This window comes from Massilia scottii, from assembly GCF_030846495.1.
GTDB classification, from domain to species: Bacteria; Pseudomonadota; Gammaproteobacteria; order Burkholderiales; family Burkholderiaceae_D; genus Telluria_A; species Telluria_A violaceinigra.
This window is the reverse complement of sequence record NZ_JAVCWM010000004.1, coordinates 345054-402209: the sequence shown is the minus strand read 5'-3', so window position 1 is coordinate 402209 and position 57156 is coordinate 345054. Positions and strand designations below refer to the sequence as shown.

The following is a 57156-nucleotide window of genomic DNA, read 5'->3' as shown; positions in this document are numbered from 1 at the left end:
AGTACCGGCGACAGTAAAGTAAGGGGACGGGTCATGATAAGCCTCTTTCATGAAAACCCAGGATGCGCGGCCGGCAGGTTGGCAGCCGCGCCCTGTGTCAGCAAATGATAAGAGAATCCCCGCGCTGGCAAGCCCGTCAGGACGGCGCGCCAGCTTGATTCAGCTTAAATCAAAAGGACCTTGCACGAGGCACACGCCAGTCATTGAATCGAAGCGGCAACTGCCTCAGACGGCAACGCCGCGAAGCAGTTTGTACAGCGTGTGCAGGGGTGGACTCAGTACGCTATCTACGGCGATGCAAAAGGCGGCGTGAGCATGCCGCTTTTTTTGAAAGTTGGACGAACGGTTTGCTAGCCTTCATTCCCCGGACGGCAGCAGCGGTGTCACCATGGCCGCCCAGCCGGCCTGCCAGCAGCACGCATGGCCGTAGCCCGGAACCACAGTGACGCGCGGCCTGGCACCCGCCGGGAAGCGCGCGGCGTACGATGCCAGCACGGCCGGCGGCACCACTTTGTCATCCGCACCCACCCAGTGATGCTGCGGCACGCGCGCCAGTTGCGCGGCGTAGTCGGCCGGATTGAGCGAGCCCGCCAGCGGCGACAGATGCTGCAGGCGCGCCCAGGCAACTGTGTCCAGGTTGGCGGCCACCGTCAGCAGCAGGACCACGTCGGCGCGCCGCGCGGCCAGCAGCGCGGCCACGGCGCCACCGCCGGAATATCCCACCAGGACCAGGCGCCGGGCGCCGTTTCGCGCCATCAGCCGGTCGAGCGCAGCGTTCATGCTGTCGATGACGTGCGGGCTGTAGCGCGCATCGGTCCACACCGCGCTGCGGCAGGCGGCGGGCAGGGCGCCTGCCTGGAACTGGCAAGGCCGCGCCAGATACGCGACGGCGCCGCCGGGATGGCGTAGCGCCAGTTGCAGCGCCACTGGCTGCACCGGCGTCGGATCGGGCGAGACGGTGCCTGCGCTCAGCCACGCATGGCCGTCTCCCTCCACATACACCGTCAGCGTTGCCGAGCGCTGCGCTGCTGCCGGACTCCAGACGGCCAGGTCGAAACCGCCTGACGGAAGCGTGTGCCGTGCCCAGCCAGCCGCGCCCGCCAGTGCGTCGGCTTGCTGAAGGCGCACGGATGGATCGACGACGGCGCAGCCGGCCAGCAGGGCGCCCAGCAGCATGCCTGTCCGGCTGCGCTCAATGATATGATCGAATGACATTGTGTCGCCATGTTTGAATACTGAACGGTCGATTATTGTCGGAACAGGACGTCATTGCCAAGTTCTAAATGTGCCGGTTCAGGGACCGATCGGGCCGGCCTGCCACCATGAATGAGCGAGTATGACGACACCAGAGAATCCCTACACGCCGCCGGCATCGATGCAGGCGCGCCGCGTTTCCGCGCGCCTGCGCCGGCTGGCGTACGCGCTGGCGCTGCCGGTTGCGGCCCACTTGCTGGCGGCGATCATGTACGGCAGCGACTACGTGGCGCTGGCCTCTACCGGTGCGGTATCGAGCATCAATCTGCTTGCGAGTATGGCGGCAAGCCTTTGCTTGTACATCGGTACCCTGAGGCTGCTGCGGGACGCCGAGCGTGGCCGGGCGTTTTTCATCGTTGCCGTCGTTGGGTTCATGATGTCGCTGCGCGGCTGGTGGCCGTTCGGGGGCGCCGCCATGCTCGTCATCAGCGGGATCGGACTGGCGGCCGCCGGCGCCTTGCTCGCGCACTTCTCGCAGCAACAGCTGCGCGACGCGGGACCGCGCTGACCAGCATCGGTCAGGACGGTCCTTGCATGAGCTTGCGCAGATCTTCCAGCGCGTCGTGGCGGCACTCGGCTGCAATGTGCGGCGGCAGGCGGTTCCACTCCTGCAGCTTTTCCACGGCCCGCTGGCGGCAAATGGAGCACGGGTTGGTGCGGTAGACCCATTCGGCAACGCCCGACAACGCGGGCGAGTTGGCACTGCTACAGACTTCTATGGCGCAGCTCCCGAGATTGTGCGCTTCCCAGCCATCAACCGTCTGCCGTTCCAGCGCAGCCAGGATCAGCGTTTCGTCACCGGCCTGATAGTTGTTCTTGAATAGATCGAGTTCTTCGGAATAGTCGCTCGAAAAGCCCGGGTCATTGAGACGTTCGAGTGCCAGTTTCCGAACGCGCGGGTCATTGGTATGCGACAGTGCCACGGCTGCCGCGTTGCGCACGTCGGCCGAGAAGGTCTGCCCCCACACTTGTGCGCGCAGGGCGGCGGCCGCCTCAAGGTCGCCATCTCGTCCCATCAGGCTGGCCAGCTCGCGTTGTTGATCGCCATCGTAGTCATCGATGCCTTGGGACATCGCCGTCAGGATCGCCTCGGCGAAGCGGCCGTATGCTGGCGTCCCTTTGTAGAAGCCGAACACCCAGGCGGCCCGGCTGCCTTCGCACTGGCGGTCGTAGCACTGGTTTTCGAGACAGGCCGCCAGCACCAGGTCTTCAACGCCGTCCAGGCCGTGCTCTTGCACATGCATGACCGTGGCGCCACGGCCATGGCGCAGGGCGACGGCGAACGCGTCGTGGCTGAGGTTTGTCGATTGAATAGGGCGCTCCGGGAAGTTGGCAGGCGTGCTGCATGCATCATCCATTGTAAGTGATGCGTCTCCGCGAGCGCCGATAAGGATGCGGCATGGCGCGCTGAGCGTCCGCTGCACGGTCGGGGAAGTGTGCCTCCCGTCGCCCACAGCGGACGCGTCGCTACCGCCAGGCTTATTTGGCCGGGCAGACGCCGAAGTTAGCCGACTGCTTCGACGGATGGGCGTCGACAGGGCCGACCTTGTTGGTCACATCAGCGAGCGTGATGTGAGACCAGCTTACGCTTTGCAGCACCAGATCCATTTTGCCCGGGCATGGATTTTTGCTCAGTTTTGGCACCTTGAGTGTGATGCAGGCGGACACGGAATTGGTGTACTTGTTCGGCGCGTACGTGGCCGAGGCGGAAACGGTTTCCTTCACGGTCGTTTGCTGGCCTTTAGGGCAGTTGCCACCGTTGTTGCGGCAGGCATACGATGCCACCACCGACGCCTTGGCGGTGTAGGTGACGGACTTATTATTCAGCCCGATTTCTTTGAAGCACACTTTTAAATCGCCAGTTTTCGGATCAATCGCCGAGGTGACCTTCCCGGAGAACTGAGGTTTATACTGGGGATTGGCCTGGGCCGTGCCGAACGCGAAAGAGAGCGCTCCGCATACGGCCAGCATGCGTCCGAAGTGTTTTACTGTGGAATTCATGGTGTTACCCCTTAAAAAGTCCAGCTGTGAGTACTGCTTTACGGCTACCGCGCGCACACGTTTCCGGCGATCAAACGATCAGCCAGACCGTTAGTGCGCGCTTTCAGAGTAGGCCGCTGGAGCAGCAGAACTTTGTCCGGTCTCACACCAGTGGTTGATGAAGGCGATGTCGGGCCATGGCGGCGTTGCCGCGTTCGTCCTGCCGCGCTTATCTGATGTAGACCCCGCCGCACACGACAACGTCCTCGTGCGGCTGGCAATACATTGCCTTGGGTTCGGTCTTTTTGCTCAGGGGATTGGTGAACTTGTACTCTTGCCAGAACGGCGCATTTTTCTTCGCAAGTTCGATGCGTTCGCGCACGAACTCCTTGCCATCGACGTCCTTGATATCCATGAGATTTCGATTGAGCATTTTGAGATTGGCGCCGTGCGCGCGCACCACGCCGTCGGTCCCGTACACGGTGATGTAAAGGTCGCGGTCGGTGAAAGGGCCATCCTTGCGGTTGATCTCGGTATAGGTCTTGTCCCTGCCGTTGGTCTTCATGTACGCAACGGTTTTCTTGACCATCGCCTCGGCCTCCGCCTTGGTGACGAACGGGTCGGCAGTAGCGGGCAGGGCAACTGCACCGTAGATCACTAGTGGCAACAAGGTGCGGACACGCAAGACTGGCAGGATGGACATGGAAATTCCTCTGGAAAAGCGCCCCGGTGGCGCACGGTTCACGCTAGCATCCACGTGGCCGCAACGGTACACTCAGCACTGCTAGTGGCGACATGGCGCGCCGCATCGCCTGGCGGACACCTCACCAGAAAGACCCGATGAAAAAGCACCTGCTCATGTTCCTGGCCTGCCTGGCCATCGCCCGCGCGCATGCGGCCGACGACGCCTTCTGGGACTTGCTGAAAGAGGGCGGGCAGATCGTGCTGATGCGTCACGCCCAGACCGACCCCGGCATCGGCGACCCGCCCGGTTTCCAGTTGGCCGATTGCGCCACCCAGCGCAACCTGTCGGCACCCGGGCGCGCCGACGCCGTTCGCATCGGCGCCCGCTTCCGGCATCACGCCATCCGGGTGGGCGAGGTCATGTCGAGCCACTGGTGCCGCTGCACGGACACGGCGCGCCTGGCGTTCGGCAAGGTCGCTCCATCCGCCATGCTCGATTCGGTCTTCGACGAGCGCGCGCCGGCCACGGTCGACAAGACCAGTGCGCTGATCGCCTGGCTGGCACGCCACCCGCGCGCCGCCGGACGGGGCAACGTGGTGCTGGTCACCCACGCCGTCAACATCCACGCGCTGACCGGCGTATCGCTCAATTCGGGCGAGATGCTCGTCGCCACGCTCGACGGCCGGCGCAGGCTCAAGGTACTGGCGCGCGGCACGCCGGGTCGCTAGGCTTCGCGTGAGAGCCGCCTTGCACAAGCGCGCGCGATGCGCAAGAATGGGACTTTCTTCACAAGGAAGCGGGGCAGGCATGCCCGGCCAGTCGACATGATCATGCCTGTGCATGCTGTATTCATCGCGCTGCTGGCCTTGGGCGCGACCACGCTGGCGGCGCACGCGGCGCCGGCCAGCCAGTGCTTCGGCAGCGTGAGCAAGGGGCGCCTCGACGGCGGGGTCAGACTGCCTGCCGCCGGCCCGAACTTTTCCGCCTACAGCGCCGCGGCCATCGCAGCCGGCCGCACGCATGTGCATGCGACGACGGCGCACGTCATTCTGGCTGCGTACGCGGGCGCGCATGCGTCGCAGCCTTCCGCCAGATATGTGTACGGCGAGACGGGCATGGAGAAGGGCGGTCCCTTCGCGCCGCATAAAACCCATCAGAACGGGCTGTCGGTCGACTTTTTCGTGCCGGTTCGGAATGCGCGCGGCGAGGCGGTATCGCTGCCCAGCAGCCCGCAAAACCGCTACGGCTACGATATCGAATTCGACGCCGCCGGCCGCTACCAGGATTACCGCATCGATTTCGCTGCCTTCGCCGAGCATCTGTACCAGCTCGATGTGGCCGCGAAGGCGCGCGGCGCCGGGCTGGCGTTGGTCATCGTCGACCGCAGCTTCATACCGGCGCTGCTGGCCACCTCACGCGGGCCGTGGCTGCGCAAGCACATGCCGTTCATGAGGGGCAGGCCGTGGGTGCGCCACGACGAGCATTACCATGTCGACTTCAAGCTTGCGTGCGCGCCGCTCGATACCGCTGCGACTCTTTAGTTTCTCGTTGCTGCAAAAACAACGAGCATTTCCCGGATATCTTCCTCGGCCGCCATCGTCATGTGTCCGTTCTGGATGCGGGCGGCGGCGCCGTGTTCGTCCTGGCAAGATCGCGGGCGCAGGGTGCGTTTACTCACGAGCTGTCTCTGAAAACTCACGGCACGGTGGCAACGCATCGCCTCCCGGAATGTTTACTTTCTTCCGTGACATGGAAATGGTACCCTACGCTATTATGCGAAAAACATCATTGCGGCTGCCGCCGGTCACCATCCACACACTATGAACAAGAAAAAGTTGGGAATCATCGCCGCCGGCGTCGCCCTGTGCGCTGCCGCCGTGGCCGGTTATGCCATGTTCGGCTGGAAGCGCCTGGCCCATGGGCAGGGCCTGAACCTGGACCTGTCGCAGCCCGATGCGCTGATCGTCACCCGCAGCCTGTCCTCGCTGCCGCGCGACCTGCTCACCATTCCGCTGGCGCGCGACGTGCTGCGCGAGGATTTCGTGTTTTACTACGAGCAGAACGGCGACAAACTCGGCCTGCAAGGCACCCTGCGCCGCATCGCCTACGAACATGAACTGGGCTGGGGCGACCAGATGATCCGCACGGTGCTCGACGAACCGGCCGACGTGGCTCTATGGCGTGAGGAAGATGGCTCGCTCAAATACTTCGCCATCGCCGTCTCGCGCAACAGCATGACGCGCATGCTCGAACAGGCCGGCAAGGTCGCGCTCAAGGACACGCAGATGAAGCTGGCCGGCGAGATCCGGGTCGACGGCGACAAGGTGCCGGTGTACTCGCTCAATTATGCCCACAAGCGCACCTTGCTGATCGCCGCGCGCGGCACGCGCATGGTGATCCTGTCCGATCCGGGCATGGTGTTCGGCGCCGACGGCAAGGCAAACGGCAAGGCCGAAACGACGGTGGCCGGCCTGCTCGCTGCCGACCCGAAGACGCAGCAAGCGTTCCGCCAGCAGTTCCACCTCGACGCCCAGATCACCGATGGCCACAGCGTGGCGGTCAAGGCCGACGTGCTGGCGTTCGGCTACCAGCCGTTCTTCGGCGCCCTGGACGCGCTGCGTTTCGATTTCAGCAAGGGCCAGTGGCAGACGCGCGCGCTGGTCGACGCCGGCAAGCTGGCCGCCGGCGGCTACGACAACCGCGCCCTGTGGCCGGTCCTGCCGCACAATCCGGCGGCGTGCTTCGCCTTGCCCGCCAACTGGACCGAAATGACATCGGTGCTCGGTGAGGTCGACGCCTCGGCCCTGACGGAGCAGCTGAGCGGCCCGGCCGCGGTCTGCTGGTACGGCAGCTCGCGCCTGTACACGCCGCTGGTGGTGGCCACCCGCAAGGCGGGCGGCAGCGATGAACTGTACGGCACCCTGTTCGCAGCCGCCATCGGCAACAAGAAAAGCGGCGCGGTGCAGAAAACGGCTGGCCCGAACGGCGCTGTTCTCTGGCAGCGAGAAGTGGCAACCGGCATCGGAGCGCAGCATCCGACGCTCGCGGTGAGCGGCCAGACCGTGCTGTTTTCGCCCGACCGCAAGCTGGTCGAGCAGGCGCTGGCCGTGAGCCGCAAGCAGGCCCCGGCGATTGCCGACCGCCTCGCCGATCCATCGCGCACGGTGGGCCTGATCGCGCCCGCGTCGCTGGCGGAGTTGATCCGCAAGGAAGCCTTCGATGCGCTGCCGTCCGCGCGCGAGCCGGTGCTGCGCGCCGCGGCAGACGCGCACCTGGTGCCGCGCCTGAACGCGCTCAAAAAATATCCGTCTTACCGGCTGGTGCTCAAGTCACTGCCCGCCAGCGGCGTGAGCTGGCAGCCGCTGGAATGGCAGGCGCTGGAGAAGTGATGACAGTCACCCGCCGCCAATTGCTTGGCCTTGCCGCCGGCTGCGCCGTACTGCCCTGGGCGCGTGCGCTCACCGGCGCGCCGCTGCCCGACATGCCTGCGTACCTGTCGAAGGCGCAGAGCCGTGCTTTCCAGGCCTGGATGCTGCGCATCGTGAATGCCCAGATGGAGCAGGGCCCGTCGCCGCGCTGGCAGCACCGCGACTGCGCGGGCCTGGTGCGCTTTGCCGTGAACGAGGCACTGACCGTGCACGACGCCAAATGGATGCGCGCCAACGGCATCGGCAGCAACGGCCAGCTGCCGCCCGAACTCGAACTCACGCCGGCCCAGCAAGTCCTGCGCAACCGCTGGGTGCAGACCGGCGGCACGGTCGGGCACTACGTCTCCGCCATCGGCCTGGTTCAAAACAACAGCCGCTTCATCGGGCGCGACCTGAATCAGGCGCAGCCGGGCGACCTGCTGTTTTTCGATCAGGGCGACGAACACCATCTGATGGTGTGGATGGGAGCGCGCATCGCCTACCACACCGGCACCGTCACACCGAACGACAACGGACTGCGTACCGTTGATGTACAACAACTCAAAACCTGGAAGGACACGCGGTGGCAACCAGCGGTCGACAATCCCAACTTTGCCGGCATGTTCCGGCTGGCGTTTTTAACATGAACAATCCAATCACACGCGCCCTGGCGCTGCTGGTGCTGCTGTGCGGCCTGTTGCCCGCGCTCGCGCCAGCCCAGGAAGCCGAAGCGGCCGAGGTTAAACCGGCCGAGGCCAGCACCGCCCCGGGCGGCACTAACTACACCAGTTTCAAGGGCGAGCCCTTTTTCCTGCTGTCCGACGCGGCCTATGGCAGTGGCGAGGTGGCCAAGGTGCGCCTGGAAGTGCCGGGACGCGATTTTGCGCGCTCGAACCTGGAGCAGTACGGCGGCGTCGACGTGCTGGTGTACCGCGTGCCGGAGCCGCTCGAATTCCTGAAGAAGCAGCGCAATCTGCACCGGGTGCAGGTGAACGGCAATTACAGGGGCGAGGGCTTGCTCAATACCCTGACCATGCTGTGGGACCGCTGGTGGAAGCAGTCGCGCATGGCCTGGCGCAAGCTGTTCTCGAACGAGGCGCGTACCGCTGTCACCAGCGCCCAGCCCAAGCTGGCCACCAGCGAAGCGATCACGCGTCCGGTGCCGTTCCGCCAGCAGCCGCAGTACGAGCCGCTCAAGGGTTTCGACCTGGTCGACCGCTTCCGCTATCCGGTCTGGCAGGCGCAGATCATCAAGCCGCCGGCCGGCCTGAAGATGGAAGGCTCGAGCAGCGAGTTCACCGCCAGCAGCGCCGGCAACGTCATGATCCCGGTCGGCCAGCGCAAGCCCGGCCTGTATCTGGTCGAGGCGATCATCGGCGAACACCGCGCCACCACGCTGGTGTTCGTGTCCGATACGATGGCCATCACCAAGGTGTCCGCCAACCAGATGCTGGTGTGGGCCGCGCGCCGCGACAACGGCGCGGCGGTGCCCGATGTCGACGTCACCTGGACCGACGGCAGCGGCGTGCTGCAATCGGGCCGCACGGGCGCCAACGGCGTTGTCTCGCTCGATCGCGGCAGCCCCGAACATACGTATGTGATGGGCGAGGACCGCAGCGGCGGCGTGTTCGTGTCCGAGAATTTTTACTACGACAGCGAAATCTACAACACCAAGGTGTACGCCGTCACCGACCGGCCGCTGTACCGGCCGGGCGACGAAGTGAGCGTCAAGTTCATCGGGCGTGAATTTACGGGTGCGCGCGCTTCGCAGGCAGCTGCGAGCGCGCCGCTGTCGCTCACGGTGTTCGATCCGAACGGCACGCCGCTGCTCACGCAGTCGCTGCAACTGAGCGGCGAGACCGGCAGCGATACGCATTTCCGCCTGCCGGACAACGCCGGCGCGGGCGGCTACGAGCTGCGCTTCACTTACCGCGACACCCAGTATGGGGCGGCCTTCCGCGTGGCCGATTACGTCAAGCCGCACTTCGAGATCAACCTGGTCCCGTCCAAGGCCGACTTCAAGACCGGCGAGGACGTCAAGGGCCGCATCGAACTGCGCTACCCGGACGGCACGCCGGTCGCCAAGGCCGGCCTGTCGCTCACCCTGCGCGCCCAGAAAAACGCCATGGTCGAAGGCGAATTGCGCTACAGCGGCGCGTTCCCGGTCGAACTCAAGACCCAGGAACTGGTCAGCGATGGCAAGGGCAATGTGGACTTCGTGCTGCCGCAGGCCAAAGACCCGTCGCGCTATATCCTCACCGTGCTGGCGTCTGACGGCGCGGCCTACCGCGTCCGCAGCACGACCGAACTGATGATCGAACGATCCGCCAGCCAGTACACGCTCAAGGCGCAGCGCCGCTTCTCGGCCCCTGGCGAGACGGTGCGCTTCGACCTGGCGGCGGAGGGTGCGGCCGGCGCCAAGCCGGTACGGTGGGAGATGATCCAGCTCGAAAAGCAGACCAGAACGGAAGGCGCTTTCGACTCATCCAAGTCCACCTGGGATGTCAGCTTTCCGGCATCCGGCTCGTACCAACTGAGCCTGCGCGACGCCCAGAACAACCTGGTGGGCGGTACCAGCCACTGGGTCAGCGGCCAGGGCCTGGCGGCCACGCCGGGCAGCATCGAGATCGTGCTTGACCATGAACGCTATCGCGCCGGCGACACCGCCGAAGCGCTGATCACCTTTGCCGACCCGGTCGACCAGGCCTTGCTGACGCTGGAACGCGACAAGGTCGAACAGGTCGGCCTCTTGAGCGCCGGCGCCGACTGGATCAAACCGGTGCGTGTGGCGCCGAATCAGTGGCGGGTGCGCATTCCCGTCAAGGACGACTACGGCCCGAACATCACGTTCTCCGTGGCGTACACGCGCAAGGGCGATTTCGTGTTCCAGAACGCCGGCATTCAAATCGTCGAGCCGCGCATCGCGCTGCAGTTCAAGACCGACAAGGAAGTCTATCAGCCGGGCGAGAAGGTCACCATCGACGTCACCGCGCAGATGGACGGCAAACCGGTATCGACGCAGGTCACGCTGGGCGTGGTCGACGAAATGATCTATGTGCTGCAGCCGGAAATCGCCCCCGACATCGGCGACTTCTTCTATCACCCGCGCCGCAACAACGTGCGCACCACGGCCAGCCTGTCGTTCATCAGCTACGACCTGGCCGCCGGCCGCAGCGCAGGCGCCCCCGCGCGCCACAACTACAATGAGCGCGGTGTGAAGGTGCTGGAGCGCCCGCGCCGCGACAATGTCGACACGGCCCTGTGGGCGCCCGCCCTCAAGACCGATGCCGATGGCCGTGCGCGCGTCACCTTCACCATGCCCGACGCGCTGACGCGCTGGCGCATCACCGGCCGCGCGATGGATGCGCAGGGCCGGGTCGGCCAGCGCAGCGCCTATCTGCGCTCCGACAAGGGCTTTTTCGCCAAATGGACCGCGCCGGACTGGATGCGCCAGGGCGACGCGCCGCAGGCGTCGGTAGCGGTGTTCAACCAGACCGCCAGCGAACAGGCCATCGAGGTCACGCTTACCGCCGGCACGGCCGTCAAGACCGAGAAGATCACCGCCCGGCGCGGCGTGAACTACGTGCAGTTCCCGCTGGCTGCGGTAACTGGTCCGATGCGGCTTGAAGTCAGGCAGGGCGGCAAGGTGGTCGATTCGCTCGATACCGACGTGCAGGCGCTGCCTGCCGCGTGGAGCAGCCCGCGCACCCTGAGCGTGCCGCTCACCGGCGCCACGGTGCCCGTCAGCCTGCCGGCGGACGCGCGCAATATCCGCGTTTCGTTCGCCAGCGGCGCGGCCAGCCACTTCGCGCGCATCGCCGATGATCTGATCGAGTATCCATACGGCTGCGTCGAGCAAACGTCGAGCCGCCTGATTCCGCTGGCACTGGGTTTGCAGAACCTCGGCCCCGAAGCGGGTCCGGTCCAGCTGCGCCTTCTGAACACCCTGCAGGCGCAGCGCCTGCGGCTGGTGTCGATGGCCGGTCCCGAGGCGCAATTCGGCTGGTGGGGCAACGCCACGGCCGGCAATTCGCTGATGACGGCCTACGCCTATTACGCCGACTGGTACGCGGCGCGCGCGCTGCGCATCGAGATGCCGCCCGAGCACTGGCAAGGCTTGCTGGCCATGTACGGCAAGGAGGGCCTGAAGGAACCGGTGCTGCACCGCGCGCTGACCTTGTGGCTGGCCCAGGAAATGGGTTTGCCCGTCAAGACGCTGGCATCGGGCCTGGCCGACGAACTGGCAAAAACGAAGCTCGACGCCAAGCCGGCCGCGCTGGCGCCGACCAGCAGCATGCTGCTCACTGCGGAAAGCGGCAACTCGCAGGCGCTGACGCTGGCGCTGCTGTCGGTGATCGCCGCCAACGATGGCGTGGCCATGGCGCCCGAACTGCAGGAGCAGATCGGCGCCGCCTGGACCACGCTGCGCGCCAATCCGGCGCCGCTGGCGCAAGCCTTGCTGATGCTGGGCGGGCAGCTGCCGGCCAGCCAGGCCGATGCCGTCCTGGGCTCGGTACGCGCCGACATGGCGACTTTGGACCGCGCACTGACCCTGGTGTGGGTGCAGAAGAAGCTGGGCGGCCCGCCGGCGGCGAAAGACGCCGGCATCACCCTGGCGGGAACCTGGCAGAAGGGCGCCAGCCCGCTGGGGCAGGCCCTGTTCCGCTGGCAGCCGGCCAAGGGCGTGCCGACCCAGTTGCAACTGGCCGAAGCGCCGCCGGCCAATACCGTCGCCATCATCCAGTACGAAAGCCGCGCCGCCGAAGTGCATTCGCTGCCGGTGCGGATCGAACGGCGCCTGATGCGCATGGAGCAGAAGGATAAGGACTTCACGCCGGTGCCGGTCAAGAACGGCGAGGTCCTGCGCACCGACGCGTTGTACATGGATGAAATCACGCTCACGCCCGCCGCCGGCGCCAAATATCGCTACGGTTTGCTGGAAGTGGCGCTGCCGCCCGGCGCCTCGGTTGAAGCCACCACCTGGGGCATGACGCTCGCCGGTGCGAAGAAGGAACCGCTGGAAGGCGCGCGCCATGAGTCGCGGCGCGAAGGCTACGTGGTGCCGGTCGAACCGCTGGCCGAACCGCTCAAGATTCGCCACCTGCTGCGGTTCGCGCAAAAAGGCAGTTACGTGCTGCCGCCCGCGCGCTACTACCGCATGTACCAGCCTGAAAACAAGGCGCTGGAAGGCGAGGGCAAGACCATGCGCGCGCTGCAGGTCGAGTAATGGCGCCACGACTGTCAAGCTGCTGGGCGTTGGCGCTGGCGATGTGTGCGCCGCTGGCGCAGGCCGCCACGCTCGACGTGGCATGGTGGCGCGACGGCCAGTTGACGGCGCTGCAGCTCGACGAGAACGGCGCCAGCCGCCGCGCCGCCTTCGACGGCGCGCGCCAGGTTCCGCTGGGCAGCCTGTGGAAGCTGTTCGTGTATGTGTACGCGATCGACAAAAAAGTCGCTACACCGGACTACACCTGCGGCGGTCAAAAGAACGAGGAAGTGTATTGCTGCACCGCCGGCAAAAGCATCGGGCGCGATCTGGCGCTGGCGCAGTCGTGCGGCCTGTTCTTCTCGCCCGCGCGCCTGATGCTCACGCGCCGGCCGTGGCAGCAGTACTGGACCGAGCGGCTGGGACGCGCTCCCGCAGGCGAATACGGCTGGCTTGCCGATCCCTCGCACCTGACGCCCGAACGCCTGGTCAGCCTGCGCAGCCTGATGGTGGCGCTGGCCGGCATTCCGGCCGCCAGCCGGGCGCAGGCCGAATCGGCGCTGCTGCATGTGGTGCTGGGGGCACGCGGGGTTAATACCGCCAGCTGGTTCGGCAGCCGCCTGCGCGTGAAGACCTATTCGTGGCACCATCCGCAGCGCACCACCGAGCGCCTGGGTGGCGCGGCCGGCTGGCTGGCCGACGGCACGCCGCTCTGGTTCGGCGGCGCCGACACCAGCAGCCGCATTCTGGAAAAGTGGGCGCCGCGACTGGCCAGCACCTTGCCGGCGGCGGCGCCGCGCGCTGACGCGGGCTGCGTGGTGGTCGACTATTTCGCGCGCTATCCGATCAGGAGCGTGGCTGCCGGGCGGGTCGCCGCCGTGCCGGGATTGTTGAACGGTCCTTACCAGGTGCGTTTCGAGAACGGCCGCAGCCTGGCGTTCTTCAGCCAGGGGGACATGGTGCTGGCGCGTGATCCTGAGGGCCGCACGCGGCTGACGGGGCGTTTCGGTGTCAACGACTACGTGGCGCGCGTGATCGACCGCGAAGGCGGCACGGCGGCGCCGGAGGCGGCCAAGGCGCTGGCGGTGGCGGCGCGCACCTATCTGCAGCAGAACGCGCAGTGGGCCGAGGGCTGCCAGCGTATTGCCGACAGCAGCGCGACGCAGCGCGTCAGTCCGCAGCCGGCCAGCGTGGACGCGCGCGCCATCGCCAACTGGACCGACCAGCTGGTGCTGTCCGGCGTGAATGTGCGCTATCACGCCGATACGGCCTCGAAAGATACGATGGCGTGGAGCCAGGCCGTGGCCCAGGCGGGGCAGGGGATGCGCTTCGACGCGATCCTGGCGTCGGCCTATCCGCGCGCCGACCTGACCACGCTCTCCGGCGGCGACTCGCAGCAGTGCGTGCGCCTGCCAGGCGCCGAAGCGTGGCTGGCGCGCGAACTGCCGCGGTGGGAACGCGTACTGCGCAAGGAAGCGGGCTATGAAACGCCGCTTGAGCTGCCGGCGGTATGCCATCTGGCGCGCGGCACGCCGTATTCGGAGCAGTCGCGCAACCGCATTTATGTGCGCGGTCTGGCCAGCCGTGAAGACCGCATCACCCTGGCGCACGAGTTCCTGCATCTGGGTCTGCGCAATCACCCGCGCGGGCAGGATGAAGCCCTCGTTGAGCGGCTGGCACGGCGCCTTGTCGATACTCGCCTCGAAGCGAGTCAATGAATAATACGAAGCTGATCATGAAAATATTGTTGATACCCGCACTGCTGCTGTCCACTGCCGCCCTGGCACAGGTGAAGATCGATTCGCCCAACAGCGGCTGGCGCAATTCGAAGGGTGCCAAGGAAGCGTACACGCAGGACGTGAATTATCCGGCGGCGTCGGTCAGCGTGCAGGACGGGCAGAGCCCGACGGCCGAAATCCGCGGACGCATCGCCGCCAAGGGCAAGGACAAGCCGGCCACGCTGGTGGTGAACGGCGTGGCGATGCCGATGGCGGTCCAGGAAGACGGCAGCTTCGCGCGGCCTTACGCCTTCGGGCGCGGCTCGAACAGCGTGGAAGTGCGCTCGCCCGACGGCAAGGCGCGCAGCCGCAGCCAGTTCCTCGATTCGTACGCCGGCAAGACCCAGTCGCGCGTGCGCGTAGTGCTGTCGTGGGACAGTCCCGGCACGGATGTCGACCTGCACGTGGTCGCCCCCGACGGCGGCCACTCGTGGTACGGCAACCGCGTCATGCCCAACGGCGGCGCGCTTGATGTCGACGTCACCACCGGGTACGGGCCGGAGATCTTTTCCAGCGCCGCGCCGCCGAAAGGGAACTACCACGTCTACGTGAACTACTACGGGGCCGGCCAGGAAGTCGGCATCCTGACGGTGGCGCAGGTAGCCATCATCACCAATGAAAATTCACCGAACGAGCGCCAGGAAGTGGTTCGCGTGCCGCTGCGCGCGCCGGGTGAGCTGACACTGGTCAAATCGTTTGTTTATCCCTGATTTGAGCGTTCGATTGGACCTGATGGAAGACCCCGAGTATGAAGCGCTGGGAGACGTCATCGTCGGCCCGCGCGACCCGGTCCAATCGATCCACTCGTATTGGAAGGCGGCCGCGCAATACGGTCTGGCCGACCTGTTCCTCGATGGCGGCGATGATAGCGCGCCTGGCATGCCGGAGGCGATCGACTGGTTGACGTTGTCCGCCGCGCAAGGTAACGCGGCCGCCATCGAACGCCTCGCCACGCTCCGAAAACAACGCTCGTCATCGGCGCTTTGACAGTTCTTGAACGGCATGTAAAACTGTCGACAGGAAATACGATCCTGGCTGCGCACGACCGCGACAGCCGTTCTGACGAAATGGGAGTGCAAGTGAGTACTGCAGCATGGATCTACGATGCCAGCATCGTTATCAGGAACGCTAGGCAACCGGAGGCGTTTAACGCGATTCGCACATCGTTCGAAGGCTGCGACTCCTTCTTCGCCGAACGCGCGCGCGCCGAACGCGACTTTCCGGCATTCCTTGAATCGATCGGCTTCACCAGCCAGCGCCAGGAAGGCGCGCTGCTGATCGACGGCGGCGACATCGACATCATCACCAACTGGCTGATTCGCCTGTTCGACACGCTCGGGCCCTTCGTCGAAGCCGGCGGCGTGCTGGAGATCCGCGATGAAGAAGGCGAGCAGATGACCTTCTGCTACGACGGCAATCAGATGGATATCGAATTCAGCGAGTAAGGTAGCGCGGCTTCGTGCTACATTGGCACCCCTGAATTTTGAAGGAGTGCCACGCCATGCCACCCAATCCCAGCATCGCTTCGATCCGCGCCCGCCTTCTCGGCGGGATGGCTGCTTACATGGGGCGCTGCGCCGAAGACCCGGAGAGCGAGGCTCCGTACGGCCAGGCCGAGATCGACGAGTGCGCCGGAATCCTCGACACTTATGCCGCTGCCGTGGAAAAGCTCCCCCAACCTGCAGCCCCCGCCGCGATCATGAAAGAAGTCGAACGCGTCGTCCTTGCCCTCAATGCGTTTGATGAACGCTGCAGCGTGATCGAGACCGAAGAGCGCGAAAGCCTGTGCGACATCATCTACCTGGTTGCCAAGGATGCGGGCCTGGAAGCCGACGAAGACATCACCGAACAATGGCGCGACTGGTAAATTCGTCCGCTGCGCACACGCCGGCCCGCGCAACCTTGCAATTTATATAGTCCAGACCTATACTTCGCCGGTAGTCAAGCTTCTGGTTCTGGCAAACGATCGTTTGCCGGATTAAATGGGAAGCCGGTGCGACCTCTCAAGGGGGGCAAAGCCGGCGCTGCCCCCGCAACGGTAAGCGAGTCAAGGATGTGCATCAAGCCACTGTGCCTAGTCAGCATGGGAAGGCGCATATCCGGGAAGGGTTTTTTGCCCCGCCACTCGCCAGCCCGGAAACCAGCCGAAGCGGTAAGTCGTTTGTATCGCGGAGGGCGATCCAGGTGGATCGCTGCGTTCCGCACCCCATCTCACGTTCCTTCTCCCCGTACAAGCCCCGGTTGCCGGACAGGGCAAGACGCGCGCGTCTGCATTTGCCTGGCTTTATGCGAAATGCTTTAGGAAGGAATGCCATGTCGCCGATCCGTAGCTTCATCACCACCGCCGATGAACAAGTCCCGTTTGTCTCCATCAAGGAGCGCATTGTGCAGGCCATGTGCGCCGCCAGCCTTGGCATCGTGCTGCTGTACGGTGCCGGTTTCGCCTCGATGGAAGCGCTGCACAACGCGGCGCACGACAGCCGCCACTCGGCCGGCTTCCCATGCCACTGATCCGCACCGCGCCCGCGGCAAGCCTGGGCACCTTCAACCGCATCATCGCCAGCGCAGCGGCGGCCGGCATCCTGGCCGGCCTGCTGCTGACCGGCGTGCAGCAGCTGCAAGTGGCACCCATTATCTTGCAGGCCGAGGTGTTCGAGAGCGCCGCGCCGAAGGCACTGGAGCAGGCCGCACCGCACAGCCACGCCGACGCCACGCCGCACGAACACGCGGATGAGGGCGCCCATGAACACGGCGGCTGGCAGCCGGACGACGGCGCCGAGCGCACCTTCTACACGGCGGTGGCCAACATCAGCGCCGGCGTCGGCTTCGCGCTGCTGCTGGCAGCGGCCATCAGCCTGCATGGCGGCGCAAGCGGCTGGCGCGCGGGCGTGCTGTGGGGCGCGGCCGGCTACACGGTCTTTTTCGTGGCGCCCTCGGTCGGCCTGCCGCCCGAGCTGCCGGGTACCGTCGCGGCGCCGCTGCTGGCGCGCCAGTTGTGGTGGACCGCCACCGTCATGGCCAGCGCGGGCGGGCTGGCGCTGCTGGTCTTCGCCAAGAACTGGCCGCTCAGGATCGCCGGCGCCTTGCTGCTGTTCGTGCCGCATCTGGTCGGTTCGCCCCAGCCGAAGGTCCATTCGAGCAGCGCACCGCCCGAGCTGGCGCTGAGCTTCCTGTACGCGACCTTGCTGGCCAATGCCGCCTTCTGGGTGGCCATGGGCGCGCTGGCGGGCTATTTCTACAAGAAATTCGGCTGACCGATGCGTACCCATGACCGGCACGTGTTCATGTGCGTCGGCCCGCGCTGCACCGAAAACGGCGTGCAGGCGCAGGCCGTGTTCGAGCACATGGGGCGCGAGATCGACGCCCATCCGGACCTCTGCGTCAAGCGCACCCGCACGCACTGCATGGTCGCATGCCGTAATGAAGGGCCGATCGTGGTGGTGTACCCGGAAGGCGTGTGGTACCGGCGCGTCGACGAAGCGGCAGCAGGGCGCATCGTCGCCGAGCACCTGATCGGCGGCGCCGAAGTGACCGACCTGATTTTCCATCGCATCGGCGAAGGCGACACAATTGTGGCGGACCATGACATCACCTGATTTTCCTCAAGGCCCGGCGCACATCGCGCTGCTTACCCACGCATCGAACGACCTGACTGTCCTGCACCACGCAGTGAGCCAGTTGCCGCCGGAGTTCGGCGCGGTGGCGGGCGTGAGCCTGCAGGGGCTCGACGCCGACGGCGGCGCCACGGCGCTGCTTTCGCGCGAGGTGCAGGGCGCGCGCATCATCATCCTGCGCGTGCTGGGCCGTCTCGGCAGCGTGCCCGGTTTTGCCGACCTGGTAAGCCACGCGCGCCGCCACGCCCAGCACCTGATTGCCATCAGCGGCACAGGCGAGCCCGATCCCGAGCTGGCGGCGGTATCGACCGTCGCTCCCGACGTGCTGCAACAGACGCTGAACTACTTCCATTGCGGCGGCAGCGGCAACCTGGCGCAGTTGCTGCGCTATTTGTCCGACCATCTGCTGCTGACCGGTTTTGGCTACGAGAGCGCGCTGCCGCTGCCGGAACACGGCATTTATCATCCCGACCTGGCGCAGGGCGCCGGCATCGAAGACTGGCTCGCGCTGCGCAAACCAGGCGCACCAAGTGCTGGCATCGTGTTCTACCGCGCGCACTGGATGAGCGGGAACACGCGCTTCATCGATGCGCTGCTGGACGCGCTGGAAAAGCGCGGCATGAACGTGCTGCCGGTGTTTACCGCCTCGCTGCGCAGCGGCGCCGGCGCAGGGGCACTGCCCGACGCGCTGCGCTACTTCAGCGACGCGCGCGGCGTGCATATCGATGTGCTGATCAACACCACCTCGTTCGCGATGGGCGAGATTACGCCGGGTGGTCCCACGCCTGCCGGATGGTCGGTCGGCGTACTGGAAACGCTGAACGTGCCGGTACTGCAGGCCATCACCAGCGGCATGACCCTGCCGCAGTGGGAGCAGTCCGCGCGCGGGCTTAATCCGCTCGACACGGCCATGAACGTGGTGCTGCCGGAGTTCGACGGGCGCATCATCACCGCGCCGGTCTCGTTCAAGTCGCGCGCCGCCGGGTTACAGGGCGACGCGGTCGAATACGAACCGGTGCCGGACCGCGTGGCACGCGTGGCTGGCATCGCAGCGCGCTTCGCCCGCCTCAAGCATGTGCCGAATGCCGAGAAGCGCATCGCGTTCATGTTCACCAATTCGAGCAGCAAGGCTTCGCAGATCGGTAACGCGGTCGGGCTGGACGCCCCGGCATCGCTGATGCGCATTCTCGACGCCATGCGCGCCGCCGGCTACGACGTCGGCCAGCCGCCCGCCGACGGTACCACCCTGATTCACGACCTGGTGGCGCGCTGTTCGTACGACCAGATATACGTGACGACGGAGCAGTTGCGCAACGCCGCCGGCCGCGTACCCGCCGCGCAATACGCCACGTGGTTCGCCGAACTCACGCCCGATATGCAGGAAAAGATGAGCACCCAGTGGGGCGCCGCTCCCGGTGAGGCTTACGTGTGCGACGGCCACCTGGCGCTGGCCGGCATCGAATTGGGCAATACCTTCGTCGCGCTGCAGCCGCCGCGCGGCTACGGCATGGACCCGGACGCGATCTATCACCAGAGCGACCTGCCGCCGACCCACCATTATTATGCGCTGTACCGCTGGCTGCGCGACGTGTGGCGCGCGGACGCCATCGTCCACGTTGGAAAGCACGGAACCATGGAATGGCTGCCCGGTAAAGGCGTGGGCCTGTCGCAGAACTGCTTCCCGGACGCGTTGCTGGGTGATCTGCCGCTGTTTTACCCGTTCATCATCAACGACCCGGGCGAGGGTTCGCAGGCCAAGCGCCGCGCGCATGCCGTGGTGGTGGACCACCTGACGCCGCCGATGACGACCGCCGACACCTACGGTGCACTGGCGCAGCTGACGCAACTGGTCGACGAGTATTATCAGGTTGAGGTGCTGGACCCGGCCAAACTGCCGCTGCTCCAGCAGCAGATCTGGGAACTGGTCAAGCAGACCAGCCTGAATGCCGACCTGCAGGCGCGCCTGCTGCACCATGACCATGACCATGACCATGACCATGACCACGATCACGGCCATCACCATCATCACGACCATGACCACGATCATGATCATCACCACGAAGAAGACGGTGAACTCCCGGCCGCGCTGGCATCGATGGGCGGCTCCGACGTGGCTCACCTGATCGAAGACCTCGACGGCTACCTGTGCGAACTGGGCTCGGCCCAGATTCGCGATGGCCTGCACATTCTCGGCGGCGGCCCTGACGCCGAACAGATGCCAGCCATGCTGGTATCGCTCACGCGCCTGCCCAACCTGGATATTCCGGGCCTGCAGGCCGAAGTGTCGAAGCTGTTCGGCCTGACGATGGACCTGCTGCTGGATCAGAAGGGCCGCCGCATCAACGTCGTGCCCGCACTGGCGCGCCTGGCGCAATGTGCCGTCGTCACGCGTTCGGACGCACTCGACGCCATCGATGCGCTGTGCCTGCGGCTGTTCACCGAACTGGCGGCGCGCGATTACCGGCCGGCCGCCATCGATGAAGTGCTCAACCTCGTCTTCGCAGACATCGACGGCGATGCGGTAGCCGCGCCGCTGCTCCAACCGGCTCAACGCGCAAAGGCGAGCATGCTGTCGCAGATGGGTAAGCCCCGCCCGGCACCCGCGCGCGCGCCTGTCGCTCCCGTCGCACCAGCATTGAACCGCTTCGACGCGCTGCGCAGGGTACTCGTTTTCGCCTGCAACCAGCTGGTACCGAACCTGGCGCGCGCCACCGACGAAATCGACAATCTGATCAACGGCCTGTCCGGCCAGTATGTGCCGGCCGGTCCGAGCGGCTCGCCCACGCGCGGCATGGCGCACATCCTGCCGACCGGCCGCAATTTCTACTCGGTCGACCCGCGCAGCGTGCCGTCGCAATCGGCATGGCGCGTCGGCCTGCAACTGGCGCACGAGGTGTTGACGCGTCACGAGCGCGAAACCGGTGAGTATCCCGAGAGCGTCGCCATCAGCATCTGGGGCACCAGCGCGATGCGTACCCACGGCGATGACGTGGCCCAGATCCTGGCGCTGCTCGGCGTGCGCCCGGTGTGGCGCGCCGAAAGCCGCCAGGTGAGCGGCGTCGAAGTGATCCCGCTCGAAGAACTCAAGCGCCCGCGCATCGACGTCACGACGCGCATCAGCGGCTTTTTCCGCGACGCGTTTCCGCAACTGATCGACCTGATTGACGACGCTGTCAACACCGTCATCCAGCTTGACGAACCGCTCACGCACAATTTCGTGCGCAAGCACTACCTGGCCGAACTCGGTGGCTGGATCGAACAGGGCTTGAGCCAGGAAGAGGGCGCACGGCGCGCCTCGTACCGCGTGTTCGGCGCCAAGCCGGGCAGCTACGGCGCCGGCATCCTGCCGTTGATCCAGCACAAGAACTGGGAAGCCGACGCCGATTTCGCCGAGGCCTACGTCAACTGGGGCGGCTATGCCTATGCGCGTGGCGAACAGGGCGCCGACCAGCGCGACGCCTTCAAGGTGCGCCTCTCCGGCGTGCAGGTGGCCCTGCACAATCAGGACAACCGCGAACACGACATCTTCGACAGCGACGATTACCTGCAATTCCATGGCGGGATGATCGCCACCATCCGCGCACTGACCGGCCAGCAGCCGCGCCACTATTTCGGCGACAGCCACGACCCGGCGCGGGCGCAGGTGCGCGACCTGAAGGAAGAAACCCTGCGCGTATTCCGCTCGCGCGTGGTCAATCCCAAATGGCTGGCCAGCATCCAGCGTCACGGCTACAAGGGCGGACTGGAACTGACTGCCACGGTCGACTACCTGTTCGGCTACGACGCCACGGCGCAGGTAATGGATGACTGGATGTACGAAGACGTGGCCCAGGCCTACGGTTTCGACGACGATATGCAGCGCTTTCTGGAGGAAGCCAATCCGTGGGCGCAGAACGCCATCGCCGAGCGCTTGCTGGAAGCGGCCAGCCGCGGCATGTGGGCCGAGCCGCGCCCGGAAACGCTGGCCAGGCTGCGCGAGCTGTATCTCGATAGCGAAACCCTGCTCGAAGCACGCGGCGAAACGGCACGTAATGGATAAGATGAAGATCGCGAATTTCCCGTTCTCGGCCATCGTCGGCCAGCCCCAGTTGCAGCGCGCGCTGATGCTGTGCGCGGTCGATCCCGGCATGGGCGGTGTGCTGATCCGCGGCGACAAGGGCACCGCCAAGAGCACGGCGGCGCGCGCGTTGGCCGATGTGCTGCCGCAGATCGACACGGTGCCCGGCTGCGCCTACAACTGCAGCGCCGGTGCGGTTTCGGAACACTGCGAGGCTTGCGCCACCGGTACGCCACGCCTGGGGCCCGTGCCCTTCGTGACCCTGCCTCTGGGAGCGACTGAAGACCGGGTGATCGGCAGCGTCGACCTGGCGCGTGCATTGCAGGGCGGTCAGCGCGTTTTTCAGCCAGGCCTGCTGGCGGCGGCGCACCGGGGCGTGCTGTATATCGATGAAGTCAACCTGCTGGCCGATCACCTGGTCGACGTGCTGCTCGACGTGGCGGCCATGGGCGTCAATTCGGTGCAGCGCGAAGGGCTGTCGATTCGCCACCCGGCGCGTTTCGCGCTGGTTGGCACGATGAACCTGGAAGAGGGCGACCTGCGTCCGCAACTGCTGGACCGCTTCGCCCTGATGGTCGAAGTGGCGGCGCCGCGCGACAAGAAGGTGCGTTCGGAAGTGGTACGCCGGCGGATCGCTTTCGAGTCCGATCCGGCCGGTTTCAGCGCCGTGTGGGACGACCAGCAGCAGGCATTGCACCGCCAGCTCGTTCAAGCCCAGCGCCTGCTGCCGCAAGTGACGCTGGATGACGCCATGCTGGAGCTGATCAGCCATCTGTGCTGCGAGTTCGAGGTGGCCAGCCTTCGTGCGGACATCGTCATGCACAAAGCATCGCGTGCCTTGGCAGCGCTCGACGGACGGCTGCAGGTCACGCCGGCCGACCTGCGCAGCGCCGCCGAACTGGTGCTGCCGCACCGGCGCCGCCGCAAGCCGTTCGAGCAGCCGGGCCTCGATCATGACCGCCTCGATGAACTGATGCGCGAAGCTGCCCCTCCGCCACCGGCGCAGGACGACGCCGGCGAAGCGGAAGATGGCGAGCAAACGCCGTCCGACGAGCAGGGCGAGGAACAGGTGTTCGCAGCCGCCGCCAGCGCTGGCGCGCCGCGCATCGTGGTCGAATCGACGGAGGGCCACAGCAGCGCGGGCCGCCGCAGCGAAGCAATGGGCGCCGCGCGGGGGCGCGTGGTGCGGGCCGTGCCCGACGAGCAGCCGACCAGCATCGCCATCGGCGCGACCTTGCTCAGCGCCGCGATGCGCGAGCCGGGCCACGTACAGGTCACGCGGGCCGACCTGCATCAGCAGATACGGGTCGGTAAAAGCGCGAACCTGATCCTGTTCGTGGTCGACGCCTCCGGCTCGATGGCCGCGCAGCGCCGCATGGAAGCGGTCAAGGGCGCCGTGCTGGCGTTGCTGACGGACGCCTACCAGCGGCGCGATACGGTGGCGGTGATCTCCTTCCGCGGCCAGTCGGCGCACCTGCTGCTGGCGCCGACGGGCAGCGTGGACCGCGCCGAGCAGGGCCTGTCCGAATTGCCGACCGGCGGGCGCACGCCCTTGCCGCATGCGCTGCATCTGGCGCTGGAAACGCTTGAGAAATCGGCGCATCGCGCGCCGGCGCTGATGGTGCTGCTCACGGACGGCAAGGCCAACGTGCCGCTGGCGGCCGATGGCGATGCGTGGCGCGAATCGCTCGATTTGGCCGGCAAGCTGGCGGAACGCGGCGTGCCGGCGCTGGTGCTCGATACCGAGAGCGGCTATCTGCGCCTCGGACGGGCCGCGCAACTGGCGCAAACCCTGGGCGCCGAGTGCCTGACCCTGGAGCAGCTATCGGCCGACAACCTGGCGCTGACGATCCGTGCGCGCCTGGCACCAACCTGACAATACGCATATTTAGGAGCACCTTGACATGATCATTTGCATAGGCGCGGGACCCGGCGACGTCGGCTACCTGACGCAGCGCGGCGCGCAGCTCATTCGCGAGGCGGACGTCGTCGCCGGCTTCGACGCGGTGTTGAACGTGGTCCAAAGCCTGATTCCGGCCGAGGCCCAGGTCATCGGCATGGCTTACCGCGACCAGGTCGCGCAGCTCGACGAAGTGGCGCGCCTGCACCACGCGGGCAAGCGCTGCGTGGTCGTTTTCATGGGCGATATCCATTTCAGCGGTTTTCAGTATCTTGAACGGGTCGAACGCGCATGCGGCCACCCGGTCGAATCGCTGCCTGGCATTTCATCGGCCCAGATTTTGGCCTCGCGCGCCAGGGTCTGTTTCGACGAGACCACCTTCATCACCTTCCACCGGCGCGGCGACCTCGATCCCTTCAAGCGCCATCTGGTGCATGTGCTGCAGGACCAGCGCAACGCAATCGTGATTCCGTGTCCGTGGGACGCGGCGCGTTCCTTCATGCCGTGGCATATCGCGGCCTATCTGCTGGAAAACGGCATTTCGCCCGATCATCCGACCGAGGTGTGGGAAAACCTGACACGCGGCGAAGCGGAATGGCATGGCAGCCTGCTGGAATGCGCCAGCCATACCTGTTCCGACATGAGCATCATGCTGATCCGCACGCTCGCGCCGATGGCTAGCCAGATCGAGGCGGCACCCGCACCATGACCCAAACAGAAAAACTCGGCATCGTGGTGGCGGGCCATGGCAGCCGCGATCCCGACGCCGTGCGCGAATTCGAAGCGCTGGTCGAACTGGTACGCGCGCGTGCGCCCGACGATATCGTCACGCACGGCTACCTGGAGTTTTCCAGTCCCACCATCGCCGAAGCGGTGCAGACCAACCTCGCGGCGGGCACGCGCCAGGTGGCCGTGGTGCCCGGCGTGCTGCTGGCCGCCCGCCACGCCAAGAACGACATGCCGGCCGAAGTGCAGGCGATGGCGCGCGATTATCCGGACATCGATTTTCATTTCGGCGCGCCGATGAACCTGCACCCGCAACTGCTGCAACTGGCGCAGGAACGCATCGTCGAAGCCGAGGCCACGTCGCCGCTGACGGTGCGCCGCTCCGACACTTGCCTGGTGCTGGTCGGACGCGGCACCACCGACCCCGATGCCAATGGCGAAGTTGCCAAGCTGGCGCGCATGCTGGAAGAGGGCATGGGCTTCGGCGGCGTGTACGTATGCTATTCGGGCACGGCCACGCCACTGGTGGCCGATGGCTTGCGCGCCGCGGCTCGCATGGGTTTCCAGCGCCTGGTGGTCTTGCCGTTCTTTTTGTTCGACGGCGTGCTGGTCAAGCGCATCTACGCGGCCGCCGACGACCTGCGCGCGCGCGAGCCTGGCCTGGAAGTACTCAAGGCCGGCTACTTCGGCGTGCATTCGCATGTGGCCGACGTGATCATCGAACGTGCGCGCGAGGCGGTGGCCGGGCGCGCCGCCATGAACTGCTCGCTGTGCAAATACCGCGTGCAGATCGTCGGCTTCGAGCAGCAGGTGGGCGAGCCGCAGCAGGCCCACCACCTGGCCGTGCGCGGCTTGCTGGCGCAGGAACCGGCAGTAGTGGCCGCGCCAACGTACGCGCCGTACGAGCCGCATCCGATCGAGGCGGAGAGCTTCCAGATCATCGCCGCGGGGCGCGACTGGTCGGGATTCCCGGAATCGCACATGACAATCCTGCAACGGCTGGTGCACACCAGCGGCGACTTCGGCGCCGTGGACGACATGTACTTTTCGCCGGGCGCGGTCGAAAACGGGATTCTGGCGCTGTTGCGCTGCAAGCGCGTGCTGACCGACGTGACGATGGTGCAGACGGGCCTCAAGCGCCAACTGCTCGAAACACTTGGCATCGACACCTGGTGCGGCGTGCATGACCGCGAAACGCACCTGATGTCGGCGGCGGAAGGCATTACGCGCTCGGCGGCGGGCATCCGGCGCGGTTGGCAAAAATTCGGCAACGACGTGGTGCTGTCGATCGGCGACGCGCCAACGGCCATCGCCGAAGCGGTGCGCCTGATCCGCGACCATGGCTGGCGCCCGCAGCTCGTGATTGGACTGCCGGTCGGCTTTGTCGGCACGCGCGAAACCAAGGATGAACTGCGGCGCTGCCTCCAGGTGCCACGCATTACCAACAGCGGCACGCGCGGCGGCTCGCCGTGGGCGGCGAGCGTGGTCAATGGCCTGATGATTGACGCGCTCAATCAGCTTGCAGGGTATGAAGCACCTTGAACGGGTCCAGTTCGACCTTGCCGTCCCGGCGTTAAATGGGCTGCGGCGCGGCCGCACGACAGGCAGTTGCGCCACGGCGGCGGTCAAGGCGGCACTCGGGCTGCTGCTGCACGGCGCGCGCTGCGATACGGTCAGGGTCAGCCTGCCCGACGGTGTGCATTATCTTGAAGTGCCGGTCCGGATGGTCGATTGGACCGATAGCGGCGCGGTGCGGGCCGAGGTACTCAAGGATGGCGGCGACGATCCGGACAACACGCACGGGGCCACCATCTTTGCCGAAGTGCGGCGCAACGATGCGCGCGCGGTGCGCTTTTTCGCCGGGCGCGGCGTGGGCACGGCGACCCGCCCGGGTCTGCGCGTGGCCGTGGGCGAGCCGGCGATCAACCCGGTGCCGCGCCAGATGATGCGGCGCGCGGTGGAAGAAATGCTGGACGACGCCCTGGCGGAGCCGCCCGACAGCGGTTTCGACCTGACCATCGGCTGCGAAAACGGGGAAGTCATCGCGCGCAAGACCTTCAATCCGCGCCTCGGCATCGTGGGCGGTATTTCGATTCTCGGTACCTCGGGGATCGTCGAGCCGATGTCGCTGTCGACGTGGATTGCCTCGGTCGAAGTGTATGTGCGGGTGGCGCTGGCGGCGGGTACCGAGAGCGTGGCTTACCTGCCCGGCAAGATCGGCCGCGAGTTTGCCAGCGGCGTGCTTGGACTGCCGGATGAACGCTCGGTGCAGATCGCGAATTTTCTCGGCGACGCGCTGGATTTCACCGAAAAGGCGCTGCGCGAGGATAAGCGCGGCCTGGATGTGCTGTGGCTTGCCGGCCACCCCGGCAAGCTGGCCAAGGTCCTCGACGGTTTTTGGGATACGCATTCGAGCAAGAGCAACATGGCAATGGCAGGGGTTGCGCGCGTGGTCGCGCAGATGGGCGGCGATGCGCAACTGGTACACGACATGGAAAATGCAAACACAGTGGAAGCAGCAATGGAACGTTTAAAGAGTGAGCCGTTCGCCAAAACGGTGTGGATCGAGATCGAGCGCCGCATCGGTGCGCTCGCGCATGCGCGCGTACCGTCGGTCAAGCGCCTGCAAGTGCGCCTGTTCGACCTCGCCGGCAATCCACTGGGAGTGGACGCATGAGCAACGGCACCCGCATCGGCACATTCTGGGGCATCGGTGTCGGCCCGGGCCCGGCCGGCTACCTGCCGCTGGCGGCGCTGGACGCGCTGCGCCGGGCGGACCTGATTTATGCGCCGCGCGCGCGCGGGGCCGAGCTGTCGGTCGCGCTGCAGTGCCTGGCCGGGATCGACATCGACGCGGCCAAGCTGCGCGAAATCGAGTTCAACATGGACCCGGACCGTTCGGTCCTGAGCGAGCATTACGCGCAACTGGCCGATGCCATCGCGCTGGAGTTGCGCGCCGGGCGCGACGTGGCCTACCTGACCATCGGCGATTCGCTGACCTATTCGACCTACGGCTACGTGCTGGCGGCCCTGCGCGTACGCATTCCGGATCTGCCGCAGCGCACCTTCCCGGGCATTACCAGCTACGCGGCGGCCGCATCGGCGCTGGCGTGGCCGCTGGGGGAGGGCAAGGAGCGCGTATTGATCTTGCCATGCCCCGAAACGGCGGAAGAACTGCGCAGCGACATCCTGACACATGACATCGTGGTGCTGATGAAGGTCGGCGCGCGCCTGGGCTGGGTGCTCGACCTGCTGCGCGAGATGGGCATTGCAGACCACTGCGCCTTTGCGCGCCGCATCGGCCTGCCCGGCGAGCTACTCGCATCAGGCGTCGGCGACCTTGTGGCAAACGACGCGATGGGCTACCTGGCCACCTTGCTGGTGCGCCGTCAACCACGGCAGGAGAGATAAGATGAAAGTGTACTTCGTTGGAGCGGGCCCTGGCGCCGCCGATTTGATCACCCTGCGCGGCGCGCGCCTGCTCGGCAGCGTCGACATGGTACTGTACGCCGGCTCGCTGGTGCCGACCGGGATGCTGACGCACTGCCGGCCCGATGCCGAAATCATCGACACCGCCAAGCTCGATCTGGAGCAGCAGCAGGCTTGCTACGTGCGCGCCCAGGAGATGGACATCGACGTGGTGCGCCTGCACTCGGGCGACCCGGCCATCTACGGCGCTACCGCCGAACAGATGCGCCGTCTCGATGCGCTGGGCATCGCGTATGAGGTGGTGCCGGGCGTGTCGTCCTTTACGGCGGCGGCAGCGGCCATCAGCGCCGAGCTGACCAAGCCGGAAGTGTCGCAGAGCGTGATCCTCACGCGCGTGTCGGGCCGCGCGTCGGCCGTGCCGGAACTCGAATCGATCGCGCGCCTGGCCGAACACCGCGCCACCATGTGCATCTTTTTGTCCGGACCGCACCTGAAAAAGATCGTCGGCGACCTGTCGCTGCACTATCCGCAGGAAACGCCGGTGCGCCTGGTCTATCGCGCCACCTGGCCGGAACAGAAAATCTACCAGGGCACGCTCGGTACGGTGCTGGAAGATACCAAACGCGGCGAGTGGAACCTGACCACCATGATGCTGGTCGGCGCGGCGCTCGACAAGGATGTCGCCGTCGAATCGAGCCTGTATTCCAAGGACTTCACGCACCTGTTCAGGGTCGTCAAGAAGAACAAGGCGGAGGCAGCGTCGTGAACCCGGCGCCGGCCATCTGGCTGGTGCGCGCGCATGGCGAGGAGCTGGCGGCAGTGCTGCAAGCGGCGCTGGGAGCCGAGGTGTATCGCCCGTGGCTCCACGATGGCGTCAGCCACAAGGCGCAGTTCGGCGAATGCTACCGCCGCCACGCGCAGTGGATCGTGATCGGCGCGACCGGTATTGCGGTGCGCTTTCTGGACGGCCTGCCGCTTGATAAGCATACCGACCCGGCGGTCGTGGTGCTGGACGAAGCGGGGCGCTTTGCCGTGTCGCTGCTGGCCGGGCATGAAGGTGGCGCGAATGCGCTGGCCTACCACGTCGCGCGGCTGGTTGGCGCAACGCCGGTGGTAACTACCGCCACCGAGGCATTGAAGCCGCTGGTGGCCGGCATCGGCTGCCGCAAGGGCGTGCCGGCCGAGCGGATCGAAGCGGCGGTGCGCCATGCCTTAGGCGCGCGCAGCATCGATGAGGTGCGCGAGGTGGCGACCGTGGACCTGAAGGCGAATGAACCTGGCCTGCTGGAGTTTTGCAGCCGGCATGGGCTGCCGCTGCGCGTGTTCGCGCGCGCCACGCTGGCGGCGCGCCCGTGGGTCAGCGTGCCGTCGGACTGGGTGCGCAGCAATGTGGGTCTGGATGGCGTGTGCGAACCGTGCGCGCTGGTGGCCAGCCCGCGCGGCGCGCTGCTGGTGCCGAAAACGTGCCTGGACGGCGTGGCCGTCGCGGTAGTTGAAGATAAATGGATGGAGATCTGATGAGTGGTGTATTGAATCTGGTGTCGGTGGGCCCCGGTTACGAGGACCTGATCGCACCGCGCGCGATTGCGGCGCTGAAAGACAGCGACGTGATCGTGGCGTATGAACTGTATTTGCGCTGGATCATGCCGCATGTCGAGGGCAAGGAAATCCACACGCCGCCGCTGACGCAGGAGCGCGAGCGCGCCTTGCTGGCGATTGAAAAGGCCCGCGGCGGCGCGCGCGTGTCGCTTATTTCCAGCGGCGATATCGGCATTTACGCGATGGCGGCGCTGGCCTACGAAGAGATGAGCGAGGATGACACCTACCAGGTCAACCTGATCCCGGGAATCACGTCGGCCAACGCCTGCGCCTCGCTGCTTGGCTCCCCGCTGTCGCACGACTTTGCCACGCTCAGTTTGTCGGACTTGCTGTGCCCCTGGGAGTGGATCGAGCACCGCGCGCGCCACATCGCCCAGGCCGACCTGGCCTGCGTGATGTACAACGTGCAAAGCGCCAGCCGCCAGCAGGGCGTGTACCGCGTGCTGCAGCTGATGCTCGAATCGAAGGCCCCGCATACTCTGTGCGGCGTGGTCAAAAATGCCTACCGCCCGGGGCAGGAAGTGAGCATCCACCGGCTCGACGAACTGCCGTCGCTGCAGTTCGACATGCTCACCACCATCGTGGTCGGCAACCGCTTCACCCAGCGCAAGCGCGGGCAGATCTTTACGCCGCGCGGTTACAACGACTGGGATGCAAAGGCCGACAGCACGCTGCCGCAGCGCCAGGAACTGCCCGATGGCGGCGTGTGGGTGTTTTCCGGCACCAGCGACGGCAATGCGCTGGCGGCGCGGCTGGCAAGCGGCCAATCGCGTCCCGTGGTGGTATCGGCGGCGACCGACCATGGCGGCGACGTGGCGATCAAGGCCTGCCCCGGCGCCACCGTCTGGGCTGGGCGGCAGGGCATCGAGGCGCGGCGCCAGGCGCTGGTGGCCAGCGGCGCGAAAGTGCTGGTCGACGCCACCCATCCTTACGCGACCAGCATGTCGGAGCAGCTGATCGGCCTGTCGCGCGAACTGGGCATCCCTTATTTGCGCTATGAGCGGCCCAGCAGTTTCAGTGCGCTTGACGGCACCTGGTGCGCATCGTCCCAGGACGCTGCCCAACGCGCCATTGCGCTGGGCAAGCGCATCTTCCTTTCCACCGGATCGAAAGACCTGGCGACGTTCGTGCAGGCCGATGGCGCCGCCGACCGGCAGTGGTTCGCGCGCTTGACGGCCGAACCGGAATTCATCGAGCGCGCGGTGGCGCTGGGCGTTGCGCGCGAACGCATCTGCGCCATGCAGGGGCCGTTCTCCGCGGACTTCAACATGGCCTTGTGGCGCGACTGGCACATCGACTGCGTGGTGACCAAGGATTCGGGCGACGCCGGCGGCTACGCATCCAAGGTGCATGCCGCAAAAGCCCTTGGCATCCCCCTGTTGGTGATTGGCCGCCCGCCGGTCGACTATCCGGCCATGTGCGGCAGCGCCGATGACCTCATCGCGCAGCTGGCGGCACTGGACCTGGCATGAAGCAGCTAATTCCCGTCACGATCGTGACCGGCTTTCTGGGTTCGGGCAAGACGACCCTGCTGCGCAGCCTGATCGAAAAGCGCCAGAGCCGCCGCCTGGCGCTGCTGATCAACGAGTTCGGTGAGATTTCGATCGACGGTGCGCTGGTGCGTGGCGAGGCCGGCGCTGACGATCAGGTGCGGGTCCACGATTTTCCGTATGGGCTGATCGCCTATGGCGACGACGACCTGTTTTTGCCGACCATGCAGGCCATCGCCGCGCGCCGTGCGAACGTCGACCACGTGCTGATCGAAACGTCCGGCCTGGCGCTGCCAACGGCCATCATGGAGATGCTGCAAAGTGCCGCGCTGGCCGAAGACTTCATCCTCGACGCCACGCTGGCGGTGGTCGATACGCCGCTGCTGCTGTCGGACCAGTTCGAGGCCGGCACGGGGAGCGGCGCCGCGGCCTGCGTATTCGGGCAGCAGCTCGAATTTGCGGACGTGGTTGTGCTCAACAAGATCGATGAGCTGGACGACGACGCGCTGCTGCTGGCCGAGACGCGCGTGCGCGAGCGCGCGCCCAAGGTGCGTTTCCTGGAACTGGCGCACAAGGCCCAACTCGATATCCGGCTTGCGCTCGGCTTGCGCCTGCACCAGCCGACCCGCACCGGGCATGCGCACAGCTACACGCCGCTGGCCACCATGCCGGGGCCGGGCGCCGGGGTGCTGGCCGAGCAGGGGCGCCTGAACGGCCACGCGCATTCGGGCCTGGCCGCCCACTCGCACGGGCTGGCCACGCACAAGCATTTTCACGAGCAGGACCCGGGCTGGCTATCGTTCGTGCTGCGCAGCGACGCGCCGCAAAGCGCGGACAAGGTGCGCCACGCCTTGCAGGAAGCGGTGCGGCTCGAACCAGTCTTGCGCAGCAAGGGTTTTATTCGCACCAGCGAGACCGGTCAGGCGGTGCTGGTGCAGGGCGTGCGTTCGCGCGTGATGATCAGTGTCGACGCGGTGCGCCCGGCGGCGCGCCGTTCGGAACTGGTGATCATCGGTTATCACGCCAGCCGCACACGCGTTGCGGCGGTGCTGTCGGAACTGACCGGAACCAACTGGCGATAAGCGCGGCAGGCCATTCATTCATTTTTCTATCTTGGAGCTTCACATGCAATCGACATTCATCCGTACCCTGGCGCTGGCGCCCTTGTTCTACTGCGGCGCGGCGCTGGCCCATCCCGGCCATGACGGCGGCTTGCTGGCCGGCCTGGCGCATCCGTTTTCGGGGCTGGACCACATGCTGGCAGCAGTCGCCGTCGGCATCTGGGCCGCGCAACTGGGCGGCCGCGCCAAATGGCTGCTGCCGATGAGCTTTATCGCCTTGCTCGCCGCCGGCGGCATGACGGGCATGGCGGGCGTGGGCATCGCCGCGCTGGAAAGCGCGATTATCGCGTCGGTGCTGGTGCTCGGCCTGTCGATCGCCTTCAAGGTCAAGCCGATGCCGGCGGCCGGCGCGCTGATGGTCGGTGCGTTTGCGGTCGTCCACGGTCTGGCGCACGGCGCCGAGATGCCGGCGTCGGGCAGCGCCGGGTTGTACTTCATGGGCATCCTGGCGTCGAGCGCCGTGCTGCTGGCCGGCGGCATGGCGGCCGGCGCCGTGATGCGCCGCCAGCAGGCATGGCTGCGTGGCGCCGGCGCGCTGATCGCCTTAGGCGGCGTCTGGATCGGCGCCGCCTTTTAAGCCGGCTGCGCGTCCGCTGCGTTCATTCCCATGGCCAGCGGGCCGCGCCCGCACAGGGCAATGTCCCAGTGCTGCGTTTTCAAGGTGGGGAACAGGGCGGCGCCCGCCAGAACCAGGCGGCTCGTCGCTTTCCACAGCGGGACCGGGATGTCGGCATCCATGCCAGCCTGCTTCCACGCCGCGCGCAGGATGTGCGGGCCGTGCGCCGACATGGCGACGGTTACCCGCAGGCCGCCATGGCGGTGCGGCGATGTCAGCTCCTGCAGCAGGTAGCCGCGCGCGCATGGCAGTTCGATCAACTGCACCAGATCGGCCAGCGCAATGAGCGCGCCGTTGCCGAGCACCGCTGCATCGCTGCTTTTTTCGTAGCTGATCGCTGAAAACGTCTTCGCGCCACCGTCGTCGCATACCGGCACGAACAGCAGGGGATAGACGGCCGCGTCGCTCAGGTAGCGGCGCGCATCGGCTGCGCCTTGCAGGGACCGCACGCCGTCCATCGCGCGCCCGGCGCAATTGAACAGGGCGGCCGTGCGCGGGCAGGGCAGGCTGTTGGCTTGCATCGCGCTGTGGAACGCGATCTGGTCGGGGGCGCAGGCGCGCTGCTGCACTGGCGCGCGCCGGGCCGGCTCGGGATGCAACACGCGCTGCACAAGGTCGTGCGCCTGCGCGAACACGCTTTTATGTGCTTCGATGGCCAGGCCGATGTAGGACATGCCGTTCCCCTTGCTGTGCTCGCGGTCGCGATCCGTGGATATTGTGGAGTCACAATATTTCTTTAGATCAAGGTACCGCGAACAATCTGCAACGAGCATGAGCTAAACCAATGTTTGCGCCGCCAGTGCGAAAACCCCACACCGCAATACATGGCGTCCCGGCCGAGGCAGGAATGCGAATAAACCAGGGTGTTCATCAGTAACTGGATTCGTCGCCCGATCACTCCACCGATCGGAAAGCGGCCGTATCCTTCATTCAATTTCAACGCTTAATGATAATAACAAAATGTTGGTTGTTTTATTATTCTAACCACCGGTATCCGGCAGCGCTGAAGCGCGCATGACATTATGTCGATGGCAATGCGCCATTGCCTGCGCCACTGCCGGATTTCATGATGCCAGAGCTCGCGCGCCCCCTTTGAAAACAGCCTGTTGTGGCGGCGGTTGTACAAAGTTCCGCAATTCATCGTTAGGGCAATTTTCCGAATTTATTCATGCTATAGTTTATTGGCAATGTGTCTCCGAAAGCTGTCATGGCATTTCGCAAAGCGTCCTCCGGATTCCAGGCATATTGGAACGAAAACGATTCTCAATTGAATTGTTGGGTTGACATTGCGGGTGCCACCACGCGCCGCTCATCGACCGCGGGACTGAGATGCATTTCTCAAAGGAGAGAGCCTGCCATGAAGCACGCGCCAGTGTCGCCACCGCAGCCAGATGCCTCCAAGGCGCGCTCCGGCATTATCGGACTCGATGAGATGACCGGCGGCGGCTTGCCGCGCGGCCGCACCACGCTGCTGGCCGGCGGCCCCGGCTGCGGCAAGACCGTGGTGTCGCTGCAGTTCCTGGTCAACGGCGCCCGCCAGTGCGACGAGCCGGGCATCTTCGTCGCCTTCGAGGAATCGGCGCAACGCATCGTGGCCAATGCGCAAGGCTTTGGCTGGGGAATCGACGAATTACAGAAAAACAATCAGCTCTGCTTCCTGGATGCGCAACCCGCGCCCGACCTGGTCCTGTCCGGTAGTTTCGATTTAAGCGGCATGCTGGCGGTGCTGGACGGACAGGTCAAGGCACTGAACGCGAAACGGGTGGTCGTCGACGCGCTCGATATCGTGCTGGCGCTGCTGCCCGATCCCATGTCGAAGCGGCGCGAGATCTATCGGCTGCACGACTGGCTGCTGGCGAATGGCTTGACGGCCATCATCACCGCCAAGGCCGGCGGCGATGCGACAGGCGCGATGCTCGAGCAGACGCTCGGTTTCATGCAATTCATGGTCGACTGTTCGATACTGCTCAATCATGGCGTGGTGCTTGGCGTGTCCCAGCGCAATATCCGGATTCAGAAATACCGCGGCGCCGTGTTCGACGAGAATGAGTCGCCCTTTTTGATCAGCAAGAAGGGTTTCGAAGTGGCGGTCGCGCGCACCCTGGGCCGGCTCGACACGCTGGTCTCGAGCGAGCGGGTGTCGAGCGGCGTGGAGCGCCTCGATACCATGCTGGGCGGCGGCTATTACCGTGGCGCCAGCGTCCTCATCACCGGTTTTCCCGGCACCGCCAAGACCACCCTGAGCGGTGCATTCGCCGAGGCTGCCTGTCAGCGCGGCGAGCGCACCATGTTCGTCAGCTTCGATTCCGACGGTTCCGAAGTCGTGCGCAATCTCAATTCGGTGGGCATCCGGCTGGCCCCCTACGTCCACAGCGGCGTGCTGCGCATCATCTCGGCGCGCACCATCACCGGCAGCGCCGAAACCTACCTGGGGCGCATCAAGGCGCTGTCCGAGGAACACGAGGCGCGTTGCCTGGTCATCGATCCGGTGTCGACCCTGTCGAAATCGGGGAACGAATTGACCGCGCACAACGTCGCCGAGCGCCTGATCGACTGGTCCAAGGGGGCCGGCACCACGCTCGTGTGCACCAGCCTGCTCGACGAAATGGCGACCCAGAGCGAGGGCGGCTCGCCCCTGCAGATATCGACCCTGGCCGATACCTGGATTCACCTGAACTACCTGGTCCAGGGCGGCGAGCGCAATCGCGGCATGTCGATCATCAAGTCGCGCGGAACCTCGCATTCGAACCAGGTGCGCGAACTGATCCTGAGCGACAAGGGCGTCACCCTGGCCGACACCTATACGGCCGGCGGCGAAGTGCTGATGGGCACGATGCGCTGGGAAAAGGAGAGTGCCGAGCGGGTGGCCGCCGAAGTGGCCGAGGCGGCCGCCAGGCTCAAGAAGGTCCGGCTCGACGCCGAGGAAGCCGAGCTGGAAGTGCGGGTCAAGTCCCTGCAGGCCGAACTGATCGCCAAGCAGGCCGAGAAAACCCTGCTCGCCAGCACCACCGAGGGCCGGGCCCGCGAACTGACGCGCGGGCGCAGCGAGATGGCCGAACTGCGCGGGGCCGACGCCGCCCATCCGCGCCCCGGTGCGGCATGAGCCAGTCCAAGCCCATTTTCATATTCCGCCTCTACGTGGCGGGCGATGCCCAGAATTCGGTGCTGGCCCGGGCCAACCTGCGCGCATTGTGCGAAACCTATCTGCCCGAGCAGCACCAGATCGAGGTGCTGGACGTCTTTCGCGAACCGAAGCGGGCACTGGACGATGCCATCTTCATGACCCCGACCCTGCTCAAGCTCGCCCCCGCCAGCGTCAGCCGCATCGTCGGCACGCTGAGCCAGACCCAGTCGGTCTTGCTGGCCCTCGGGCTGGAAGGCCACGTGCCATGAGCACCAGCCTGGAATTGGAGACAGGGTACGGCGAGGTGACCGACCTGATCGCTGCGCTGCATGCCAACGTGGCCCGCCTGGAGGAATTGACCGGCGGCGAAATCGATACCATCACCGACCCCCAAGGGCAGCCGTTCCTGCTGCGCCGCGCCCAGGCGCAGGTGCGCCTGAACGATGCCAGCCGGCTCGATGCGATCCTCAATTCGCTGCCCGCCTACATCGCCATTCTCGACGCCGATGGCGTCATCATGTCGGTCAACCAGGCATGGGCGGCATACGACATGCCGCTGGCCATAGCCGCCGCCGCCGGTCCGGGCCATGCGGTCGGCACCAACGTCCTTGAGCAATGCGCGCTGGTGAGCGGCGAAGGCGCCGGCCAGGCGCGCCAGGTGGCCGACGGCATCGGCCAGGTGCTCAACGGCCGCACCCGCCACTGGTCGTTCGAGTATGCCTGCAGGACGGCAGGGGTCCAGTCATGGCTGCTGCTCACCGTTACGCCGCTGGCCGACAAGAACCTGCACGGCGTGGTCGTGATGTACATGGATGTCAGCGAGCGCAAACGGGGCGAGGACGAGTTGCGGCGCTTCCGCACGGCGATGGATTGCACCGATGATGCGATTTTCCTGGTCAATTGCACGAGCATGCGCTTTGTCGAATTGAACGCCGCGGCCAGCAGGATGCTCGGCTATTCGCGCGAGGAACTGCTGGGCATGGGCCCGTGCGATATTACCGCCGAGTCGACCTGGCCCGGGATGGCGGCGCTGTACGAACGTCTCATGGCCAACAGCGGCAGCAGCCTGTCGGACGAGATGGCGCTGATCCGCAAGGATGGCTCGCAGGTGCAGGTCGAGTTTCACCGGCAAGCCCTGGCCTCGGGGCCGGACTGGATCATCGTGGCCGTGGTGCGCGATATCAGCGAGCGCAAGGAGGCGGCGCTGCGCCTGCAGTACCAGGCCCATCACGACGGGCTCACCGGCCTGCCGAACCGCACCCTGTTCTACGATACCCTGACCCGCACGCTGCACCAGGCCACCCAGCATGGCTGGACGGTCGCGGTGCTGTTTCTCGATCTCGACAACTTCAAGACCGTCAACGATACCCTCGGCCACGGCGTGGGCGACAACCTGCTGATCCAGTTCGCCAATCGCCTGTTGGGATGCGTGCGTGCGCGCGACACGGTCGGGCGCCTGGGCGGCGACGAATTCGGCGTGATCCTGGTGATGCAGGATGAACTGAACGATGCCGCCGGCGTGGCCGGCAAGATCCGCGAGGTGCTGCGCGCGCCGTTCGTGCTGGGCCAGCATGAACTGAACGTGACGGCCAGTATCGGCATCACCATGCACCCGCTCGACGCCAGCGAGCCCGACGAACTGATCAAGTACGCCGACACGGCGATGTACCGTGCCAAACAGGCCGGGCGCGACACCTTCCGCTTTTTCACGGCGCAGATGAATGTCGAGGTGCTGGCCCGGCTCGATCTGGAGAAAGCCTTGCGCCGGGCCTTCGAGAATGGCGAATTCGTCCTGCATTACCAGCCCAAGGTCGCGCTCGACAGCGGCTGCGTGGCCGGCCTCGAAGCCTTGCTGCGCTGGGAGCGGCCGGGCTATGGCATGATCGGGCCGGACATGTTCATCGCCTCGCTCGAAGAAACCGGACTCATCTTGAAGGTCGGCAGCTGGATCATCGATGACGCCTGCCGCCAGATCGGTCAATGGCTGCGCTCGCCCGTGGGGCCGATCCAGGTATCGGTCAATGTGGCGGGCCGCCAGCTGGCCGAGGGCGACGTCGATGGCGATGTCATCGCCGCGCTGGAACGGCACGGCGTGCCGCCCGAGCTGCTCGAGCTGGAACTGACCGAAAGCTCCCTGATGGTCAATACCGAACGCACGATCAAGACGCTCAAGGACCTGAAACGGCGCGGCGTGCAGATTTCGATCGATGACTTCGGCACCGGCTATTCGAGCCTGGCCTACCTGCGCCGCTTCCCGATCGACAAGCTGAAAATCGACATCGCCTTTATCCGCGAAGTGACCAGCAATCCGGACGACGCCGCCATCGTGCAGGCGATCCTGGGCATGGCCCACAGCCTGAAACTGCACGTCATCGCCGAAGGCGTCGAGACGGCCGCCCAGCTCGCCTTTTTGAAACGCAATCGCTGCGACCAGGTGCAGGGCTATTTCTTCAGCCGGCCGCTGGCGCTGCCGGAGCTGGAGGCGCTGCTGCTCAACGAGCGCCAGATGCAGCTGCCGGCGCCGGCAATCCTGCCCTACCGCAAGACCTTGCTGCTGGTCGACGACGACGCCCACGTGCTCTCTTCCTTGCGGCGCCTGCTGCGCGACGACGGCTACCACATCCTGTGCGCCGGCTCGGCCGCCGAGGGGTTCGACCTGCTGGCGCAGCACTGCGTGCAGGTGATTATCTGCGACCAGCGCATGCCGGACATGAGCGGCACCGAATTCTTCGACCGGGTCAAGGAAATGTACCAGGACAGTTTTCGTATTGTCCTGTCGGGGTACACCGACCTTGACTCCATCATGAAGGCCGTGAACAAGGGCGCAATCTACCGTTTTTATACCAAGCCGTGGGATAACGCGGTGTTGCGCGCCGACTTGCGCGAGGCATTCCGGCACTACGGCCTGTTGCATAACATCGACCTGGGCGACAACCACTGCGCCTGTCCCGCCGGCGACCGGTTGCCGGAGACTGCCGCGCAACTGCCGGGAGCGGGGGGCTCGCCGGCGTAGGCGGCCCGTGGCCCGCTCCGGCGTGCTCGGCTTGACGCCCGGATAAGGCTGGCACTATTTTCAGGAGAAATGACATGGCGGAGCCTTCCGGCCCGGAAAAACAGGACGCCGTCGAGGCGGCGCCTTTCATCGCCGAACTGGCCGCGTACTTCGACGCGCCCATGGACCCCGGCAACATCGGTCGCTTCGACATCGAGCTCAACTTGCTGGGCCGGGCCGGGCCGGGCCGGGCCGGGCCGAATCGGATGCGTTAACCACGGCTTTCCAGGATCTCAGTTTGATGAGGGCGTACGGCGGCATCGTCCTCGATGACGGCAATACCAGCGACCATCACGTCTACCTGACCCGCGGGCCCTTCGCCGGCGCCATCCTTTTTCTTTGCCACGACGGCGATGCGTCGAGTGTGGTGTTCGCTTCCCTTGCCGAGTTCCTCGACGCCGCACGGCAAGCCAGGGAAAGCGACGCCTGGCTGACCGATTTCCATCCGTCCACCACGCCACTGCATCGCGATCAGGCGGCCCTCGGCAGCTATCTCCATGCTTTGCTCGACATTGACAACGAGGACGACGAGGCTGTTGTCGAATCGGCCATCCTGTCGCTCGCGCCGGTGGATATGGACTTGCTCATGCGCTTGACCGGGCATCGGCATTTTTTCTATGCGGAGGCAGTGGCAGGGCAAATCGCGCTCTATCCGACAGCCGCCCTGCGGCCAATCGCACAGCTTTGCAGCGAGCATCCGATGCCCCAGGTCAAATGGGCGGGCGATAGCGCTGTGGCAGCGATCGATCAATTGGGGTGACGGCGAACGCGGCAAGATGACGTCGCGCATGTCATCCATCGTTTCAGCCGATCTCGGCCGCCGCAACGGGCGCGTCGGTTGCCAGGTCGGCCGCGCGCATGTCCGCCGCCGGCAGCTCGATGGTGAAGCGGCTGCCCTTGCCGACCCCCTCGCTGTAGGCGATCACGCTGCCGCCGTGCAGTTCCACCAGCTTGCGCACCAGCGCCAGGCCCAGCCCGAGGCCGCCCGTGGCCCGGTCCGGCGTGCGCCGGCCCTGCGAAAACAGCTCGAAAATGCGCGGCAGCAGTTCCGGCTCGATGCCGTTGCCGTCGTCGCTCACTTCGATGCTGATGCGCTCGCCGTCGCGCGCCAGGGTCACCCTGATCGATGACTGCGGCGGCGAATACTTGGCGGCGTTGACCAGCAGGTTGGTCAGCACCTGGATCAGGCGCGTGGCGTCGCCGCGCACCCAGTATTCGTCCTCGCCGCAGACGGTCTCGAAGCGGTGTCCACCCTTGTGCATGCTGCCCATGGTCTGCTCGACGGCGGCGGCCAGGATGGCGCGCAAGGATACCGGTTTCTTTTCCAGCGTGATGAGGCCGCGCGTCACGCGCGAGACGTCCAGCAGGTCGTTCACCAGATGGTTCATATGGTCGACCTGGCGCGAAATGATGTCGCCCGCCTGGCGCATCTGCTCGGGCGAGATGTTGGGCATCCTGAGCAGATGGGCGGCGGTGCTGATCGGCGCCATCGGGTTGCGCAGCTCGTGGCCGAGCATGGCCAGGAATTCATCCTTGGAGCGGTTCTGGCCTTCGGCGATTTCGCGCGCCTGCTGCGCTTCGGACAGCAGCCGTTCGCGCTCGGCCGAGGCGCTGGCCAGCAGGTGGGCGCCCAGGTACACGTTCTGGTCGAGCCGGTCGACTTCGGTAATGCCGGAGTACAGCGGCAGCCGGGTCGGCCCGCCCACCATCGAGCGCGCCGCTTCGCCGGTGCGGGCAATCGCCTTGGTCACGCGCGCGCTGAACAGCAGGGCGGCGGCCCCGGCCAGCAGCAGGGCGATGAGCAAGCCCGACACCGAATAGAGCACCGTGCGCCGCGCCGTGCCGTCGATGGTGGCGCGCGGCGAGGACATGGCCACCCACCAGCCCGACACGGTGGAGGCGGTCAGCATCGCATAGCGGCCGTCCGGCGTGCCGACCAGGCCATTTTCGCGCAGGCGGATCGCGACCAGCACCGGCGCCGGCGCGAAGCTGCCCACGGCAGCGTGCTTGCCGTTGCTGACCAGCAGGCGGCCGTTGCGGTCGTACACGGCGAAGTTGGTGCCGTCGGCGTCCGGCGCGGGCAGGGCGCGCATCAGGTCGTCGACGTCGAAGCCGTAGCCGAGCACATAGCGCACGCCATTGTCGAGAAACACGGGATAGTCGACCTGGACCACGTAGCTGTCGGGTAATTTGCCTGGCTGCAGATCGGAGATCGCATACGCCGAGCCGGAGAGCATGCGGTCGATGCGCGCCCGCTGCATGGCGCGGGTGTCGGGCAGGGGCACGTCGGGTGCCAGGGTGGTGTCGACGATCAACTGTCCGCTGTCGTCGAACAGTTCGATGTAGGCGCCTTCGTTGCCGGCCATGGTGCGCGCCTTGATGCCGAACTGGGCCAGTTGCCCCGACTCCAGCTTGTTCGAGCTGCTCAGCCCGCGGATGAGGCCGATGGCCTGGTGCCACTGGCTGTCGACCGCGATCGAGGTGGCGCGCGCCGCCAGTCTCATCGAGAGCACGGCGGCGTCGCGCTCGGCCTGGATCAGGCGGCTCAGCGGTACGGTGGAAAACAGGATTACCGGCGCCAGCGCCGCCACGATCATCATCGCAAGGAAGGACCGAATCTTCATGTTAACTCTTTCGGGAAAACATTTCAGCGAGGTGAACCCGCTTAGGCGTTGCGCCCCATTAAGCTTAGCATGTCTTGACGGTCAGGATTCCTATTAGTATTTACCCGTTGTTGGATGGGAGTAACGCCACTTGACGCGGCGTTCCCCATGCGTTCTATGGATTCCAGCCGAGGCCGTTGTTCCATGCGGAAAATACCTTGGCACGGGTGGCAAAACCGGCCGCCGCTTCCTCCTCGCTCAGCAGGTAGCCGCCCACCCGGGCCGCCAGGTTCAGGGGCGTGCCCTGCAGGTCGGTGCTGCCATGCTCGCGCCAGCCCGATACCGCGTTCGGCTGGACCGGGTTGGGCGCCGGCTGGCCGTTCACGCCCAGGCCCGCCCAGCCGGCCGGGGCGACGTGCGCATCCATCCTGCAGTTGATGAAGGCGATATTGTCCCAGGTGGCCGTGCCGCCGGGGCTGCGCGCGAGCCAGGTGGCGCCGTTGGGTACGTCGCCATGCAAGGGGCCGGGTCCGGGGCCGTGGGTCAGGCTGCTGTTGAGGAAAACGAAGCCCTTGTCGGCCGCGTTCGGCACACGCGCCTGCAGCACGTAGCCGCCCCCGGTCGCGCTGGTGCTGTCGCCCACGCTGCGGATTTCGCTTTCCTCGAACAGGGCGGCGCGCGCGCTGCCCCAGATGAAGTCGACGTTGCCGGCCACCAGGGAGCGGTGGAACCAGGCGTAGCCCTTCAGGTTCAGGGTGTCCTGTTCGCTGTGGAAGGCGGCGTTGGTGGCCACCAGGCGGGCGTCGCTGTTGAAGTAGAGCGCTTCGGCCTGGGACGAGATGGCCGGCGAGCGCAGGGTGGTGTTTTTCAGGGTCAGCGTGTCGAGCGTGACCATGTCGGCCGCTTCCACCAGCAGCACCGAACGTCCGCCCAGCGGCGCGCCGCTGCCCCCCGGCGCTTCGCTCGCCCCGGTGCCGGGGTTGAGCGTATCGTAGTTGGTGTAGTGGATCACCACGCCGTCGCGGCTTTCGCCCTTGATCGTCAGGTTATCCTTGCCGCGCAGGTAGAGCAACTCTTCGTAGTTGCCGTTGCGCACGCTGATCGTGACCGGATCGGCCTTGGCGAAGGCGCCGCTCGCGTGGTTGATGGCGCCCTGCACGGTGCGGAAGTCGGCCGGGCCGTCGTCGTCCACGCTCAGGCTGGCGCTGGCTGGGGCGCCGGCTTTGGTCGTAAAATTCCAGCCGCCCGCCTTGCCGATGCCGCGAAACGGCGTGCCGCCCAGGGTCGCGCCGTTGAATACGCCGTCGGCAATGGCCACGTAGTAGCCAGTGCCGTAAGCGAGGCGGTTGTTGTGCGGCTTGATGGTCACCGTGCTGCCGTCGATGCGGACCGGCAGGTAGCGCACGCGGCGCAAACGGTCTTGCCCGGCATGGCCGATGGTGTCAACTTCGTCGGCCAGGCGGATCACGTCGACCAGCGCATCGTCGCTCTTGCGGAAGATGCGGATGGTGCCGCCCGTGCCCAGGGTGGGCGGGCTGTCGAAAGTCAGGCTGAGCCCACTGTCGATGGCTTCGTCCAGCGCCCCCGCGGCGGGGAAACTGGCGCCGTCCAGCCGGTAGGTCTGGGTCGGCTGCACGAAGGCGGGCGCGATGGTGGCGCTGATGCTGCGCGACAGCGTCGGATCGGCGCCGCTGGTAAACACGATCTTGGCGCTGCCGGCCGCCAGTGGGCTCAATGTGACGCTGGCGCCGTCGACACTCACGCCCACCACACCCGGCTTGCTGGACTCCACCGTGAAGGCATCCATGTTGCCGTCGCCTTTTTTGGCACCCACGTTGACAAGCAGCGGCGCGTCGCCCGCTTCGGCCGTGTACGTCAGCGGATGCGGGTTCAGGGTCAGCTGCACCGGTTTCATGCGCGGATCGCCGACCCGCACATCGTCGATCTGGAACGATTTGTTGGTCGTGTACAGGCCGATCAGGCCGCGCGCGGCGAAGCTGGCGTCGCTCACCGAGCCGAGGTTCTCGCCATCGAGATACAGGGTCAGGGTGCTGCCGATCATCTCGAAACGCACGGTGTAGAACTGCGCATCCATGGCGATGGCGCGCTTGGACTGTTTGATCTTGCTCAAGCTGTTGCCGAGCATGCGGGCGATCTCGACCTGCGTGCTGCTGGTCGCGTTCTGCACGTTCAGGCCGGCACCGTACCAGTTGGCCGGGTCGACGTAGCGCGTGATCAGGTACAGCTGCTTGTTGCCGGTGGTGCTGTTGGTCAGCGGGCGGATGCGCGCTTCGACGAAATAGTCGCCCGAGGGCACGCCCTTGAAGGCGTCCGGCTTGACCAGCGCCAGGATGCCGCCGGTGCTGGCGGCCGTGTACTGCAGCACCTTGTTGGTGGTGCCGGAGGCATCGAGCTGCACGTTGAAGGCGCCGTTCGGGCCGGCCAGCGGCAGCAGGTTCCAGCGCGCGCCCGATCCATCCTGGAAGTCGTCGCAGAAATACAGGCCGCCGGCGGGGCAGAACTGGGTCGGCACGGTGTCGGTGCTGGTGTCGCCGGTGCCCGTGATGCTGGTGCTCAGCTTGCCGCCGCCGGCTTGCGCCAGGGCATTGGCCTTGACCAGCGCCACCGGGCGCGGCGTGAACGCGTACGGCGCGCTCCAGGCGGCTGGCGCGACCGCGCACGCCGGCAGCGCCACGCCGTTCAGCACCGAGCCCTTGTCGCTGAAGGTGCCGCCGCTGCCGCTCGGAGAGGAGACGACATCGGCGCAGGTGCTGGCGCCCGCGATGGCGAAGACGTTGTTATTCGACAGGATCTTGGCGCTCTGGCCCACGCCCACGCTAACCATATGGGGATAAATCGGCGCCGACTTGCTGCCCGTGTAGTAGTTGTTGAACAGATGGACCATCCCGAAGCGCACCCGTGGCGAGCGCTGGGTGACATCGGCGAACACATTGTTGCTGAAGGTGATGCGCAGCTTGCCTTCGTCGGTGGTGGCCGTGTCGCTCGACCCGATCAGGTTGTTCTTGTTGTGCTGGCCGAAATGGTTGTACGACAGCGTGACGAAGTCGGAGGCGTTGGTGATGTCGACCGCGCCGTCATGGCACTGCTTGTGCTTGCCGTTTTCGATGGGCTGCAAGTCGTCGGTCAGCGGGGTGTCGGTAAAGCTGTTGTGGTCGATCCAGACGTGGTGCGAGTTGGAAATGCCGATCGCGTCGTAGGCCGAATTCCAGTTGCCGCTGGCGCCGTCGAGCGGGTCCCAGATGGGGCCGGCGTCGCAGGGGTTCATGATCTTGAGGTTGCGGATGATCACCTGCTCGACGTTTTGTACCGCGATATGGCCGTTGACGATGCCGGCATTGGCCCCCGCGCCGATCAGTGTCGTGTTGCTGCCGAGGCGGATGGCGCCGCGCGCGGCCTGGTCGCCGGTGCTGACGTAGGGAATGCCGCCGCTCATGTCGATCATGCCGGTCAGCTTGATGATCTTGCTGCTGTTGCCGCCGTTGCGCAGGGCGGCGAGCAGCTGGGCGCGGTCGGCCACGGTGTAAATCTGTTCGGGAACGGCGCTGGCGCCGCCCACGGTGCCGCCGGATTGGCTGGCCCAGCCGTCGGCGGGAGCGCTCTGGCGCGCGGGATCGACGGCTGCCTGGGCCTGGCTACAGGCGGCCGCCATCAGCAGGGCGGCGCTGAGAGCAGCGGCCCTGATCGGTGCTTCATTCATTGGATTCTCCGGTGACTAGGCTTTGGGGGCGCGGCGGCGCACGATCGCGATGGCGGCAAAGCCGGCCAGCATCAGCGTGACGCTGGCCGGTTCCGGCACGGGCGAGGGCGCCGCTTCGAGGCGCGCGCTGAAGCTGTTGAAGCCGGCGCCCCAGTCGAGCGCGGACAGATCGAGGCTGATGCTATGGCCATCGATCAGGTTCAGCACCGGCAGGCCGCCCACGGCGGCGCTGTCGATCAGCGTGAAGCGGGTCAATGGCGCGGCCAGGCTGGCGCCGAAATCGAAGCGCATGCTGTACGGCCCCGCGCTCACCGGTCCATTGTTAAACACCGTGAGCACGCCGTCTTCGGCAAAATCGATGCCGAACAGGAAGTCGGCGCTGAGAAACTCGACCCCGTTGGCGCCGCCGGGATCGATTGCCGTGACGTTCGACCCGGGAACGGGGGCGAACAGCTGGTCCAGTCCCAGCATGCCGTCAGCGGACCCGTTATAGGTCGCGCTGATGGTGGTGTGCTGCAGCGGCAGGGGCGCCGCGTGTGCTTGTCCCGCGATCAGTGCCACGACCGCGAGTGTCTCCAACATTGTTTTTGTTTTCATTTTTTTGTCGTCCAGTAAAGTGAAACAGCAGGCTACATCGTTATTTCCTCGTCAAAAACAGGATGGCTTACGCCGTCAGGGTGGTGTTGTACACCTTGCCGCCGATGGTCACGTTGGTCAGTTTTGCCGACTTCACGTTGTAGGCGAACCAGGGATTGTCGGCATTGGCCGGGGTGCCGAAGTCGCAGTCGGTGATCGTGATGTCGGTGATCGGCACGATCAGCGACGGGTCGTTGCCGTTGTAATCGAAGGCGACCGGACCGAGCAGCATGATGGCCTGGTAGCACGAGAAGGTGCCGGCCTTGGTCTTGACGTTGCCGACCTTGACGTTCGAGATGTGCACGTTCGATACCACCGGCGGGCGCGTGCGCACGTTGTCGGCGGTCGGCGCGTAATCGCAATCGATGGTGACGACCGCGCCGGCCGAGGACGATACCGATTTCGGTGCGATAGGCGAGCCGGGCAGGGGATTGTAAAAATGCGGCGTGGTCTGCACCCCGTTCGGTATCGTCACGTTGCGCACGTAAAAATGCTTGAGGAAGCCGCCGCGGTTCATATTGGTCTTCATGCGGATGGCCGTGCTCAGCGGGCTGGTGGCCCAGTTCACGTTGCGGAACTCGATGTCCTGCGCGTACACATGCTCGATGCCGCCCGACATTTCGCTGCCCAGGGTCACGCCGCCGTGGCCGCTGTTCATGATGCAGTTCTGGATCAGCACGTTCCGGGTCGGGCCATGCTGGGTATCGAGGTTCTTGCCGGCCTTGATGGCGATGCAATCGTCGCCGGTGTTGAAGGTGCAGTCTTCGACCAGCACGTTGTCGCACGCTTCCGGATCGAAACCATCGCTGTTCGGGCCCATGCTGTCCATGTGGACCTTGCGGATTTCCAGGTCGCGGCAAGCGACCGGGTGGTGCAGCCAGAACGGTGCCTGGTTGACCTGGTAGCCCTTGAGCAGCACCCTGGTGCAGTCGATGAACTCGATCATGCACGGGCGCAGGTAGTGGCCGCGGCCGAACACGCGCTTGCCGACCGGCACGCCGGCTTCCGACAAGGAGGGCAGGTAAGCTTCATCGTGGCGCCAGCGGCTGCTGTCGCCTTCGATCAGCTTGACCTGGGCCGGGGTGAGGTTCGGCGCCACGCTCAGGATGCTGGGCGGATTGGCCGGGTTCACGGCCACCTGCGATGCCAGTTCCCTGGCGCCGCTGCGCTTGACCTTCCAGTCCCACCAGCAGTCGCCGCCGCCCAGCGGCACGCCGCCCTGGCCGTCGAGAATGCTGGTCCAGTCCTCGCCGGTCAGGGCGATATTGTTCTGCTTGTGCGCGTACACCAGCGGCGAATAGTTCAGGCAATCGTTGCTCTGCCAGCGCGACAGGGTCAGCTTGCCGTTGGGGCCGCAGTCGACTTCGCCGTATTTGGCGAAATCGTCAGGGTCGTTGCTGAAGAACACGTGCGCACCGGACTTGAGGTGCACATGCACGTTCGAGCGCAGCACGATCGGGCCCTTGCACAGCCAGGCGCCGGCGGGAATGATCACCCGTCCGCCGCCCGCCTTGGCGCAGGCGGCAATCGCCGCGGCAATGGCCGGATAGCAGTCGTGCGCGCCGGCGGCGGGCGTTTTGACCATGCCCGCTTCGTGGTGGCCGATGAAGCCTTTGACGGTGGTCACCTTGCACGGCTTGGCGCCGTGCGCGGTGATCATGAAGTCCTGCTTGCGAAATACCAGCGGCGTTTTGAAACGCCTGGCAATGGCGTGCGCCTGCTGCCATGGGTCGGACGGTTTGTCTTCGGCCAGGGCCGGCAGGGTGATGCCGCCGCCGCCCAGGGCCAGGCCGGCGGCCCCGGCGCCGCGCAGGAGGGCGCGGCGCCGGGTGTCGATCGAATGCTTGTTCATGAAAGTTCCTGCCTGATCAGAAGTTGTCGATTAAAAGCTGTACGTCATGCGCAGATTGTACGAGCGGCCGATCGGATTGGCGGCGCTGCTCAGGTAGCCGAAGGTGTAGCCGCTGTGGTTGGTGACCGGCGGATTTTCATCGAACATGTTGGTCACGCCGGCCACGATGCTGATGTTCTTGAAGCCGCTGTAGGTGCCGGTCAGGTTCCAGACCGCGTACGGCTTGATCTCGCGGTGATATTCGGGCGCCACCAGGTTCTGGTCGTCGTAGTGCGAGTTGTAGTTCTGGGTCAGCTGCGAACTCCAGTCGCCGCGCTTCCAGCTCGTTGTCAGCGTGTGCTTCCAGCGGTAGGTGATGATCGGGAAGCTGCTGGTGGTGCCGTTGCTGGCCAGGCCGAAGCGGCCGACGTTGGAGACAAACTTGCTGTCTTTTTCGAGCTGGTTGTCGAACTGGGTCAGGTAGGTGCCGTCGAGCTGGAACTTGAACTCGCCGATATCCATGCGCGGCAGCGCGTAGTTGGCGGTCAGGTCGATACCGGAGGTTTTCTGGCCGCCCAGGTTCATCGTCACGTTCTTGATGTAGGCCAGGGTGCCGTCGGGATTACGCACGAACAGCTCTTTGTACTTGACCGGGTCCTGGAAGTAGACTTGCTCCGGCAGGTTGGCCAGCATGTCCTTCATGCGGATGTTCCAGTAGTCGAGCGAGACGGTCAGGTTCTTGACCGGTTCCACCACCAGGCCCAGGGTCCAGCCGCGCGAGGTTTCCGGGGTCAGCTGGTCGTTGCTGCCGGTTTGCTTGGGCAGGGCCACATTGCACACTTCCGAGGCCACAGCGCCCGCCACGGCGGTGCCGCTGCCGGCCACGCCCGGTTTGCCGCCAGGGCACAGCGTTGGATCATCCCATTTGCCGGAGGTGTTGCCGTTGGCGCCCGGCAGGCGGTAGCCGTAGCGGTCGAACAGGGTCGGCGCACGGAAACCGGTGTTGGCCGAACCGCGGAACATCAGGGTTTTCGACGGCTCGTAGCGGAAGCTCGCTTTCGGGTTGAAGGTGTTGCCGAAGTCGCTGAAATAATCGTCGCGCGCGGCCAGGTTGACGGTCAGTTGCTTGCTGATCGGGATATCGAGCTCGGCGTACAGGGCCGAGACGTTGCGCGCGCCGTTACCGTGCGAGGACGAGGCATTCGCGTAGCTGACCTCGTTGGTGATGCCCAGGCGCGTGTCTTCGGTGGTGTCGCGGTGGATGTCGATGCCGACCGCCATCGCCAGCGCGCCGCCCGGCAGTTGCATCAGCGAGCGGCTGGCGGTGGCGTCGACACCGGCGAAGGTACTGGTCGAATCGCGGTTCAGTTGGCCGTCGACGGAGATATCGCGCAGGTAGCCCTTGCCGGCTCCGTCCTGCAGGCCGAAGGGGTTGAGCACGCCGCTGGCCAGGCCGCTGTTGAGGCCGGGACCGCTGACATAACCGGTGTTGTAGTAGTTCTTGCGTCCGCTGTGGCCGTAGACCAGGCCGGCTTTGTAATCCCACTCGCCGATCTTGCCTTCATCGACCAGCGCCAGGCGCTGGTTCAGCTGCACATCCTTGTTGCTGGCCCGGCCCAGGTCGGCCACGCTCCAGGTCACGATCAGCGGTTCGCCTTTCAGGCCGGCCACGGCGGGCACGCCGCCGGCGCCGCCCGGATACCATTTGCTGGTGGCCGGCACGCGCGCGGCGACGCCCTTGGCGGTCACGCTGTTGGTCGGATTACGGGCCGAGATGATGGCCGACTCGCCGCGCATGTAGTCCAGGCTCAGCGTGTGGTCGTCCGAGATCTGTCTGGTGCCGCGCGCGTAGAAGGTCAGCTGTTTGGTTTCGTGCAGCGCGGTGCCGTATTCGTTGCTGTCGATGATGCAGGTGTTCTTGGCGCCCTGGATCGAGAAGGGCGCCTGGCAGCCGGACTTGTAGTACGGGTTGGCGGCGGTCTTGTTGGTGGCGGTGGTGAAATTGGCCGGGGAAGCGTAGCCGCCGCTGCCCAGGGTCGGGGCGCGTCCGATGCTGGCCAGCAGTTCGGGCGAGCTCAGTTCGGCGCGGTCGCGCGCGGCCAGGCGGCTGCGCTGGCGGCCATCGATGGTGGCGTACAGATTCCAGCCGTCGGTGGCCAGGTTGCCCTTGCCGAAGGTGGCGGACAGGCGCTGCTCGTCGCCGCCGCCCGATTTTTCAGGCTGCACGTACTGGGCGGTGATGCTGCCGCCTTCGACGCTGTTCCTGGTAATGAAGTTGACCACGCCGCCGATGGCGTCCGAACCGTAGATCGAGGAGGCGCCGTCGCGCAGGATTTCCACCCGCAGGAGCGAACTCATCGGAATGACGTCGAGGTTGGCGTAGCCGTCGGCGATCGCTTCGTTGGCCAGGCGGCGGCCGTTGAGCAGCACCAGGGTGCGGTTCACGCCCAGGCCGCGCAGGTTGATGTTGGTGCCGGAACCGGCGTTGGACGGCGCCAGCGAGTTCGATTGCGGCAGCGCCATCATCACGTCGGCCAGGCTGGTCATGCCGCGCTTGGCGAATTCCTCGGCCTTGATGGTCGATACCGGCAGGGCCATCTCGGTCGCCAGGCGCTTGATGCTCGACCCCGTCACTTCGATGCGCTGCATGCCGGCGTCAAGCTGTTGGGCCGCGGCCTGGTTCATCATCGTCAGCACCGCAAGGGTGATGGACGACAACACGAGTTTCGAGTGGGTCGAGCTGGTTTGCTTGTTCATGTGGGACGGTCTCCTGCGGATTATTGTTTGACATTAGAAGCCTCCGGCCGCGGCGCGGAAGCCGGCGCGGAAGCTGGTCAGGACACCTCGCGTATCCTGTGCCATGGCGACGAAGGCGTGAGCCGGGGTCGACGTGGTCAATAATGGTGGTCCTGGTGGCGCGGCGTTCTTTGCGCCTGCTGCCTGCTGATATGGATGGTTCTGTGTTTATCCCCGCGAAAAGGTGCGTGTCACCCGTTCCAGGTGGGCACGCATGGCGGCGTGCGCGCCGGCCGGGTCGCGCGCCACGATCGCATCGAGGATGCGGCGGTGGTCGAGCAGCGTGGCTTGGCGCAGTTCTTCGGTCTGGAAATGTTCCTTGAGCTTGTGCCACAGGCGGCCGCGCTGCTTCCACAGGTGGTCGACCGCGCCGACCATGGCGCTGTTGCCGGTGGCGCGGGCGATCGCCAGGTGGAAGTTGCGGTCGAGCTGCTCGTTGCTGCTGTAATTGTCGTGCTGGCGTTCCATGTCGATGACGGCGGTGCGGATGGCGTCGATGGCGCTGTCGCTGGCCATGCGGGCGGCGCTGGCGCACACCTCGGCTTCGACCAGGCGGCGCGCGGCCAGCACCTCGAACGGGCCGGGGCCGGCTTCTTCAAGTTCGGCGCGGGGTGGCTGGATGCGGCTGACGTAGACCCCGGAGCCGCCGCGCACGTCGACGACGCCGCGCAGTTCGAGGGCGATGAGGGCTTCGCGCAGGGAGGCGCGGCTGACGGCCAGGCGGGTCGCCATCTCGCGTTCGGGCGGCAGGCGTTCGCCGGCGCCGATCGCCTGGTCGCGGATCAGTTCCTCGATGCGACCGGCGACAATGCGGTACAGCCGCGGTTCGTGCGCGAGGGAGCTGTCGGGAGCAAGTGTGACGTTCTGGAGCATGGAGGCCTGCACATCTTTTGGTCAGGCCATTCTAAAGTGGTCTGACCAATCGCGCAAGGTGCTCATGCCAAAATAGTCGATTTGAGGTCGGGTAGACGCTATTCTCAGCTCCGTCGTTCCTGGCATTGCCAGAAACGACGGAGGTGAACTTTGCCTCACTTGCCCTTGTAAATCCCCGCCTCAAGAATGACATCGCCGCTCTTAAGGAAATACGTCGATTTCTTCTCGATCTGGCCATTGGTCGGGTTGTTGTACCGGTAATCGACCCATCCCTTGCCAACCTTTTTGGCCTGGTCGATGATGTCCTTGCGGAACAGCTTGCCGTCGGCATCGGGCAGCACCACCATGTTCTTGCCGACCAGCTTGGGATTGGTCGGGTGCGCCAGCTGGGTGCCGTCGAGGGCGCGCATGGTCAGGTAGGTGGTCTCGTTGACGAATTCGGGATTCTTGCTGTTGATGGCGGCGATCAGCGCGTCCTTGCCATTCTTTTGCAGGAAGACCACGCCCTTGTCCACCATGGCGACCGCATCGGCGGTAGTGTCGGCTGCCTGCGCGGCAAAGGACGTCGTGAGCGTGAACGCGGCGCCGGCAAGTACGGCCCTTATCATGGCTTTCATGGTCATCTCCCTGTTGAGCGTCACCCGAAATGGGTAGCTGCTGGAGAAAATGTACCATGGGCCGAACTTGCTGCGAAGAAGTATTTACGGCGTTGTGGCTTACTTCGCCACGCGCCGCTGCATGGCGGCCAGGCGCCTCAGCAGCCGGCTTATCAGGCCGGCGGCCAGGTAGCGCAGCGTGGCCAGCGGATGCTGCACGCCATAGCCCTGGCGGCCCAGGTTCTGCGGCATGAAAAAGCGGCTGAAACGCTGCACCGCGCCGCTGTCGCTGGCCCGGAAACGGCCGTTGACGTGGGTCGTGTTGAAGCCGTATTCATTGGCAAACAGGAACACCGCGCTGGGCGAGGTCATTGAAATATCCGCGAACTCGTCGTCGTGCAGCGCGGTGCAGCCGCGCAGGTAAGACACGCGGATCGTCATGGCGATGTCGGGAATGCGGATGACCAGCGGTTTGATCAGTCCCACCAGTTCGAGCAGGCAGGGCAGCCCCAGCAGGTTGGCGTTGGCGCCCTTGCGGTATTTCTCGACGGCGACGCGCACCTGGGATGGCGTGGCGGGCGGCTCGGATGGCAGCAGGTCGCACGGCACCGCCAGCAGCCGCTCCCAGTGCTCGACGGCGGCGTCGCTGGCCCAGGCCAGGCTTTCGGCCGTGTCCACCCCCAGCGCGATGGTATCGCCCGGCTGCAGGAAGCGCACCGAATCGGTAGCGCGCGAGAGCCGCGCCCACTGCGCCACGCGGCGCGGCGTGTTCTGGTGGTCGTTCATGTAGCAATTGTCGATGTGGGCAAAGGAGACGAAGGAAGCGAAAGGCACGGTGATTTTGGGCGTGAAGGCATCGATCTGCAGCTTGATGCGGTGCAGCTTTTCGGCCGCGGCGGCGCAGCGCTGTTCGGCCTGGAACGGGTTGCCGACCCAGTTGGCGTAGCCGAACTGGGTGGTCAGGACATCGACCCGGTCGCACAGCAGCGCGATGCTGGACTTCACCAGCGCGCACTGGGCGGCGCTGGCCAGGGCGCAATCGTTCAGGTTGAGCAGGTGGCGCCCGCCCGAACTGACCAGGCAGTACGAATCGCCGTCGGCGTGGGGAAACACGGTGATGCGCATGTCGGTGTCGAGCGCGACCGGCACGCCGGGCAGGCATTCGATGACATCGAAGCCATTGCTGCGCAAGAAGTTGACCACGCGCTTGTCCTTGGTGTGCTGGAACAGCATGGTCACCTTGCCGGCAAAGTCGCGCCGCAGCCGCTTGACGAAGGGCACCGAAAAATGGTCGGGATGCTCGTGCGAAAACCAGATGAAGGTGTTGCGCTTGAGCGCGGCGATATCCCTGATCAGCGCCGCGTTCGAGGTGCTGGTGTCGAGCAGGCTCCAGCCGTTGTTGAAGACCGGCCCCTCGACCCAGGGATCGGCCAGCAGCACGGTGTTGTCGTTGGCGAGGTGGAAGCAGGCGTGGTTGACAAAGGTTAGCAGGTTATGGCTCATGGCGGCACCCGGTCAGCTGATGGCGATAAACCGGCCGCGGTGAAACCCGAGCGACCGGTGCGGATGAAACTGGCAGCGCTCGACCGCGCCGACGAAAATGACATGGTCGCCCTCGACATAGCGGCTGCGCGGGCGGCACTCGAATGAGGCAACGGTGCCGGCCAGCACAGGCATGCCTTGCGGCGAGAGCGTGAAGTCGACCGTGTCGAAGCGGTCGTCGCCGGATCGGGCGAAGCGTTGCGCCAGATCGGCCTGGCCGTCGGCCAGCACGTTGATGACGTAGCCGGCGGCCGCCTCGAACGCGGCCATGCTGCTGGCCTTGTGCGCCAGGCTCCACAACACCAGCGGCGGATCGAGCGACACCGAATTGAAGGAATTGATGGTCACGCCGACCAGGCGGCCGCCGGGCAGGGCGGCGGTGACGATGGTCACGCCAGTGGCGAACTGCGACAGCGCCTGGCGGAAATGCTGGCTGTCGAAAGCGGTTGACGGAACGCTTGGAGAAAGGGAAGGCATGGCTGGCCTGCGCGTGATGGACGTCAGGTCATACTAAATGCGGTCGGGTGCGCGGCCTTGATCCCGCACAAGCGGCCTGAACGGTTCAGTTGGCGGGCTGGTAGCTCTCGAGAATGGCTTGCATTTTGCCATTCTTGCGTAGCGCCAGCAGGGCGCGGTTGACTTGCGCCAGGGTCAGCTTGCCGCTGGGCGGCAGCGCGCAGTACGTGTCAAAATGTTCGACAGTGAGGGCCGTGCGGCTCAGGCGCACGCGCTCGGCGTGGGCGCGCCGCTGGTAATCGTAATACAGGGAATTGGTGAGCATGTAATCGAAGCGGCGGCGCAGCAGCTTGCGCAGGTTCAGGTCGTCGCTGGCGGTGTCGTCGCGCACGAATTGCCGGCCCAGTTCGCGTTCCAGCGCGGGATAGCGGTAGCCGGTGATGGTGCCGGTGCGCGCGCCGGCCAGTTCGCGCAGGGTGGCCAGGGGCGGGGTGTCAACGCGGCCGACAATGATCTGCTTGTTGGAAAAGACGGTGTCCGACCATTGCCAGCGCTTGCCGTCGAGCCATTCGGGACGCAGGTCGCACAGCAGGTCCACCGTGCCGTTTTCCAGCGCAGCTTCAACCCGCTTGCGCGGCAAGGTCAGGTAGCGCGGGCGCACGTTCAGTTCACTCGCCAGGGCGTCGCCGACATCCTTGAGCAGGCCGCCGGTCAGTTCGTCCTGGTGGAAGCGGGTCATGGGCATGGCGCTGCCGGTCGAGACGCCGAACACGAGGTCGGCGCCACGCGCGGGCAGCACCAGGGCACAGGAAAACAGGGATGACAGCAGCAGGAAGCCAATCTTCATGCCGCCATCATACCTTGCCGTGGCGGACGAGGGCGGCCTACTGAATCTTGGCGATCGAGACCTCCGTCGATTTGACCAGGGCGATGACTTCGCTGCCGACCTTCAGGTCCAGATCCTGGATCGAGCGGCTGGTGATGACCGAGGTGACGATGCCGTGCGCCGTCTCGACATCGACTTCCGATACCACCGGCCCGGCGATGATTTCCTTGATCTTGCCCCTGAACTGATTGCGCACATTGATTTCCGAGATAGCCATGCTGTTCCTTTACGTTGGTGGGGGAGGGTGATTCAGTAACTGATTAATAACTCATGAGCAGGCGCAGCGGTTTGCTGCCGCTGTCGCTGCCGGGTCCGGGGTGGACCGCCTGCGGCGCGCCGCCGCAAAACAGTTTCAGTTCGCCCGGCTCGAAACGGTGCCATTGCTCGCCCGTGGTCAGGGGCAGGGTGGCGATCACGACGATCTGGTCGTCCAGATGGTTATGCTGGCGAAAATCGATCTGCAGGTCGCAATCGACCAGGCTGGCGCTGGCGAACGGGTAGGCCCGCACCACGTAATGGAGCTGGGTCGAGCAGTGGGCCAGCAAAAAGTCGCCGTTCGAGACGATGAAATTGAAGGTGCCGTGGCGCGCGATCACCGCCGCCATGGTCTGCACCGCCGCAAACAGGGCCGCGCGCGAGGGCGGCTGCACCGGAAAACGGCGCCGCAGGCCGGCCAGCAGGTAGCAAAAGGCGCGCTCGCTGTCGGTTTCGCCGGCCGGTACGAAATGGGCATCGGGCGCCGGGCGGAAGGTGCTCAGGTTGCCGTTGTGGGCAAACGACCAGGTCGTGCCCCACAGCACGCGGGTGAAGGGATGGCTGTTCTGCGGCGCCACCTCGCCCTCGGTCGCCTTGCGGATATGCGCCACCACGTTCTTGGCCTTGACCGGATTGTGCTTGAGGGCGTGCGCCAGCGGCGAGTCGATGGACGGGCGGTCGTCGATGATCAGGCGGCAGCCGGCCGGCTCGTGGAAGGCGATGCCCCAGCCGTCGCGATGCTCGCCGGTTCGCCCGCCGCGCTCGCTGAAACCGGCGAAGCTGAAGTTCAGCGCCGCTGGCTTGCTGCTGTTCATTCCGAGTAATTCACACATGGGCGTCGATTCCATTCTGCATCAGTCGCCCCTAGCGTAGTGCGGCCGGGTGCATCTGCAAACGAATGATTTCGCGTTTCGATAGATGCATTTTGCGCATAACAACCCGGGAGCGATATGCGCCGCCCGCATATCGATTGGCGAAACGATTCCTTCGCCGGCGAAAGGCGCAAGGCTAGACTTTCCGCTTTATACCGATAGCGGGACATGCAATGCCTTTCCCTACCTTGAACACTTACCTGGCCCATTTGTCCGACCCGGACCGTCCGGCCAGCAGCGTGTGGCTGGACTCGGCGGGCCGCGCTCAGGGCAAGTATTTCAACTGCACCATCACCAGCGCTTTCCAGCCCATCCGCGCGCTCGGCAGCAGCCGCATCGTGGCCTACGAAGGGCTGGCGCGCAGTGCCTCGGCGGGGGATGCCGGACTGTCGCTGTGGAAACTGCTCGACCATGCGGCCAGCGACGACGAGTCGATCGAGCTCGACCGGCTGTGCCGCATGCTGCACGCGATCAATTTCTTCCGCCAGGACGAGACAGGGCAGAGCGACCTGTATTTGAACGTGCACGACCGGCTGCTCAGTGCGGTCAGCAGCAACCATGGGCATGCCTTCAAGCGCATTCTCGACGCGCTCGATTTGCCGCTCGGCCGCATCGTGCTGCAACTGCCCGCGACCACGCCGCAGCAGGGATGGCTGCTGAACTACGTGGCCGACAATTACCGCCGCAACGGCTTTCGGCTGGCGCTCAATGCGGCCTCGGTGGCGCAGGCGCAGGCGATGGTGGCCGGGCAAAGGCCGCTCGCGATCAAACTCGATGCGCGCTATCTGTCGGGCGGCGTCTCGCTCGCCCCGCTGCTGGACGCGGCCCGGGCGGCCGGCGTGAAGCTGATTTTCAAGCGGGTCGAAACGGCGCCGGCGATTGATTCTGCCGAGGACATTGCCGGTTTGCCGCTCTACGCACAAGGCTACTACCTCGACCAGCCGCAAGCGGCCCTGGTCACCGACGCGGCGCTCGCCGCCTGACCCGGGTGTGCACGGGACGCAAGCTTATTCCTCAGCAAAAGGGGCTTTTCGCTTAGAATTCGGGGGCTATT

General features: G+C 65.7%; 50 protein-coding genes and 1 riboswitch (1 of these 51 cut by a window edge). Of the genes, 31 read left to right on the top strand and 19 right to left on the bottom strand.

What is annotated here, in order from left to right:
* Positions 1-35: the 5' portion of a hypothetical protein gene (locus tag RBA41_RS07830; RefSeq protein ID WP_306622735.1), read on the bottom strand. The gene continues 424 nt to the left of window position 1, outside the view; only the first 35 of its 459 coding nucleotides appear in the window; its start codon is at positions 33-35; the stop codon falls past the left edge of the window.
* Positions 36-357: 322 nt separating this feature from the next.
* Positions 358-1215, bottom strand: a complete 858-nt coding sequence (locus RBA41_RS07825) for an alpha/beta fold hydrolase (protein WP_306622732.1) — start codon at positions 1213-1215, stop codon at positions 358-360.
* Positions 1216-1336: 121 nt separating this feature from the next.
* On the opposite strand from RBA41_RS07825, the gene RBA41_RS07820 reads away from it, so the two are divergent.
* Positions 1337-1762: a hypothetical protein gene (locus RBA41_RS07820; RefSeq protein WP_306622729.1), complete on the top strand. Its 426-nt coding sequence runs from the start codon at positions 1337-1339 to the stop codon at positions 1760-1762.
* A gap of 10 nt (positions 1763-1772) precedes the next feature.
* On the opposite strand, the gene RBA41_RS07815 is transcribed toward RBA41_RS07820, so the two are convergent.
* From RBA41_RS07815 to RBA41_RS07805, 3 genes are all read right to left on the bottom strand, one after another.
* Positions 1773-2612 (bottom strand): HEAT repeat domain-containing protein, encoded by an 840-nt coding sequence (locus RBA41_RS07815; protein WP_306622728.1) that lies wholly within the window; start codon positions 2610-2612, stop codon positions 1773-1775.
* Positions 2613-2733: 121 nt separating this feature from the next.
* Positions 2734-3255, bottom strand: coding sequence for a hypothetical protein (locus RBA41_RS07810; protein ID WP_306622726.1), 522 nt, complete (start codon positions 3253-3255; stop codon positions 2734-2736).
* A 208-nt stretch (positions 3256-3463) separates the two neighbouring features.
* Positions 3464-3937 (bottom strand): cache domain-containing protein, encoded by a 474-nt coding sequence (locus tag RBA41_RS07805; protein WP_306622724.1) that lies wholly within the window; start codon positions 3935-3937, stop codon positions 3464-3466.
* A 137-nt stretch (positions 3938-4074) separates the two neighbouring features.
* On the opposite strand from RBA41_RS07805, the gene RBA41_RS07800 reads away from it, so the two are divergent.
* Positions 4075-4647: a histidine phosphatase family protein gene (locus RBA41_RS07800; protein ID WP_306622722.1), complete on the top strand. Its 573-nt coding sequence runs from the start codon at positions 4075-4077 to the stop codon at positions 4645-4647.
* Between the two features lie 102 nt (positions 4648-4749).
* Complete coding sequence (locus tag RBA41_RS07795) at positions 4750-5460, top strand: penicillin-insensitive murein endopeptidase (RefSeq protein WP_306622719.1); 711 nt, start codon at positions 4750-4752, stop codon at positions 5458-5460.
* On the opposite strand, the gene RBA41_RS07790 is transcribed toward RBA41_RS07795, so the two are convergent.
* Positions 5457-5597: a hypothetical protein gene (locus tag RBA41_RS07790; RefSeq protein WP_306622717.1), complete on the bottom strand. Its 141-nt coding sequence runs from the start codon at positions 5595-5597 to the stop codon at positions 5457-5459. The genes RBA41_RS07795 and RBA41_RS07790 overlap by 4 nt on opposite strands.
* Positions 5598-5739: 142 nt before the next feature.
* Between RBA41_RS07790 and RBA41_RS07785 the strand changes: the two genes are divergently transcribed.
* The 22 genes from RBA41_RS07785 to RBA41_RS07680 all read left to right on the top strand — a co-directional run bounded on the left by RBA41_RS07785 (position 5740) and on the right by RBA41_RS07680 (position 32823).
* Positions 5740-7308: a DUF2138 family protein gene (locus RBA41_RS07785; RefSeq protein ID WP_306622715.1), complete on the top strand. Its 1569-nt coding sequence runs from the start codon at positions 5740-5742 to the stop codon at positions 7306-7308.
* Positions 7308-7973 carry a DUF1175 domain-containing protein gene (locus RBA41_RS07780; protein WP_306622713.1) on the top strand — a complete coding sequence of 222 codons (666 nt, stop codon included), beginning with the start codon at positions 7308-7310 and terminating at the stop codon, positions 7971-7973. The genes RBA41_RS07785 and RBA41_RS07780 overlap by 1 nt, the downstream gene beginning before the upstream one ends.
* Positions 7970-12553: an alpha-2-macroglobulin family protein gene (locus RBA41_RS07775; RefSeq protein ID WP_306622710.1), complete on the top strand. Its 4584-nt coding sequence runs from the start codon at positions 7970-7972 to the stop codon at positions 12551-12553. The genes RBA41_RS07780 and RBA41_RS07775 overlap by 4 nt, the downstream gene beginning before the upstream one ends.
* Complete coding sequence (locus tag RBA41_RS07770; RefSeq protein ID WP_306622708.1) at positions 12553-14250, top strand: DUF2300 domain-containing protein; 1698 nt, start codon at positions 12553-12555, stop codon at positions 14248-14250. Before RBA41_RS07775 ends, RBA41_RS07770 begins: the two co-directional genes overlap by 1 nt.
* A 17-nt stretch (positions 14251-14267) precedes the next feature.
* The gene (locus RBA41_RS07765; RefSeq protein WP_306622705.1) at positions 14268-15020 is read left to right on the top strand and encodes a YfaP family protein; all 753 of its coding nucleotides are present in this window, start codon (positions 14268-14270) and stop codon (positions 15018-15020) included.
* Between the two features lie 13 nt (positions 15021-15033).
* Positions 15034-15297 (top strand): SEL1-like repeat protein, encoded by a 264-nt coding sequence (locus tag RBA41_RS07760; RefSeq protein ID WP_306622703.1) that lies wholly within the window; start codon positions 15034-15036, stop codon positions 15295-15297.
* Positions 15298-15389: 92 nt separating this feature from the next.
* A complete protein-coding gene (locus RBA41_RS07755; protein WP_306622701.1) occupies positions 15390-15755 on the top strand; it encodes a hypothetical protein in 366 nt (121 codons plus the stop codon).
* 56 nt (positions 15756-15811) lie between these two features.
* Positions 15812-16177, top strand: coding sequence for a hypothetical protein (locus RBA41_RS07750; protein WP_306622698.1), 366 nt, complete (start codon positions 15812-15814; stop codon positions 16175-16177).
* 66 nt (positions 16178-16243) lie between these two features.
* Positions 16244-16473: riboswitch (cobalamin riboswitch) on the top strand.
* A gap of 150 nt (positions 16474-16623) precedes the next feature.
* The gene (locus tag RBA41_RS07745; protein ID WP_306622696.1) at positions 16624-16821 is read left to right on the top strand and encodes a CbtB domain-containing protein; all 198 of its coding nucleotides are present in this window, start codon (positions 16624-16626) and stop codon (positions 16819-16821) included.
* Entirely contained in the window at positions 16812-17564 is a 753-nt protein-coding gene (locus tag RBA41_RS07740; protein ID WP_306622694.1) for a CbtA family protein, read from the top strand. Before RBA41_RS07745 ends, RBA41_RS07740 begins: the two co-directional genes overlap by 10 nt.
* Positions 17565-17567: 3 nt before the next feature.
* The gene (locus RBA41_RS07735) at positions 17568-17906 is read left to right on the top strand and encodes a (2Fe-2S) ferredoxin domain-containing protein (RefSeq protein ID WP_306622692.1); all 339 of its coding nucleotides are present in this window, start codon (positions 17568-17570) and stop codon (positions 17904-17906) included.
* Complete coding sequence (locus RBA41_RS07730; protein WP_306622689.1) at positions 17893-21963, top strand: cobaltochelatase subunit CobN; 4071 nt, start codon at positions 17893-17895, stop codon at positions 21961-21963. Before RBA41_RS07735 ends, RBA41_RS07730 begins: the two co-directional genes overlap by 14 nt.
* A 1-nt stretch (position 21964) precedes the next feature.
* On the top strand, positions 21965-23857 hold the full coding sequence (locus RBA41_RS07725; RefSeq protein ID WP_306622686.1) for a magnesium chelatase subunit D family protein: 1893 nt from the start codon (positions 21965-21967) through the stop codon (positions 23855-23857).
* 28 nt (positions 23858-23885) lie between these two features.
* Positions 23886-24590: a cobalt-precorrin-7 (C(5))-methyltransferase gene (locus RBA41_RS07720; protein WP_306622684.1), complete on the top strand. Its 705-nt coding sequence runs from the start codon at positions 23886-23888 to the stop codon at positions 24588-24590.
* Positions 24587-26149, top strand: coding sequence for a precorrin-8X methylmutase (locus RBA41_RS07715; RefSeq protein ID WP_306622682.1), 1563 nt, complete (start codon positions 24587-24589; stop codon positions 26147-26149). The genes RBA41_RS07720 and RBA41_RS07715 overlap by 4 nt, the downstream gene beginning before the upstream one ends.
* Positions 26136-27284, top strand: coding sequence for a cobalt-precorrin-5B (C(1))-methyltransferase CbiD (gene cbiD, locus RBA41_RS07710; RefSeq protein WP_306622680.1), 1149 nt, complete (start codon positions 26136-26138; stop codon positions 27282-27284). Before RBA41_RS07715 ends, cbiD begins: the two co-directional genes overlap by 14 nt.
* Complete coding sequence (gene cobI, locus RBA41_RS07705) at positions 27281-28018, top strand: precorrin-2 C(20)-methyltransferase (protein WP_306622678.1); 738 nt, start codon at positions 27281-27283, stop codon at positions 28016-28018. The genes cbiD and cobI overlap by 4 nt, the downstream gene beginning before the upstream one ends.
* Position 28019: 1 nt before the next feature.
* Entirely contained in the window at positions 28020-28802 is a 783-nt protein-coding gene (cobM, locus tag RBA41_RS07700) for a precorrin-4 C(11)-methyltransferase (RefSeq protein ID WP_306622676.1), read from the top strand.
* Positions 28799-29554, top strand: coding sequence for a cobalamin biosynthesis protein (locus RBA41_RS07695; protein WP_306622674.1), 756 nt, complete (start codon positions 28799-28801; stop codon positions 29552-29554). The genes cobM and RBA41_RS07695 overlap by 4 nt, the downstream gene beginning before the upstream one ends.
* A complete protein-coding gene (gene cobJ, locus RBA41_RS07690; RefSeq protein WP_306622672.1) occupies positions 29554-31107 on the top strand; it encodes a precorrin-3B C(17)-methyltransferase in 1554 nt (517 codons plus the stop codon). The genes RBA41_RS07695 and cobJ overlap by 1 nt, the downstream gene beginning before the upstream one ends.
* Positions 31104-32207 (top strand): CobW family GTP-binding protein, encoded by a 1104-nt coding sequence (locus tag RBA41_RS07685; protein WP_306622670.1) that lies wholly within the window; start codon positions 31104-31106, stop codon positions 32205-32207. The genes cobJ and RBA41_RS07685 overlap by 4 nt, the downstream gene beginning before the upstream one ends.
* A 43-nt stretch (positions 32208-32250) precedes the next feature.
* Positions 32251-32823, top strand: coding sequence for a HupE/UreJ family protein (locus RBA41_RS07680; protein WP_306622668.1), 573 nt, complete (start codon positions 32251-32253; stop codon positions 32821-32823).
* Here the strand turns inward: RBA41_RS07680 and RBA41_RS07675 are convergent.
* The gene (locus RBA41_RS07675) at positions 32820-33536 is read right to left on the bottom strand and encodes a hypothetical protein (protein ID WP_306622666.1); all 717 of its coding nucleotides are present in this window, start codon (positions 33534-33536) and stop codon (positions 32820-32822) included. The two genes, RBA41_RS07680 and RBA41_RS07675, sit on opposite strands and share 4 nt — an antisense overlap.
* Before the next feature lie 683 nt (positions 33537-34219).
* Between RBA41_RS07675 and kaiC the strand changes: the two genes are divergently transcribed.
* From kaiC to RBA41_RS07650, 5 genes are all read left to right on the top strand, one after another.
* Positions 34220-35965, top strand: a complete 1746-nt coding sequence (kaiC, locus tag RBA41_RS07670) for a circadian clock protein KaiC (RefSeq protein WP_306622663.1) — start codon at positions 34220-34222, stop codon at positions 35963-35965.
* Positions 35962-36255, top strand: a complete 294-nt coding sequence (locus tag RBA41_RS07665) for a circadian clock KaiB family protein (RefSeq protein WP_306622661.1) — start codon at positions 35962-35964, stop codon at positions 36253-36255. Before kaiC ends, RBA41_RS07665 begins: the two co-directional genes overlap by 4 nt.
* A complete protein-coding gene (locus tag RBA41_RS07660; protein ID WP_306622659.1) occupies positions 36252-38999 on the top strand; it encodes an EAL domain-containing protein in 2748 nt (915 codons plus the stop codon). Before RBA41_RS07665 ends, RBA41_RS07660 begins: the two co-directional genes overlap by 4 nt.
* Positions 39000-39073: 74 nt before the next feature.
* Positions 39074-39253, top strand: coding sequence for a hypothetical protein (locus RBA41_RS07655; protein WP_306622657.1), 180 nt, complete (start codon positions 39074-39076; stop codon positions 39251-39253).
* 26 nt (positions 39254-39279) lie between these two features.
* Positions 39280-39798 carry a hypothetical protein gene (locus RBA41_RS07650; RefSeq protein WP_306622655.1) on the top strand — a complete coding sequence of 173 codons (519 nt, stop codon included), beginning with the start codon at positions 39280-39282 and terminating at the stop codon, positions 39796-39798.
* A 43-nt stretch (positions 39799-39841) separates the two neighbouring features.
* Here the strand turns inward: RBA41_RS07650 and RBA41_RS07645 are convergent, their stop codons facing one another.
* The 12 genes from RBA41_RS07645 to RBA41_RS07590 all read right to left on the bottom strand — a co-directional run bounded on the left by RBA41_RS07645 (position 39842) and on the right by RBA41_RS07590 (position 56063).
* Positions 39842-41662, bottom strand: a complete 1821-nt coding sequence (locus RBA41_RS07645; protein ID WP_306622653.1) for a sensor histidine kinase — start codon at positions 41660-41662, stop codon at positions 39842-39844.
* A 154-nt stretch (positions 41663-41816) separates the two neighbouring features.
* Complete coding sequence (locus tag RBA41_RS07640) at positions 41817-45359, bottom strand: pectinesterase family protein (protein ID WP_306622650.1); 3543 nt, start codon at positions 45357-45359, stop codon at positions 41817-41819.
* Positions 45360-45374: 15 nt separating this feature from the next.
* A complete protein-coding gene (locus tag RBA41_RS07635; protein ID WP_306622647.1) occupies positions 45375-45941 on the bottom strand; it encodes a PEP-CTERM sorting domain-containing protein in 567 nt (188 codons plus the stop codon).
* An 82-nt stretch (positions 45942-46023) separates the two neighbouring features.
* Entirely contained in the window at positions 46024-47847 is a 1824-nt protein-coding gene (locus RBA41_RS07630; protein ID WP_306622645.1) for a glycoside hydrolase family 28 protein, read from the bottom strand.
* Positions 47848-47877: 30 nt separating this feature from the next.
* A complete protein-coding gene (locus RBA41_RS07625) occupies positions 47878-50583 on the bottom strand; it encodes a TonB-dependent receptor (RefSeq protein ID WP_306622643.1) in 2706 nt (901 codons plus the stop codon).
* A 207-nt stretch (positions 50584-50790) separates the two neighbouring features.
* Complete coding sequence (locus RBA41_RS07620) at positions 50791-51495, bottom strand: FadR/GntR family transcriptional regulator (protein WP_306622640.1); 705 nt, start codon at positions 51493-51495, stop codon at positions 50791-50793.
* 155 nt (positions 51496-51650) lie between these two features.
* Positions 51651-52112 (bottom strand): cache domain-containing protein, encoded by a 462-nt coding sequence (locus RBA41_RS07615; protein WP_306622638.1) that lies wholly within the window; start codon positions 52110-52112, stop codon positions 51651-51653.
* A 99-nt stretch (positions 52113-52211) separates the two neighbouring features.
* On the bottom strand, positions 52212-53594 hold the full coding sequence (locus tag RBA41_RS07610; protein ID WP_306622636.1) for a hypothetical protein: 1383 nt from the start codon (positions 53592-53594) through the stop codon (positions 52212-52214).
* A 12-nt stretch (positions 53595-53606) separates the two neighbouring features.
* Positions 53607-54110: a flavin reductase family protein gene (locus tag RBA41_RS07605; RefSeq protein ID WP_306622634.1), complete on the bottom strand. Its 504-nt coding sequence runs from the start codon at positions 54108-54110 to the stop codon at positions 53607-53609.
* 85 nt (positions 54111-54195) lie between these two features.
* Positions 54196-54936 carry a substrate-binding periplasmic protein gene (locus RBA41_RS07600; protein ID WP_306622633.1) on the bottom strand — a complete coding sequence of 247 codons (741 nt, stop codon included), beginning with the start codon at positions 54934-54936 and terminating at the stop codon, positions 54196-54198.
* A 37-nt stretch (positions 54937-54973) separates the two neighbouring features.
* Positions 54974-55192 (bottom strand): TOBE domain-containing protein, encoded by a 219-nt coding sequence (locus RBA41_RS07595; protein ID WP_054267531.1) that lies wholly within the window; start codon positions 55190-55192, stop codon positions 54974-54976.
* Between the two features lie 43 nt (positions 55193-55235).
* A complete protein-coding gene (locus RBA41_RS07590) occupies positions 55236-56063 on the bottom strand; it encodes a class II glutamine amidotransferase (RefSeq protein WP_306622626.1) in 828 nt (275 codons plus the stop codon).
* A gap of 212 nt (positions 56064-56275) precedes the next feature.
* Here RBA41_RS07590 and RBA41_RS07585 point away from each other — a divergent pair, with 212 nt between their 5' ends.
* Positions 56276-57085, top strand: coding sequence for an EAL domain-containing protein (locus RBA41_RS07585; protein WP_306622623.1), 810 nt, complete (start codon positions 56276-56278; stop codon positions 57083-57085).
* The last annotated feature ends 71 nt before the right edge of the window (positions 57086-57156 follow it).

What these genes read in the sequence shown, in the direction of transcription:
- RBA41_RS07825 (WP_306622732.1), bottom strand. Translation starts at nt 1,215, where the DNA reads ATGTCATTCGATCATATCATTGAGCGCAGCCGGACAGGCATGCTGCTG.
- RBA41_RS07820 (WP_306622729.1), top strand. Translation starts at nt 1,337, where the DNA reads ATGACGACACCAGAGAATCCCTACACGCCGCCGGCATCGATGCAGGCG.
- RBA41_RS07815 (WP_306622728.1), bottom strand. Translation starts at nt 2,612, where the DNA reads ATGGATGATGCATGCAGCACGCCTGCCAACTTCCCGGAGCGCCCTATT.
- RBA41_RS07810 (WP_306622726.1), bottom strand. Translation starts at nt 3,255, where the DNA reads ATGAATTCCACAGTAAAACACTTCGGACGCATGCTGGCCGTATGCGGA.
- RBA41_RS07805 (WP_306622724.1), bottom strand. Translation starts at nt 3,937, where the DNA reads ATGTCCATCCTGCCAGTCTTGCGTGTCCGCACCTTGTTGCCACTAGTG.
- RBA41_RS07800 (WP_306622722.1), top strand. Translation starts at nt 4,075, where the DNA reads ATGAAAAAGCACCTGCTCATGTTCCTGGCCTGCCTGGCCATCGCCCGC.
- RBA41_RS07795 (WP_306622719.1), top strand. Translation starts at nt 4,750, where the DNA reads ATGCCTGTGCATGCTGTATTCATCGCGCTGCTGGCCTTGGGCGCGACC.
- RBA41_RS07785 (WP_306622715.1), top strand. Translation starts at nt 5,740, where the DNA reads ATGAACAAGAAAAAGTTGGGAATCATCGCCGCCGGCGTCGCCCTGTGC.
- RBA41_RS07780 (WP_306622713.1), top strand. Translation starts at nt 7,308, where the DNA reads ATGACAGTCACCCGCCGCCAATTGCTTGGCCTTGCCGCCGGCTGCGCC.
- RBA41_RS07775 (WP_306622710.1), top strand. Translation starts at nt 7,970, where the DNA reads ATGAACAATCCAATCACACGCGCCCTGGCGCTGCTGGTGCTGCTGTGC.
- RBA41_RS07770 (WP_306622708.1), top strand. Translation starts at nt 12,553, where the DNA reads ATGGCGCCACGACTGTCAAGCTGCTGGGCGTTGGCGCTGGCGATGTGT.
- RBA41_RS07765 (WP_306622705.1), top strand. Translation starts at nt 14,268, where the DNA reads ATGAAAATATTGTTGATACCCGCACTGCTGCTGTCCACTGCCGCCCTG.
- RBA41_RS07750 (WP_306622698.1), top strand. Translation starts at nt 15,812, where the DNA reads ATGCCACCCAATCCCAGCATCGCTTCGATCCGCGCCCGCCTTCTCGGC.
- RBA41_RS07745 (WP_306622696.1), top strand. Translation starts at nt 16,624, where the DNA reads ATGTCGCCGATCCGTAGCTTCATCACCACCGCCGATGAACAAGTCCCG.
- RBA41_RS07740 (WP_306622694.1), top strand. Translation starts at nt 16,812, where the DNA reads ATGCCACTGATCCGCACCGCGCCCGCGGCAAGCCTGGGCACCTTCAAC.
- RBA41_RS07735 (WP_306622692.1), top strand. Translation starts at nt 17,568, where the DNA reads ATGCGTACCCATGACCGGCACGTGTTCATGTGCGTCGGCCCGCGCTGC.
- RBA41_RS07730 (WP_306622689.1), top strand. Translation starts at nt 17,893, where the DNA reads ATGACATCACCTGATTTTCCTCAAGGCCCGGCGCACATCGCGCTGCTT.
- RBA41_RS07725 (WP_306622686.1), top strand. Translation starts at nt 21,965, where the DNA reads ATGAAGATCGCGAATTTCCCGTTCTCGGCCATCGTCGGCCAGCCCCAG.
- RBA41_RS07720 (WP_306622684.1), top strand. Translation starts at nt 23,886, where the DNA reads ATGATCATTTGCATAGGCGCGGGACCCGGCGACGTCGGCTACCTGACG.
- RBA41_RS07715 (WP_306622682.1), top strand. Translation starts at nt 24,587, where the DNA reads ATGACCCAAACAGAAAAACTCGGCATCGTGGTGGCGGGCCATGGCAGC.
- cbiD (WP_306622680.1), top strand. Translation starts at nt 26,136, where the DNA reads ATGAAGCACCTTGAACGGGTCCAGTTCGACCTTGCCGTCCCGGCGTTA.
- cobI (WP_306622678.1), top strand. Translation starts at nt 27,281, where the DNA reads ATGAGCAACGGCACCCGCATCGGCACATTCTGGGGCATCGGTGTCGGC.
- cobM (WP_306622676.1), top strand. Translation starts at nt 28,020, where the DNA reads ATGAAAGTGTACTTCGTTGGAGCGGGCCCTGGCGCCGCCGATTTGATC.
- cobJ (WP_306622672.1), top strand. Translation starts at nt 29,554, where the DNA reads ATGAGTGGTGTATTGAATCTGGTGTCGGTGGGCCCCGGTTACGAGGAC.
- RBA41_RS07685 (WP_306622670.1), top strand. Translation starts at nt 31,104, where the DNA reads ATGAAGCAGCTAATTCCCGTCACGATCGTGACCGGCTTTCTGGGTTCG.
- RBA41_RS07680 (WP_306622668.1), top strand. Translation starts at nt 32,251, where the DNA reads ATGCAATCGACATTCATCCGTACCCTGGCGCTGGCGCCCTTGTTCTAC.
- RBA41_RS07675 (WP_306622666.1), bottom strand. Translation starts at nt 33,536, where the DNA reads ATGTCCTACATCGGCCTGGCCATCGAAGCACATAAAAGCGTGTTCGCG.
- kaiC (WP_306622663.1), top strand. Translation starts at nt 34,220, where the DNA reads ATGAAGCACGCGCCAGTGTCGCCACCGCAGCCAGATGCCTCCAAGGCG.
- RBA41_RS07665 (WP_306622661.1), top strand. Translation starts at nt 35,962, where the DNA reads ATGAGCCAGTCCAAGCCCATTTTCATATTCCGCCTCTACGTGGCGGGC.
- RBA41_RS07660 (WP_306622659.1), top strand. Translation starts at nt 36,252, where the DNA reads ATGAGCACCAGCCTGGAATTGGAGACAGGGTACGGCGAGGTGACCGAC.
- RBA41_RS07655 (WP_306622657.1), top strand. Translation starts at nt 39,074, where the DNA reads ATGGCGGAGCCTTCCGGCCCGGAAAAACAGGACGCCGTCGAGGCGGCG.
- RBA41_RS07650 (WP_306622655.1), top strand. Translation starts at nt 39,280, where the DNA reads ATGAGGGCGTACGGCGGCATCGTCCTCGATGACGGCAATACCAGCGAC.
- RBA41_RS07645 (WP_306622653.1), bottom strand. Translation starts at nt 41,662, where the DNA reads ATGAAGATTCGGTCCTTCCTTGCGATGATGATCGTGGCGGCGCTGGCG.
- RBA41_RS07640 (WP_306622650.1), bottom strand. Translation starts at nt 45,359, where the DNA reads ATGAATGAAGCACCGATCAGGGCCGCTGCTCTCAGCGCCGCCCTGCTG.
- RBA41_RS07635 (WP_306622647.1), bottom strand. Translation starts at nt 45,941, where the DNA reads ATGTTGGAGACACTCGCGGTCGTGGCACTGATCGCGGGACAAGCACAC.
- RBA41_RS07630 (WP_306622645.1), bottom strand. Translation starts at nt 47,847, where the DNA reads ATGAACAAGCATTCGATCGACACCCGGCGCCGCGCCCTCCTGCGCGGC.
- RBA41_RS07625 (WP_306622643.1), bottom strand. Translation starts at nt 50,583, where the DNA reads ATGAACAAGCAAACCAGCTCGACCCACTCGAAACTCGTGTTGTCGTCC.
- RBA41_RS07620 (WP_306622640.1), bottom strand. Translation starts at nt 51,495, where the DNA reads ATGCTCCAGAACGTCACACTTGCTCCCGACAGCTCCCTCGCGCACGAA.
- RBA41_RS07615 (WP_306622638.1), bottom strand. Translation starts at nt 52,112, where the DNA reads ATGAAAGCCATGATAAGGGCCGTACTTGCCGGCGCCGCGTTCACGCTC.
- RBA41_RS07610 (WP_306622636.1), bottom strand. Translation starts at nt 53,594, where the DNA reads ATGAGCCATAACCTGCTAACCTTTGTCAACCACGCCTGCTTCCACCTC.
- RBA41_RS07605 (WP_306622634.1), bottom strand. Translation starts at nt 54,110, where the DNA reads ATGCCTTCCCTTTCTCCAAGCGTTCCGTCAACCGCTTTCGACAGCCAG.
- RBA41_RS07600 (WP_306622633.1), bottom strand. Translation starts at nt 54,936, where the DNA reads ATGAAGATTGGCTTCCTGCTGCTGTCATCCCTGTTTTCCTGTGCCCTG.
- RBA41_RS07595 (WP_054267531.1), bottom strand. Translation starts at nt 55,192, where the DNA reads ATGGCTATCTCGGAAATCAATGTGCGCAATCAGTTCAGGGGCAAGATC.
- RBA41_RS07590 (WP_306622626.1), bottom strand. Translation starts at nt 56,063, where the DNA reads ATGTGTGAATTACTCGGAATGAACAGCAGCAAGCCAGCGGCGCTGAAC.
- RBA41_RS07585 (WP_306622623.1), top strand. Translation starts at nt 56,276, where the DNA reads ATGCCTTTCCCTACCTTGAACACTTACCTGGCCCATTTGTCCGACCCG.